The organism is Gordonia sp. NPDC003376, from assembly GCF_053589235.1.
Genome location: NZ_JBSFRM010000013.1, coordinates 37,534 through 95,204, shown reverse-complemented (window position 1 = coordinate 95,204; position 57,671 = coordinate 37,534). Strand labels below are relative to the sequence as shown.

Genomic DNA, 57,671 nt, shown 5'->3' with positions numbered 1-57,671 from the left:
AGGTCGCGCCAACCACCGAGCAGATCTGCCGCGACCGACGAATCTTGCGACCCCGAGACCGCGTCGCCCGCGTCGGATACCGCCGACGCCCCGGCGGTACCCGGGTCGTCCGCCTCCGGCGCTGCGTCCATGATCCCGAGGAAGGCCACCTCCTCGTGGTCCGCCTCGAGGCGGAGCGCCATCGCATGCGCGATCACACCGCCCACCGACCAGCCGAGCAGGTGATAGGGCCCGTGCGGGCGGACCCGGCGGATCTCCGCGACATACCGGCGGGCCAGCGTCTCGGCGTCGGCGGTCGGCTCGCCGAGGATCACGTGGGGGTCCTGCAGGCCGTAGATCGGACGGTCGGTCAGATACGGGGCGAGGCCGCCATAGAACCACGCCAGCCCCCCGGCCGGATGCACACAGAACAGCGGCGGTCGCTGCCCCTGCGCCCGGAGGGCGATGAGCACGTCACCGGCGAGGACAGTGTGATCGGCGATCCGGCGGGCCAGCGAGCCGACGGTGGGATCGCTGAAGAGCCAGGGCAATTCGATTCTCAGACCGTACCGCTCGCCGGCCCGGGCGACCACCCGCGTGGCCGCCAGCGAGTTGCCGCCGAGGTCGAAGAACGAGTCGGTGGCACCGACCCGGTCGACGTCGAGGATCTCGGCGAACACCTGCGCCACCATACGTTCCACCTCGGTGGCGGGGGCGACATACGCAGCCGGTTCGGCGGCCACGTCCGGCAACGACTTCCGGTCGACCTTTCCGGCCACGTTCAGTGGCATCTCCGGGAGGGTCGTCCAGACGTCGGGTCGCATGTACTCGGGGAGCCGGCCCGCGGCGAGGGCACGGGCGGACTCGACGTCGGCGCCGGCCGGGGCGAGGTAGGCGACCAGCCGGTCACCGGCCGGGCCCGATGCGACGATCACCGCGGCGTGGACCACCCCAGGGGCCCCCGACAGCACCGCCTCGATCTCCCCGAGCTCGAGGCGCCGGCCACGCAACTTGACCTGGAAGTCGTTGCGCCCCAGATACTCCAGCCGACCCTCCCGATCCCACCGCACGCGGTCACCGGTGCGGTAGAGACGGCTCCCGGCCACACCGAAGGGGTCGGCGACGAACCGTTCGGCGGTGAGGTCGGGACGTGCCGCGTATCCCCGTGCCACCTGCACGCCACCGAGATACAGTTCGCCGGCCACTCCCGGCGGTACCGGCCGCAGCCGCGCGTCGAGGACATGGGTGGTGGTGTTGAGTACCGGCCGTCCGATCGGCACCACCGTCTCCCCCACCGTCACCTCGTGCCCGGCCACGTCGACGGCCGCCTCGGTGGGCCCGTACAGGTTGTGCAGCCGGGTCCGCGGCAACGCGGCGAGCGTGGTCTGCGCCACGGTGGGCGGCAGCGCCTCACCCGAGGTGAACAGCAACCGCAGCGCGTCGAGTGCGGCGAACCGACCGGCGTCGACGACATCGAGGAATGCCGACAGCATCGACGGCACGAAGTGCGCCACCGACACCCGCCGGGCGGCCATCAGGTCGGCGAGGTAGCGGGGGTCGCCGTGACGGTCCGCCTCGGCGATCACCAGACGGGCGCCGATCAGGAACGGCCAGAACAGTTCCCACACCGATACGTCGAAGGTGTAGGGCGTCTTCTGTACCACCGCGTCCGCGGCGGTCAGCGGATGGTCGCGCTGCATCCACACCAGCCGGTTGACGATCGCCCGATGGCCGACGGTGACGCCCTTGGGCGTTCCGGTCGATCCCGAGGTGAACAGGGTGTACGCGGCACTGTCCGGGCCGAGCGACGCGGTCCGCTCGGCGTCGACCACGGGGGACCCATCGCCGTCGCCGGCGGGCACCGGCCCGCCGGCATCCACCGTGTGCACCGGGACACCGGATTCCGCGGCGACATCGGCGGCCGACACCGACCGGCCGGATCGGTCCACCAGCAGTACCCGGACGTCGGCGGTCTCGAACATCGACCGCACCCGCCCGACCGGTGCCTCGACGTCCACCGGCACGTACTGCCCACCGGCGGCCACCACCGCGTGTACGGCGATCACCATCTCCACCGATCGCGGGATGCACACGGCCACGGCGACATCGGGCCCGACGCCGAGTGCGATCAGCGCACGGGCGTACGCCGACACCCGGGCGGCGAACTCGGCATAGCCCACCACGCGATCACCGCTGACCAGGGCGGCCGCGCCCGGTGTCCGCATCGCCTGCGCCGCCAGCGCGTCCGGTAGCAGCAGCGGTGCCACGTCCTCGTGCGGCCCGGCCGTCCACACCGCCAGCCCGGAGCTCTCGTCCGGTAGCAGCAACGATGTATCGCCCACCGCCGCACCGGGATCGGCGAGCAGATCGGTGAGTCCGGCGACGAATCGTGCGACGAACCCCTCGATGGTGGATGGATCGAACAGGTCGCTCGCATACACCACCGATCCACCCCAGTCCCGACCCTCGGGCGCGGTGGCGATCGACACGGTCAGGTCGAACTGTGCCGGGACCGCGGGCGCGGCAACCGGTTCCACGTGCAGACCCGCGATCTCGACGGCCGGCACCGCTGCGGCGCCCGACGTCGCCGACGCCTGGTCGAGTGCGAGCATCACCTGGGCGAGCGGCGAGAACGACTCGGACCGAACCGGATCGATCGCCTCCACCAGTGCCTCGAACGGGACGTCGGCGTGGGCGAATGCGGCCAGGTCGTCGGCGCGGACCCGGGCCAGCAGATCGGTGAACGAGTCGCTCCCCCGGACCTGCGTCCGCAGCACCAGAGTGTTGACGAACATCCCGATCAGGGGATCGAGCACCGCCTGGCCGCGGCCCGCCGTCGGGGTGGCGACGGCGATGTCGTCGGTTGCACACAACCGCGACAACAGCACCGCGACCGCCGCGTGCAGCACCATGAACGGCGTCATCGCGTGCTCTGCCGCCACCGCGGTGAGCCGCGCGGCGACCGCGGCCGGGATCACGAGATCGGCGGTGGCGCCGCGATGGGACTGCACCGGTGGACGTGGCCGATCGGTCGGCACAGCGAGCACGTCGGGGAGCCCGGCGAGACGCTCACGCCAGTAGACCAGTTGCGTCCCGACCGGCGACTGCTCGTCGGCCGGGTCGCCGAGTACGCGGTGCTGCCAGATCGCGAAGTCCGCGAACTGCACGTCGAGCGGGGTCCACTGCGGGGCCCGGCCCTCGACCCGCGACCGGTAGGCCGAGGCGAGATCGCCGACCAGCGGGCCCACCGACTCGCCGTCGGCGGCGATGTGGTGGAGCACCACCGCGATGAGGTGGGCACCGCCGGGCACAGGACACAGGCGTGCGCGGATCGGGAACTCGGTGGTGACATCGAAGCCGGCGGTGACGGCGGCCTCGAGCCGGGTGACCGAATCGAGCACCGCCCAGTCCAGCAGACGCCCGGCATCCGCGGCCGGATGCACCTGCTGCCGGGGCACGCCGTCGACGTCGGGGAAGGTGGTCCGCAGGATCTCGTGGCGGCCGACGACGTCGACGAGTGCCGCGCGCAGAGCCTCGATGTCGAGACGTCCGTCGACCCGCAGCACGGCCGGGATGTTGTAGGTGGCAGCGGCGGGATCGAAGCGGTTGACGAACCACATCCTCCGCTGTGCGAACGAGAGCGGGATCTCCGGCGGCCGTGGGGAGGCCGCGGTGATCGGCGCGCGTGCACGGGCCTTCGCATCGCTGCCGACGAGGTCGGCGAGCAACCGCACCGTGGGTGCGTCGAAGACATCGCGCACGGTCACGGTGGCGTCGAAGCGATCCGACAGCCGGGCCGCGAGCCGGGCCGCCGACAGCGAGTTGCCGCCGGCGTCGAAGAACGACGCGGTGGCACCCACCCGGTCGACGCCGAGCACCTCACCGAACACACCCGCGACGGCCTCCTCGTCGGGGGTGGCCGGGGCGACGTAGGGCAGGTCCGCGCCGTCGTGCAGCGGGTCGGGCAGCGCATCCCGGTCGAGTTTGCCGGTCGGGGTGAGCGGCAAGGCGTCCAGGATGGTGAATGCGCCCGGGACCATATGCGCCGGAAGGCGTTTCGCCGCAACTGCCCGGACCACACCGATGTCGAGATCGGCGGGGGCGACGAGATGGGCGACGAGCGCGACGGCCGGCGAGCCGACCCCGAGGACCACCGCCGCACTCACGCCGTCCACACCGGTGAGCACGGCCTCGATCTCACCGAGTTCGACGCGTTGACCGTTGATCTTCACCTGGTGGTCGGCGCGGCCCGCATACTCGAGGTCGCCACCGGCACGCACCCGCACCAGGTCGCCGGTGGCATACATCCGCCCACCCGGACCGGCGAACGGGTCGGCAACGAATCGTGTTGCGGTGAGGGCACTTCGGTTGAGGTATCCGCGGGCCAGTGACACCTCGGAGGACAGATACAGCTCGCCCACCATCCCGCGTGGCACCGGGCGCAGCCGGTCGTCGAGCACGTAGGTGGCCATCCCGCGGATACCGCGACCGATGGTCACCTCCGCCCCGGGTGTCTGACCGGCCACCGTGGACCACACCGTGGACTCGGTGGGACCGTAGAGGTTGACCATCACGCGGCCGTCACCGGCCCAGCGGGTGACGAGATCGGGCGGGCATGCCTCACCGGCCGTCGCGAGCAGGCGCACGCCCGTGGCGTCGGCGACCTCCAGCGTGGCGAGCACCGAAGGGGTGATCACCATGTCGGTGACGCGATCGCGGCGCAACACGGTGCCCAGCGCGCGGCCGGCGTAGTCGCCGGCGGGGGCGATGACCAGGGTGTGACCGCCGGCGGCGGCCCAGACCATCTCGAAGAACGACGCGTCGAAGCCCGGTGACGCCACATGCAGGACGCGGGTGTCCGGACCGGCACCGCGGTCGCCGGTGAGAGCGGCGAGTTCGGCGACGAGGGTGGCCACACCCCGGTGCGAGACCGCCACGGCCTTGGGGCGTCCGGTGGTTCCCGATGTGTAGATCAGGTAGGCCAGTCCGTCGACGCGCAGCTGCCCGTGGCGCTCGTCGGCACCGATCGGTGCCGGTGACCCGTGGGCCGTCACCTCGTCGAGTTCGAGCCACCGGCAGTCCGATTCGCCCAGTCGCGGGCGGGTGGCCGCGGTGGTGAGTCCGGTGCTCACCCGGGAGTCACCGATCATGAAGGCGATCCGGTCATCGGGGTGTGCGGGATCGATCGGCAGGTAGGCGGCGCCGCTCTTGAGCACGCCCCACGCGGCGACGACGGAGTCGACGGATCGCTCGATGCCCACCGCGACGACGTCCTCGACCCCGATCCCCCGGCCGATCAACGACCGCGCCACCCGGTTGGTCCGGGCCTCGAACTCCGCGTGATCGAGCACGTGTCCGTCGCAGATCAGCGCCGGGTGACCGGCGTCGACCGTTCGGCCGGCCAGCAGGTCGGGGATCGTGACCGGGGTGGTCGCGGGCAGGCGCGGTGCGATCACCGCATCGGTGCGGGCGCCGGGCGCGACGAGCTCGATCCGCCCGACCGGCATGGCCGGTGCGGTCGCCATCGACCGCAGGATCTGCCGGAGGACCCCACCGAACACCGTGACCTGTGCGGCGTCGAAGGCCGACGGCAGGTACTTCAGCGTCAGGGTGAGCGCGTCACCGGCAGGCGCCGACGCCAGGTTCAGCGGGTAGTGCGTGGCGTCCCGGGTGGAGATCCCCCGAATCGTCAGGCCCGTCCCCGGCGCCGCAGCGGTCACCGAGTCCCGGTCGACGGGGTAGGACTCGTGCACCGTGAGCGTGTCGAACACCACCGGGACCCCGGCTGCCGCGACGATCTCGGGCAGCCCGAGCTGCTGGTGATCGAGCACCGAGACCTTGTCCGCCTGAACGTTTTCCAGCAGCCCTGAGATCGAGAGGTCCGGGTCGACGTCGACCACCACGGGCAGGGTGTTGATGAACAGACCGACCATGGATTCCACACCGTCGAGGTCGGCGGGACGACCCGAAACGGTCTCGCCGAACACCACCACGCGGTTGCCGGTGAACTCGGCGAGGAAGATCGCCCATGCGGTCTGCAGCACGGTGGAGACGGTCGCACCGTGTGCCCGGGCGAGGCGGTCGACCGCGGCCACCAGGTCGGCCTCGATCGGGACGACCAGATCCGCGGGCATCGCATCCGCGGTGATCCGGGCACCCGGAGCGACGAGTGTCGGCGCCTCCACCGGCGCCAGCATTCGCCGCCAGGCGGCCAGTCCGGCCTCGTCGTCGGGGTCGGCGAGGCGACGCAGGTGGTCGGCGAAGTCCCCGGTGTCCCGACGGGTGTAGGTGGCCCCGGTTGCATACAGCGCCAACAGATCCGCGAGGACCAGTGGGGCCGACCAGCCGTCGAACAGCAGGTGATGACTGGTGATCACCACGTGGACGCCCTCGGGATGGGTGATGGCGGTCGCCCGCATCAGCGGCGGTGCGGACAGGTCGAACGGCCGGGTCCGCTCCGCCGCCGCCACCTCGGCGATGCGGCCGGTGGCCGTCGCGGCGTCGTCGACGGTCACCGTCTGCCAGGGCAGGCGGGCCTGCGCGGGGACCACCGCGACGGCGGCTCCGCTGCCCAGGCGGAGATAGCCGCTGCGCAACACGCGATGGCCGATCAGCAGGTCGTCGCCTGCCCGGCGCAGACGGTCGAGGTCGACCTCCGGTCCGAGTTCCAGGATCGCCTGTGTCACATAGACATCGACGTCGGTGTCGCCGGCCAGCTCGGCCTGGAAGAACAGTCCGCGCTGCAACGGCGACAGGGGCCAGACGTCGGCACCCCGATACCGGTCGAGCAGGTCGTCGAGGTCGGTCTGCGTCACCCCGGTACCGGGGACGTCCGACGGCGACAGCCCGACCCCGCCCCCGTCGGTGACATGCCGGACGACGGCGTCGAGTTCCTCCGCCCAGCGATCCGCGATGTCGGCGACATCGCTGTGCGACAACACTTCCGGCACGTACCGGAAGTCCGCGGACACGGTGTGTGTGCCACCGGTCGTGGCTCCGACGTTGATCGTCAGGGCGCTCATCGCCGCCAGGTCGCCGTCGACCACCGACGGGAGGAACGGCGCGTCCCCGGCGGGCAGGAAACCGACGGGCGGCGTGTCGGTGGGCGGCGTGTCGGCGGGCAGCGTGTCGGCGGGCAGCGTGTCGGCGGGCGGGACCGACCCGTCGATCGCGGCGGCCACGCGGGTGCCGAGGTAGTTGACCGCGACGTCCGGGAGGCGGTGGGTGCCGAGGTCGGAGCCGTCGTCCTCACGCAGCAGCCCGAAGCCGATCCCGTGGGCCGGCATGCCGACCCGTTCTTCCTTGGCCTCCTTGATCGCGTGGACGATGTCGCCGTCGGCGGACAGCGCGATCGGTGCGATGGCGGTGAACCAGCCGACGGTGCGCGACAGGTCGGCCCGGTGGGGTCGGTCTCCGGTGGCCAGGAGGTCCTCGTAGCGGCCGTGTCCCTCGAGGAGCACGGTCAGCGGGACGTGGGTGTCGATCCCCCGCTCGGCCCGCCGGCGATGGATGGCGCGGGCGAGGGCACCGACGAGGACGTCTGCGACGGTGCCGCCGAAGGCGGTGGGCACCGCGGTCGCGACGGCCTCGGCGACCGCGCCCGTCACCTCGCGGACCACCGAGTCGGTGTCCCGATAGCGGTGCCCGGCAGTCGGCGAGTCCGCGGGCCCGGAGCGGGCGAGCCCGGTCGCCGGGTCCCCGGAACCGCGGGTCAGCCAGTGGCCGAGTTCGTCACGGTGCTGCTCGATCCGCCCGGTCAGCGCGTGCTGCCAGGCGCGGAACGACGTGCCCTCACCGCACACAGCCGGCTCCTGCCCGGCGGACACCTGCGTCCACGCGGTGACCAGGTCCTCCACGAGGATCGGCCAGGACACCGCGTCGACGGCGAGGTGGTGGACCACGAGGACGACGCGCCCACCGCCGGCACCGTCGTCGACGAGCGCCGCCTGCACCACCCGACCGGTCGCCGGGTCGAGGCGGCGCGCCGCCTGTGCGTGCGCCTCGCGGATGTGTTCGGCCATCGCGGTCCGGTCGGGTCCGGATGCCCCCGCGGGTCCCGGCACACCGTGGGCGTGGGCGACGGGGTGCGTGCTGATCGCGGTGCCGGCGTCGAACGGGAGTCCGGCGGTGAGCACCGGGCCTGTGTCGGTGACCTGTAGGGCGGCCGACAGCATCGGGTGGGCGGCGACGACCGTCGAGAGCACCCGACGCAGTTCACCGGTCCCGAGACCGGCGGGTCGGGTGAAGACCATCGACTGGTTGAAGTCGGCGAGATCGGCCGGGGTGGGTGCGGCCGACACGAGCCAGGACACGATCGGCGGGATCGGCATCTCACCGATCGGACCACCCGCCGGTTCGGGCAGCGGGTCGATCCGGTCGGCGTCGTCCCCGGCGACCCGGGCCATCCCGCGGATCGTCTTGTGCTCGAAGATCTCCCGCGGGGACAGGTGCAGCCCTGCCGCCTTGGCCGCGGAGGCGAGCTGGATGGACATGATCGAGTCGCCGCCGAGCGCGAAGAACGACTCGGTGACGCCGACCCGGTCGCGGCCGAGCAGACCCGCCACGATCGCGGCGAGGGCCTCCTCGGCTGCGGTGGCCGGGGCCTCGCCGGTGGTGTCCTGGGCCGACAGTGCCGGCCGCGGAAGGGCTTTGCGATCCAGTTTGCCGCCGGGGGTGGTGGGCAGCTGTTCCAGGACGACGGCCTGGTGGGGCACCATGTGTCCGGCGAGGTGGTCGGCGGCACCCCGCAGGACCGCCTCGGCATCCAGGCCGGTCCCGGTTTCGGGGTCGGTGGCGGTGTCCGGGACGAGGTAGGCGACCAGGCGGGTGCGGCCGGCGTCGTCGGCCACGCCGAGGACGACCGCCGACTCCACCCCCGCCTGACCGGCCAGCACCGCCTCGATCTCACCGAGTTCGACGCGCTGTCCGTTGATCTTGACCTGGTGGTCGGCGCGACCGGCGAACTCGATGTTCCCGGATGTGGTGATCCGCACCAGATCTCCGGTGGCATACATCCGGCCCCCCGGTGCCGGGGTGAACGGATCCGCCACGAACGACGATGCGGTCAGGCCGGGCCGGCCGAGGTACCCGCGTGCGAGCGAATCGGCGGTGCCCAGGTACAACTCCCCGACCACACCCTGGGGCACCGGGTGCAGGCGCGCATCGAGGACGTAGCCGCTGAATCCGCGGACCGGACGCCCGATCACGACCGGTTCCCCGGGGACCGACCGGCCGGTGGTGGCCCAGACGGTGGCCTCGGACGGTCCGTAGAAGTTGAACATCCGCCCGCCGGGGCGGGCCTGTGTCCAGCGCGCGACCAACTCGGGCGGGCAGGCCTCACCGCCGGTCACCAGGTTGCGGATGCCACGGCCGCGCGCCGGATCGACGGTGGCGAGCACGGTCGGCGTGATCAGGGTGTCGGTCACCCTGTCGCGCTCGAGGATTCGTCCGAGTGCCGCTCCCGCGTACTCGCCCGCGGGTGCGATCACCAGGGTGTGACCGAGCGCGACCGACCACATCATCTCCAGCACCGAGGCGTCGAAACTCGGTGACGCGACGTGCAGGACGCGTGTGTCCGGCGCCTGGTCCGGGGTGCCGGTGATCTCGGCGAGCGCATCGACCAGGGTGCCCAGTCCCCGGTTGCTCACCCCGACGGCCTTGGGGCGACCGGTGGACCCGGAGGTGTAGACGAGGTAGGCGAGGGTGTCGAGCCCGACCGTGCCGTTCCGGTCCGCGGCCTCCACCGGCAACGAGCTGCGGGTGGCGTCGGTCGCCTCGGCCACGTCGATCCACTCGCAGGTGTCCCCGAGCCGAGAACGGGTGTGGGCATCGGTGATGCCCCATCGCGCACCGGAATCGGCCAGCATGTAGTCGATCCGGTCCTGCGGGTAGGCGGGGTCGACGGGCACGTGGGCCGCGCCGGAAGCGATCACACCGAACACGGCGATCACCGAGTCGACGGATCGTTCGAGGCCCACCGCGACCACGTCGTCGGGGCCGATCCCCCGCCCGATCAGGGAGCGTGCCAATCGCTGTGTGCGGCGGTCGAACTCGGCGTGCGACAGCTCGATGCCGTCGCAGATCAGGGCCGGGCGGTCGGGGTCGGTGTGCCGGGCGGCGAGGATGTCGACGAGGGTGCGCGGCACGGAGACACCGCCGTCGGCGGCCGGGCCGGTGCCCCCGGTGGAATCGCGGCCGGGCCGCATCGACGTCAGCGCCCGCTCGTCGAGGAGGTCGACGTCGCCGGTGGCCGTCTCCGGCGCACTGATCAGGGCGAGCAGCACCCGTAGCCAGGTGTCGGCGATCCGCTGCGCCGTGGACTCGTCGAACAGTGCTGTGGCGTAGACGAATCCGGCGGTCATCGGACCATCGGACGAGCGGTCGGTGACGCCGACGGTGAGATCGAACTTGGCGACCGGGGCGGCGACACCCAGCGGTTCGGCGGTCAGCCCGATCGCCGAGGCGTCGAGCGGGGCGGGGCTGCGATGATCGGCCGACCCATGGGTGATGGCGATCTGCACGAGGGGCTGATGGGCGGTGGACCGATCGGGGGCGAGCTCGTCGATCAGGTCGTCGAACTGCACATCGGAGTGGGTGAAGGCGTCGACGTCCACGGCGCGGACCGTCGAGACGAACTCCGCCAGCGTCTGTGCCGGATCGACCGGGGTCCGCAGCACCAGGGTGTTGACGAACATGCCGACCAGGTCGGACAGGGCGGCATCGGTCCGACCGGCGATTGGCGCGCCGATCACCACGTCGGTGGTCACCGCGAGTCGTGCCACGGTGATCGCCAGGGCGGCATGCGACACCATGAACGCGGTCAGGTCGTGCTCGCGCGCGAACAGCTCGACTGCGTCGGCCACCGCGTCGTCGACGGTGATCGTGACCAGCCCGGCCGCCGTGTCGAGCACGGTGGGCCGCCGACGGTCCATCGGGAGATCGGTGACCTCGGGCAGGTCGGTCAGGACGGTGCGCCAGTGCTCGAGCTGGGCGGCCATCCGGGCCGACGGGTCGGTGGCCGATCCCAGCACCGACCGCTGCCACAGGGCGAAGTCGGCGTACTGCACCGGCAGGGGTGCCGGCGCACCCGCATCGGCACCCGTGCGAGCCAGATAGGCGCCCAACAGATCCCGCACGAAGACCGGCGTCGACTCGCCGTCGAAGGCGATGTGGTGCACGGTGATCACCAGGTCCCAGCGGTTCTCGCCGGCGGGTGCCAGGCGGGCCCGGATGGGGAGTTCGGTGGTGACGTCGAATCCGCCGGTGGCCGCGTGCAGCAGCGCGTCGGCGTCGCATCCGTCGGCCCAGTCCAGCATCGCCCGGGCGTCGGTGGCGGCCAGGATCTGCTGGAAGGGGCCCTGCTCGTCGGCGGGATACCGCGTGCGCAGTACCTCGTGGCGTTCGACGACGTCACCGAGCGCATCATGCAGGGCCGCGACGTCGAGTGTCCCGGTGAGCCGCAGCGCCATCGGGATGTTGTAGGCCGCCGAGTCGGGGTCGAACCGGTTGATGAACCACATCCGTGACTGCGCGGTCGAGAGCGGAATCCGTTCCGGGCGTGATGCCGGCGTCAGCCGGGGGATGCGGCGCCCCCGTCCGACGGTGGCCGAGACCAGTTCTCGCACACTGGGGGTGTCGAAGAGATCGCGGACGGCGATGTCGAGGTCGAGGGTGTCGGCCAGCCTGGCCGCGACACGCGTCGCCGACAACGAGTTCCCGCCGAGATCGAAGAACGAGGTCCGCACACCGACCCGGTCGATCCCGAGCACCTCGCCGACGACGGCCGCCACCATCGCCTCGAGATCCGATTCCGGTGCGACATAGTCGGATTCCGTGCCGAGTATCGGGGCCGGCAGCTCCCGGCGGGCCACCTTCCCGGCCGCGTTCAGCGGCATCGTGGTCAGGGGCATCCACACGGTGGGGCGCATGTACTCCGGCAGGGCCGCGGCGACCGCAGCCCGGGCGGCATCGAGGTCGGCCTCGTCGGGTGCGAGGTAGGCGATCAGATGGTCGTCGCCGCCCACACGCGCGACGGTGACCGCGGCGTGCACCACGCCGTCGACGGCGCTCAGCACCGCCTCGACCTCGCCGAGTTCGAGGCGCTGACCGCGCAGCTTCACCTGGAAGTCGGTGCGGCCCAGGTATTCGATCTCACCACCGGCATTCCAGCGGACCAGGTCGCCGGTGCGGTAGAGCCGTCCGCCGCCGTCACCGAACCGGTCGGCGACGAACCGCTCGGCGGTGAGGCCGGGCTGTGCGGCATAGCCGCGGGCCAGTTGGACACCGCCGAGGTAGAGCTCGCCCGGTACTCCCACCGGGACCAGTTGCAGGCGAGCGTCGAGCACGTACGTGGAGGTCGACGGTACCGGCACCCCGATGGGTATCACCATCTCCCCCGGCCGCACCCGATGCGCGGTGACGTCCACCGCCGCCTCGGTCGGCCCGTACAGATTGTGCAGCTCCAGCCCGGGCCGGGCGCCGAGCACGGCGCCCGCAGTGGCCGCGGTCAGCGCCTCACCGGAGGTGAACAGCAGTCGCAGGCAGCTCAATCCGGCCAGACGGTGCACCCCGAGCACGTCGGTGAACGCGGCGAGCATCGAGGGCACGAAGTGCACCACCGACACCCGATGGTCGACGATCACGCCGGCGAGATACTCCGGCTCGCCGTGCCGGTCGGGTGCGGCGATCACCAGCGTCGCGCCCACCGTGAACGGCAGGAACAGTTCCCACACCGAGACGTCGAAGGTGACCGGCGTCTTCTGCAGGAACACGTCGGAGTCCTTGATCGCGTACCACTCCCGCATCCAGTCGAGCCGGTTCACGATGGCACGATGGGAGACGGTCACCCCCTTGGGACGCCCGGTCGATCCGGAGGTGAACAGCGTGTAGGCGGCGTCGTCGGGATGCAGCGGTGCCCGCCGGTCGGCGTCCGTCACCGGCGGGGTGTGCGGGTCGAAGGGACCCGAGGCGTCGACGCCGAGCACCCGGACCCGGGCACCGGCGGCGTCGGGTGGACCGACGTCGATCGATTCCGGGCCGGGGCCGGTCAGCAGCAGTCGTGCCGCCGCGGTGTCGATCATGTGGGCCGTGCGGTCGGCGGGCGCCGACGGGTCGAGGGGTACGTACTGACCGCCGGCGGCCACCACCGCATGCACCGCGACCAGTAGTTCCACCGACCGGTCGAGGCAGACGGCCACGGCGACGTCGGGACCCACCCCGGCCGAGATCAGCTGCCGGGCGAGGGTGTCGACCCGCGCCCGGAACTCGGCATAGGAGACCCGCCGGTCACCGAAGACCAGGGCCGGTGCGGTGGATTCCCCGGTCAGCGTGACCATCTCGGTCATCGTCGTGCCCCTTCCTGTGGCGGGATGCGTCGTGGGATGGTCATCGCTCCTCCGGAACGGTTCGGTCGAGTGTCATCAGCGCCACGAGCGTCGTCTCCGAGGGCGGTACCGGGGCCCCGGACGACAAGGCGACGATGTCGTCGAGTTCGGCAGGTGCCACCATCGCGGCGTCGTTGACCGCGAGTCCCGGTGCCGCGGTGAGCGCATCGAGGACGGTGACGAACCGGTCGACCAGCGTCGCCACCGATGACTCGTCGAACAGGTCGGTCGCGTAGATCACCGATCCGGTCCAGTCCCCGCCGGGTGCGGTGGCCAGGGTGAACGACAGGTCGACCTGCGCGGCCACCGCGGGCGGTTCGAGCGTCGACATCTCGATGCCCGTGCCGTCGTACACCGGACCCCGGACCACCGGGGCGGTCAGCGACAGCATCACCTGTGCCAGCGGCGAGAATGCCTGCGATCGAGTGGGTTCGAGGACCTCGACGAGGGTCTCGAACGGGACGTCGGCGTGGGTGAACGCCTCGAGGTCGGTGGTGCGCACCTCCTCGAGCAGGTCGGCGAACGTCATTCCGGGATCGACGCGGGTGCGCAGGACCAGGGTGTTGACGAACATGCCGATCAACGCGTCGAGCTCGCGGCGGCCACGGCCGGCGATCGGGGTGGCGACGGCGATGTCGTCGGTGGCCGACAACCTCGACAACAGCACCGCGAGCGCCGCGTGCACCACCATGAACGCGGTGACGCCGTGCTCGGTGGCCAGCCGGTCGATCCGTCCGCCGAGTTCGGCCGGGACCGAGAACCCCAGCTGCGCACCGCGGTGCGAGGCGACCGCCGGGCGTGGCCGGTCGGCCGGGAGGTCGAGGACGTCGGGGGTACCGCGCAGTTGGCGCGACCAGTAGTCGACCTGACCGCCGATCACCGACGAGGTGTCCTCCACCGATCCCAGTTCCCGATGCTGCCACAGTGCATAGTCGGCGAATTGCACGGTGAGCGGGACGAATTCCGGTTCGGAACCGACCGTCCGTGCGACGTACGCCGCGATCATGTCGCGTACCAGCGGGGTCATGGACTCACCGTCGCCGACGATGTGGTGGATCACCGCGAGCAGTGTCCACTCGTCATCGCCGCTGTGCCACAGACGAACCCGGAACGGTATCTGGGTGGTGACGTCGAACCCGGCCGTGGCGGCGGCGGTGAGCTCGGCACCCGAGGCCACCTCGGCCCAGTCGATGTCGCTCGTCCCCACCTCGGCGGGTGCGATCCGTTGCACCCCGGCACCGTCGACGGCCGGGAAGGTCGTACGCAGGATCTCGTGCCGGGCCACGACGTCGGCGATCGCCGTCCGCAGCGCGCCGACGTCGAGGTCGCCGCGCAGCCGCAGACCCACCGGGATGTTGTAGGCCGCCGAGGACGGGTCGAAGCGGTTGAGGAACCACATGCGCTGCTGGGCGAACGACAGCGGGATGCGTTCGGGTCGCGGCGATGTCGCGGTGACCGGTGCCGACGTGCCGCCGCGGAGGGCGGCGAGCCCGACGAGGTCGCGCACCGACGGTGCGTCGAACACGTCCCGGACCGAGAGATCGGCACCGAGGACCTCCCCGGCGCGTGCGGCCAGCCGGGTCGCCGACAGCGAGTTCCCGCCCAGGTCGAAGAACCCGGCGGTCGCCGACACCGATCGGATGCCGAGCACCTCGGCGAACACTGCCGCCACGGCCTTCTCCGCCGGGGTCTGTGCCTCGACGTGACCGGCGGCGGTCACCGTCGGTGCGGGCAAGGCCCGCTTGTCGACCTTGCCGGCCGAGGTCAGCGGGATCGCATCGAGCCCGGTGACGGTGGCGGGCACCATGTGTGCGGGTAGCCGCCGGGCGAGGTGATCGCGCAGTTCGGCCGGTTCGGCCGGGCGGCCGAGCACGACATAGGCGGCCAGCGAGGTGGCGACCGATCCGCCGACCCCGATCACGACCGCGGCGTCCACGGCCGGGTGGGCGGTCAGCGCCTCCTCGATCTCGCCGAGTTCGATGCGCAGGCCACGCAACTTCACCTGGTCGTCGCCGCGTCCGAGGTAGTCGACGACGAGGTCACCACGGTCGGTACGCGCCCAGCGCACCACGTCGCCGGTGCGGTACATCCGCGATCCGGTGGGGCCGAACGGGTTGGCCACGAAGCGTTCGGCGGTCAGATCGGGCCGCTCGAGGTAGCCCCGCGCCGGGGCCGCCCCCGCGGCGTACAGGTCGCCGCGGACACCGATCGGGACCGGACGCAGCCGCGCGTCGAGGACGAGCAGGTCGACACCCGGGATGGGCCCGCCGATGTCGACCGGACGCCCCGGGGTCAACGCCGTGCTCATCGTCACCGCCACCGCGGCCTCGGTGGGGCCGTAGGCGTTGTGGAATGCGACGCGGCCGGCCCAGCGGTCGACGAGTGCCTGCGGTACCGCCTCGCCCCCGGAGCCCAGCATCTGCAGATGCGGCAGGTCGGGTTCGCCGATACTGCCCAGCACCGCCGGGGTGAGGAAGACGTGGGTGAGTTCGCTGTCGTCGATGAAGCGGGCGAGCGGTTCGCCGCCGAGCACATCGGCCGGGCGGTAGACCAGTGCGCCACCGGCCACCGAGGCGAGCAGCCATTCGAGTTCCGATGCGTCGAAACTCGGTGAGGCGAAGGCCAACACACGCGAGGTGTGGTCGGCGCCGAAGCACTCCACCTGCGCCGCCGCGAAGTTGTGCACACCGCGGTAGGTCACCGGGACCCCCTTCGGGGTGCCGGTGGAACCCGAGGTGTAGATGACATACGCCACGGCATCGAGGTGGGGACGGCCGATCAGTTCGTCGGACCGGAGGGGTCCGCCGGAATCGGTTGCGACGGCCGATCGCAGCGATTCCACCTCGATCGTGTCCGGTCCCTCCCCGATCACCGCCCCCTCCCCGATCACCGGTCGCAGTGCGGCGGTGGTGATCGCGATCCGCGCCCGGCTCTCGGTGATCATGTGCGCGATCCGCTCGGCGGGGTGATCCGGATCGATCGACAGATGGGCGGCGCCGATCCGGGCCACCGCCCATTGGGCCGCCAGGAGATCTACCGATCGCGGGATCGCCAGCACGACAACCGAATCCACTCCGATTCCGGCCCGGATGAGACGGCGGGCGACGACCGTCGAGTACCGATCGAGCTCGGCGTAGGTCAGCGCACCGCCCTGGGCGTCGACGACGGCGGGCCGGTCGGCGAACCGCACGGCCTGTTCGGCGAGGACCTCGCCGAGCAACCTCGGTTCCGCCGGGGCCCCACCGGACACCGGGGTCAGTTCCCGTGCCCGGTCCGGTGCCAGCAACGCGATGTCGGCGACCGGGGTCCCGGCGTCGGCGACCGCACTGCGCAGCACCTGCCGCAGCGCCCGGGCCAGTTCGGTGATCTGGTGCTCGGCGAAGGCCTCGGGCAGATACTTCAGTGTCAGCGAGAGCCGATCTCCGGCCGGGGATGCCGCGAGGTTGAGCGGATAGTGCGTGGCATCGGTCGCGGTGACGTCGAGGATCTCCAGACCGCCGGTCAGTGACGGGTCGGCGGTGGCGATCGAGTCGCTGTCCACCGGATACGACTCGTAGACGGTCAGGGTGTCGAACAGCGCCGGGAGTCCGGTGCGGCCGACGATCTCCGACAGCGCGACGTGCTGGTGGTCGAGCACCGTGGTCTTCTGCGCGGTCATCGTGGTCAGGACGTCGGCGACGGTGGCCGCCGGGTCGACGTCGACCACCACCGGAAGGGTGTTGATGAACAGGCCGACCATCTGCTCGACCCCGTCGAGGTCGGCGGGACGTCCGGACACGGTCTCGCCGAAGGCGACCACCTGGTTGCCGGTCATCCGCGACAGCAGCACCGCCCAGGCGAACTGCAGCACGGTGGAGACCGTGACGCCCTGGGAACGGGCCAGCCGGCCGATCGCGGCGGTCAGGTCCGGATCGAGCAGTGCGATGTGGTCGCGCGGCATCGATTCGGCGCTCACCTCGAGATCCGACGACACCAGGGTCGGCTCGGCGAGCGGTTCGAGTATGCGATCCCACGCGGCGGTCCCCGCCGCGGGGTCGATCCGGGCGAGGCGACGGAGGTGGTCGCCGAAGTCGCCGGCTTGCGGTGCGTGCCGGCCGGTGAACGTGGTGCCGTCCACGTAGAGCGCCAGCATGTCGGCGAGGACGAGCGGCCCGGACCATCCGTCGAGCAGGATGTGGTGGTTGGTGACCACCAGGGTAGCGGTGTCACCGTGGGTGACCAGCCGGAACCGGATCAGTGGCGGTGCGGCCAGGTCGAACGGCCGTACCCGCTCACGCGCCGCGATCGCCTCGATCAGCCCCTCGCGATCCGCGGCGGTGGTGTCGAGTTCTTCGGTCTCCCAGGGGATGTCCACGACGTCCGGGATCACCGCGACGACGCTGCCGCCGGCCGTGCGGACATAGCCGCTGCGCAGTACCCGATGATGGGCCAGCAAATCGGATGCGGCCAGCCGGATGCGGGCACGGTCGATGTCGCCACCGAGGGTCAGCACCGCCTGGGTGACGTAGACGTCGACCGACGCCGCCCGGCCCACACCGGCCGAGGTCATCCCGGCCTGGAAGTAGAGTCCGGCCTGCAGTGGCGACAGCGGCCAGAGGGCGGCCCGCGGGTATCGCACGGCGAGGACGTCGAGATCGTCCTGGGTCAATGCCACACCCGGCACATCCGACGGGGACGGTCCCGGATCGGGGTCGGCCGCGATGTGGTCGACGACGGCTGCGAGTTCGTCCTCCCAGGCCTGTCCGAGTGCCGCGACCTCGGTGTCGGTCAGCAGTGCGCCGGGGAAGGTCAGGTCGGCGACCAGGGTGCGGCCGCCGGCGCCGGGCACCGTGGACACGGTGACCGTGAGCACCGCGGGCATCGTCATGGCCCCGGCGACGGTCGGTGGCAGCGGCGGTGCCTCGGGGGCGACGGTGAACGGGACGACGTGGGCGGCCCCGGATGCCGCACCGGCCCCGGATCTCTTGCCCGCGCCGAAGAAGTTGAACGCGATGGACGGCAGCGGGCGCTCGGCGAGTTCGGTCTGCGCTCCGTAGCGCAGGATGCCGAATCCGACTCCGGCGTCGGGCATGCCGAGACGTTCCTCCTTGGCCGCCTTGACCGCGTGCACGATGTCCACTGCCGGGTCGAGTGCCGCCGGGGCGATGGTGGTGAACCATCCGACGGTGCGCGACAGGTCGGCCCGCCGCGGATCGGTTCCGCCGGAGATGGCCTCCTCCGCCCGGCCGTGACCCTCGGTGAGCACGACGACCGTTGCGTCGTCGGCGATCCCACGCTCACGTTGCCGGCGGCGCACCGCCCGTGCGAGTGCGGCCAGCAGCACGTCCTGTGCGGTGCCGCCGAAGGCCTCGGGCACCCCGGTGAGCACCGCCTCGGTGGTGGCGGCCGACACCCGGTGGATCACCGATCTCGCGGTGGCCTCCCGATCGCGGGAGCGGTCGGGCGTGACCCCCAGGTCGGTCGGCTGCAGCGGAGACCGGACCAGCCAGTGGTCGAGCTCGGCGGTCCGGGCCCCGGCCTGGCCGGCGAGCGCACCGTACCAGGCTGCCGCACCGGTGATCTCGGGCCTGACCTGCACCGGTGCGTCATCGGTGCGCCGGGTCCACACGGTGATCAGGTCCTCGATCAGGATCGGCCACGAGACCGCGTCCACACCGAGATGGTGGATCACCAGGACGAGGCGTTGCTCGCCGCCGGAGGCATGGACCAGAACGGCGGCGACCAGGGCACCGGTCGACGGGTCGAGGCGACCCGAGGCCTGCGCGTGGGCGGTCCGCACCACCTCGGCGAAGCCCGCATCGTCCACCGCGAGTCCGGTGGTCGTCTCGGTGACGGCGGTCTGCGGATCGAACACCCCGTCGGCCACCAGGTCCCAGCCGGCACCGGCCCGACGCAGCGACACGGTGAGCATCGGGTGGGCGGCGACGACGTCGGCGACGATCGCCGCGACGGTGTCGCGGGTCGACCCGGTGGGTGCGATCAGCACCCGCGACTGGGTGAAGTCCGCGAACGGCTCGCGGCCGTCGGACAACCCGGGGCCGTCGGACAACCCGGGGCCGTCGGACAACTCGGGGCCGTCGGACAACTCGAGCATCCAGGACACGATCGGCGGGATGTCGACGGCGCCGCCGGTGTCCTCCGGTTCGGCCAGCATCGGCAGGCGATCGGTGTGATCGGCGGCCGCGGCGGCCATCGCACGGATCGTCTTGAGCTCGAAGATCTCCCGCGGTGAGAGCGAGAGTCCGGCGGCACGCGCCGCCGAGGTCAGCTGGATCGACATGATCGAGTCCCCGCCGAGTACGAAGAACGATTCGGTGACCGAGACGCGGTCGAGTCCGAGCAGCCCGGCGACCAGTGCCGCCAGGATGCGTTCGGCCTCGGTGACCGGCTCGACGAACTCCTCGTCGATCGCACCGAAATCCGGTTCCGGCAACGACTTCCGGTCGACCTTGCCCGCGGTGTTGAGCGGCATGTCGTCGAGGATCATCCACACCGAGGGCTGCATGAACTCGACGAGGTGCGCCGCCGCGTGGGTGCGCAGCGTCTCGCGGTCCAGTCCGGCCGGTCCGTCGACGTAGGCCACCAGCACCTCGCCGCCGGCCGGTGCCCGGCCGAGGGCGACGGCGGCGTGAACGACACCCGGCGCCGCGGCGACGACCGCCTCGATCTCGCCGAGCTCGATCCGCTGGCCGCGCAGCTTGACCTGGAAGTCGGTGCGGCCCAGGTACTCCAGATGTCCGTCCCGGTTCCAGCGGACCATGTCGCCGGTTCGGTAGAGACGAGCACCGGCCTGCCCGAAGGGGTCGGCGACGAACCGTTCCGAGGTGAGACCGGGACGATCGGCGTAGCCGCGGGCGATCTGCAGCCCGCCGAGGTAGAGCTCGCCCGGCACCCCGGCCGGTACCATCTGCAGCCGGCTGTCGAGGACGTGGGCGCCGACATGCCAGAGCGGCCGGCCGATCGGCACGGTCACCGGACCGGGCCGGACCTCGGCGATGGTGGCGAAGATGGTCGCCTCGGTGGGGCCGTACTGGTTGTGCAGACCCACGTGCGGCCACAGCCCCAGCAGACGGTCGACCACCGCCGGTGTCAGGGCCTCGCCACCGGTGTGCAGATGACGCAGTGACGAGATCCATTCCGTCCCGGCCTCACTCATCGCCTCCAGCAGCGAGGAGAGCATCGAGGGCACCATGATGGCGCTGGTCACGCGATGGTCGGCGATGTGGCGGGCGACGGCCCACGGATCGCGGTGCTCCCCCGGCCGCATCATCACCAGGCGGCCGCCGTCATACATCCACCGGAGGAACTCCAGCACCGACGGGTCGAAGGTGTAGTCGAGGACCTGCAGGAAGACGTCGTCGGGTCCGAAGGCGTAGTGGTCCTGGTCGAAGATCAACTGCGACAACACCGACCGGTGGGACACGGTGACCCCCTTGGGGCGACCGGTCGATCCGGAGGTGAAGATCGTGTAGGCCGCGTGATCGGGCCGCAGGGGCGCGGTTCGATCTGCGTCGGTGATCGCGGCGACCTCGCCGTCGACGGGGTCGTCGGCATCGAGGGCGACCACCGGCATACCGGTGTCCGCGGCGAGCGCGGAGATCACCTCGGGCACAGCATGTCCGGCGACCATCACCGCGACCGCACCGGCCGTGTCGAGCATGTACTGCACACGCTCGACGGGGGCGGCGGTGTCGATCGGCACATACTGTCCGCCCGCGGCGAGCACCGCCTGCAGCGCGATGACCATCTCGAAGGATCTCGGCGTGCACACACCCACCGCCACATCCGGTCCCACGCCGAGACCGATCAGGCGGCGGGCGGTGGCACCGACCCGGGAACCCAGTTCGGTGAACGACATCGCCCGACCGTCGAAGGTCACCGCGGTCGCCTCGCCGAACCGGCGCCAGGCGGCGTCGATCACGTCGGCCAGGGTGCCGTGGGTCGGCGCCCCGCGCAGTGCCTCGTCGGTGAGACCGACCTCGGCGCCGTCCGACCAGCCCGCGATCGCCGCGCGCTCGTCGGCGGTCACCAGTGCCGGGGCCGACACCGGAAGCTGCGGTGCCGCGGTCAGGTCGGCGAGCAGACGGGTGAGACGGGCGGCCAGGTCGGCGACGCGGTCGGCGTCGAACAGATCGGTCGCATAGACGATCGCGCCCTGCCACCGGTCGCCGGGGGCGCCCGGGGTCAGGCTGATCAGCAGATCCACCTTGGCGGGGACGCCCAGGTCGTCGACCGGGGTGATCTGCAGGCCGGCGATCGTCGCCGCCGGTGCGCCCGGCGCCAGTTCCGGCAGCACCGACTGGTCGAGGGTCAGCCACACCTGCGCCAGCGGCGCGAAGGCCTCCGACCGCACCGGAGCGAGGGTCTCGACGACGGTCTCGAACGGCACATCGGCATTGGCGAAGGCGTCGAGGTCGGTCTCGCGCACCACCGCGAGCAGATCGGCGAACGACATGTCCGGGTCGATCCGGGTCCGCAACACCAGCGTGTTGACGAACATGCCCACCAGCGGGTCGAGTTCGCGGCGGCCACGCCCGGCGACCGGACTGCCGATCGCGATGTCGTCGGTCGCCGACAACCGGGCCAGCAGCACCGCGAGTGCGGCGTGCACGACCATGTAGGAGGTGACCCCGGCCTCGCGGGCGATCGTGGCGACCGCGGTGGCGACGTCGGCCGGCAGGTCGAAGGCCACCGAGGCCCCCCGCTGCGAGGCGACGCGTGGCCGTGGCCGGTCGGCGGGCAGGTCGAGGACGTCGGGCAGACCGTCGAGCTGTTCGGCCCAGTAACGCAGTTGCCTGCCGACCACCGAGTCCGGATCGCCGGTGTCGCCGAGGGTCTCGCGCTGCCAGAGTGCGAAATCGGCGAACTGGATCTCCATCGGCGCGAACTCCGGTGCCGCACCCCGCAGCCGGGCCTCGTAGGCGGTGATCAGGTCACCGATCAGCGGTGCCATCGACTCGCCGTCGGCGACGATGTGGTGGGTCACCACCGCCACCACGGCCTCGCCCTCGGCGAGGGTGAGCACGCGGACCCGCAGGGGCAGGTCGGCGGTGACGTCGAATCCGGTGGTCACCGCCGTCTCGAGCTCGGCCGGTGTGTCCACCACCGCCCAGTCGAGCCGGTCGCCGATCTCGGCGACGTCACCGATCAGCTGCACCGGATCACCGTCGACGGAGACGAAGGTGGTGCGCAGGATCTCGTGGCGCACCACGAGATCGGCGATCGCCGACCGCAGTGCCCGGATGTCGAGCGGACCGCTCACGCGCATCACGATCGGCACGTTGTAGGTCGGCGACGACGGGTCGAACTGGTTGATGAACCACATCCGCTGCTGTGCGAACGACAGCGGGATACGGTCCGGCCGTGCCGGTTCGGCCACGATCGGGGCGACGATGCCGCCGTCCCGGCCGGCCGCGGCGGCCACCAGCGCCCGCACCGATCCGGCCGCGAAGACGTCGCGGACCGAGATCTCCGCCGACAGCGCCTCCCCGGCCCGGGCGGCGAGCCGCGTCGCCGAGAGCGAGTTGCCCCCGAGATCGAAGAAGTCGGCGGTCACCGACACCTCGGCGGGATCGAGATCGAGGAGTTCGGCGAAGACCCGCGCCATCGCGGCCTCGGTGGGATCGGCCGGCGCGACGAACTCGCCCGCGGTGATCACCGGATCGGGCAGCGCCCGCTTGTCGAGTTTGCCGACCGGGGTCAACGGCAGTGCGTCGAGAACCGTGATCGACGACGGGACCATGTGGGCGGGAAGGCGTTCGGCGACATGGGCACGGACCTCGTCGACGTCGAGCGACCCGGTGTCGGCCACCACGTAGCCGGCCAGTGCCGTCGCCACCGAACCACCGACGCCGACCACCACCGCGGCGCGCACACCGGGATGGCCTGCCAGCACCGCCTCGATCTCGCCGAGTTCGATCCGCAGACCACGCAGCTTGACCTGGTCGTCGCTGCGGCCGGAGTAGTCCAGGACCACCTCACCGGCACTGTTCTGCCGCCACCGGACGACGTCACCGGTGCGGTACATGCGGTCACCGTCCGGCCCGTGCGGGTTGGCGACGAACCGGCTCGCCGTGCGTGCCGGGTCGTCGAGGTAACCGCGCGAGAGTGCGCCGCCACACACGTAGAGCTCCCCGGGCACACCCACCGGGACCGGACGCAGCCGGGTGTCGAGCACCATCAGCCCGACACCGGCGAGCGGACCGCCGAGGGTGACCGGCTCGCCGACACCCATCGGCGCACTGATCGTCACGCCGATCGTGGTCTCGGTGGGGCCGTACAGATTCTGCACCCGCCGGAACGCCGCCCACTGGTCCTTGAGCGCCTGCGGCACCGCCTCGCCGCCCGCATAGACCACGCGCAGCGTCGGAACACCGTGTGGCTCCAGGGTCGCCAGCACCGACGGGGTGAGGAAGGCGTGGGTGACCGCCTGCCGGGCCATGTGGTCGGCCAGCCCCGGACCGCCGACGGCGTCGGACGGCCGGTAGATCAGGACACCGCCGGACACCGTGGCCAGCAGGTACTCCAGCACCGAGGCGTCGAAACTCGGCGACGCGAAGCCGAGGACCCGCGCGTACTCGTCGGCACCGCTGCGGCGGATCTCCTCGGCGGCGAAGTTCGCCAGCCCGGTGTGGGTGACCGCCACGCCCTTCGGCCGGCCGGTCGACCCGGAGGTGTAGATGACGTAGGCGATCGAGGTCGGATGGACCGTGGCGAGGCGATCGGTGTCGGTGATCGCCGCGTCGGAGGTCGAGGCGATCGTCGCGGTCACCGCGTCGTCGTCGATCCGTATCCACTCGAATGCCGTACCCGGCAGATCTCCGGCGGCGGCGACGGTGAGTCCCAGCACTGCCCCGGAGTCCTCGATCATCGTGGCGATCCGGTCGGCCGGGTAGTCGGCGTCGATCGGGACGTAGCCGCCGCCGGTCTTGGCGACCGCCCAGATCGCGGTCAGCAGACGTGCCGATCGGCCCATCGCGAGCGCGACCAGCGACTCGGCGCCGATCCCCTGCCCGATCAGCCAGTGCGCCAGTCGATTCGAGCGCGCATCGAGCTCGGCATAGGTGAGCATCTCACCGTCGGCGTCCACCACGGCCTGCCGTGGCCCCCAGGTGGTGGCGGCGGTGGCGACGATGTCGGCGAGGATCACCGGCGGGGTCTGGCGCCCGCCGGTCACCACCACATCCGAATCGAAGGCGGCGGGATCGAACGAACTCGCCACCGGCGCCGGGGTCACCGGCCGGGGTGCGCGGGCCAGTTCCCCGACGGTCGTACCCGCCGAGAACGGCACGTCACCGACGAGGATGCGCGGATCGGCGACCACGGCCTCGAGCACCCCGACGAGGTGCTCGGCCAGCCCCGACACCGTCGGCTCGTCGAACAGGTCGGTGGCGTACACGATCGAGGCCTGCCACGGTGCGGCGTCGGCATGGGCCACCGAGACCATGAGGTCCACCCGGGCCCGCACGGTGTCCGGCGTCAGCGGGGTCAGCGTGAGGTCGCCGAGCCGCCCGGCGGCCAGATCGGCCCCGGCGGTCTCGGGCAGGGTGGACTGGTCGAAGGTCAGCCACACCTGTGAGAACGGTGCGAACGCCGCCGAGCGCGGCGCCCCGGACGCCTCGACGACGGCCTCGAACGGGACGTCGGCGTTGGCGAAGGCGTCGAGATCGGTGCGCCTGACCTCGTCGAGGAGGGCGGCGAATGTGGCGTCCCGGTCGACTCGGGTCCGCAGGATCAGTGTGTTGACGAACATACCGATCAGCGGATCCAGCTCCGCGGAGCCGCGACCGGCGATCGGGGTCCCCACCGCGATGTCGTCGGCGGCACCGAGCCGGGCCAGGACCACCGAGAGTGCGGCGTGGACCACCATGAACGGTGTCGTACCGGATTCGCGTGCGAGATCGTCGATCCGGGCACCGAGGCCGGTGTCGATCCCGAATCCGACGCGGCCACCGCGTCCCGAGGCGACCGGTGGGCGCGGCCGATCGGTCGGCAGGTCGCCGACCGGGTCGAGGCCGGCCAGCCGGCCGGTCCAGTACGCCAGTTGTCCGCCCACCGACGATCCCGGGTTCTCCGGGCTGCCCAGAACGCGGTGCTGCCAGATCGCGACATCGGCGAACTGCACTGCCAGCGGCGCGAAGTCGGGGTCGGTGTCGGCCGATTCGGCGAGGTAGGCGGTGGTGAGGTCGGCGATCAGCGGTGCCATCGACTCACCGTCGGAGGCGATGTGATGGGTGATCACGGCGATGACGTACTCGGCCGGTGCGGTACGGGCGACCCGTACCCGGATCGGCCACGCGGTGGTGACGTCGAACCCGGTCTCCACCGCCTCCCGGATCTCGTCGGTCGAGTCCACCACGGCCCAGTCGAGCCGGGCCGCCACCGACGACACCCGCCCGATCTTCTGGTATCCGATGCCGTCGGCCGACGGGAAGGTGGTCCGCAGGATCTCGTGGCGCACGACGACGGCGATCAGTGCCGCGTGCAGCGCGTCCACGTCGAGATCGCCCGACACCTGCAGGACGACCGGGATGTTGTAGGCCGGCGAGGCGGGGTCGAGCCGGTTGATGAACCACATGCGCTGCTGCGCGAAGGCCAGCGGGATGCGCTCCGGGCGTGGATCGGCCACGGTGACCGGTCCGGGTGCCGCGCCGCTGTGGTCGGGGGTGCCGATCCGCGCGGCGAGGTCACGCACGGTCGGTGCATCGAACAGGTCCCGGACCCCCAGCTCGCGGCCGAGGATCTGGCCGGCGCGGGCGGTGAGCCGCATCGCCGACAGCGAGTTGCCACCGAGATCGAAGAAGTGGTCGGTGGCACCGACCCGGTCGGTGCCGAGTACCTCGGCGAACACCGCGGCCAGCGTGCGCTCGGTGCCGGTCTCCGGTTCGACGTACTCCGATGCCTCGAAGACCGGTTCCGGCAACGCCTTTCGATCGATCTTGCCCGCCGTGTTGAGGGCGAGGTGGTCGACCGGCATCCACACGGTGGGCCGCATGTACTCCGGTAGTGCGGCGGCGACGGTCGCCCGCACCGCGTCGAGGTCGATCTCCGTGCCGGTCGCGGCCGACACATAGCCGACGAGGTGTTCTCCCCCGCCGGGTGCCGTCGCCACGGTCGCCGCGGTGTGTACCACGCCCGGCGCCGAGGCGATCACCGCCTCGATCTCCCCCAGCTCGATCCGCTGGCCGCGCAGCTTGACCTGGAAGTCGGTGCGGCCCAGGTACTCCAGCACACCGCCGGCGCGGCGGCGCACCAGGTCGCCGGTCCGGTACAGCCGTGTCCCGGGTGCCCCGTAGGGGTCGGCGACGAACCGTTCGGCGGTCAGGTCGGCCCGGGCGGCATAGCCGCGGGCGAGCTGGACCCCGCCGAGGTAGAGCTCACCGGCGACACCGTCAGGGACTCGGTGCAGACGTGAATCGAGCACCACCGCAGACGAATTCCACATCGGCACGCCGATCGGGACCGTCGGGTCGCCGGCCGAGACGGTCTCGATGCGCCGATAGGTGATCTCGACCGCGGCCTCGGTGGGGCCGTACAGGTTGTAGAACAACGCCTCCGGCCAGATCTGCCGGACGGTCGCGGCCACGGCCGGCGGCAGCGCCTCACCGGTCGTGGAGAGAATCCGCACCGTGTCGAGCCGGGCGAGCCGGTCGGTCTCCACGACCTCGAGGAACACCGACAGGATCGACGGCACGAAGTGCACCATCGTCACACCGGTGCGTTCGATCTCGTCGGCCACATGGACCGGGTCGAGGTGGCCGCCGTCGCGCAGGACCACGGTCGTCGCACCGATCATCAACGGCGCGAACAACTCCGGAACCGAGCAGTCGAAGGTGTAGGGCGTCTTCTGCAGCACCACGTCGGTGGTGTCGAGGGGCAGTTCGTCGAGTCCCCACCACAGGCGGTTGAGCACGGCGGCATGCGAGAGCGTGACCCCCTTGGGGCGACCGGTGGATCCGGAGGTGAACAGGGTGTAGACCGCCGCGTCGGGGCGCAGCGGGGCAAGCCGGTCGGCGTCGGTGACGGGGGCGACGGTGAGATCGGCCGGACCGGAAGTGTTCACCGTCAGCACCGCGATCCCGGCGGCTCGGGCCGCCGTCGCGGCATCCGACCCGGAGGTCTCGGCGGCGGTCAGCAACACCGCGGCACCGGCGGTGGTGAGCATGTACTCCACACGGTCTGCGGGTGCCGAGATCTCCACGGGCACATACTGTCCGCCTGCGGCGATCACCGCGTGGACGGCCACCATCATCTCCGGCGAACGCGGAATGCACAGGGCCACGGCCACATCGGGTCCCACACCGGCGGCGATGAGATCGCGGGCGAGGGTGCCGACCCGGGCACCGAACTCGGCGAACGAGATCTCCCGGTCGCCGGCGACGAGCGCGACGGACCGGCGGTGCGCCGCGATACCCGCGGCGATCGCGTCGGCCACGGTGGTCACCGCCGGAAGATCCACCGTCTTCATGGGCGGAAGATCCACCGTCTTCATGGGCGGAAGATCCACCACGGCACCGAGTTCGGTGCCCTCGATGGTGCGGTTCTCGGCGTCGTCGACGATCCGGATATCGCCGACGGCGCCGTCCGGGGTCGCGGTGAGCAGGTCGAGTACCCGCACGAGCCGCCGGTTGAGCCGGTCGATGGACGCCTCGTCGAACAGGTCGGTGGCATAGGTGGTCCGGAGATCCCAGTTCTGCCCGGCCGGTGCGGTGGACACCACGACGTTGAGGTCGAGCTGTGCGGGCACCTCGGCGGGCTCCACCGCGGTGAGGGTGAGTTCGTCACCGGTGACCGCACCGATCGCCTCGATCACCGAGGCACCGCGGGCGGCCTCGTTGAAGGTCAGCATCACCTGTGCCAGTGGCGAGAAGGCCTCTGACCGGGTCGGCTCGAGTGCCTCGACGACGGTCTCGAAGGGGACGTCGGCGTGTGCGAAGGCCGCCAGATCGGCGGTACGGACACCGTGCAACAGGTCCGTGAACGTCTCGTCGGCGACGATCCCGGTGCGCAACACCAGGGTGTTCACGAACATGCCGATCAGCGGGTCGAGGACGCGCTGTCCACGTCCGGCGACCGGAACGGCGATCGCGATGTCCTCGGCCGTCGCCAGCCGGGCGAGCAGTACCGCGAGAGCGGCGTGCACCACCATGAACGGGGTGACCCCGACATCGCGGGCCACCGCTGCGATGCGGTCGGCGAGTTCGGCGGGGATGCCCAGTCCGGTCCGGGCACCGCGCTGTGATGCCACCGGCGGACGTGGCCGGTCGGTGGGCAGTTCGAGGAGATCGGGCAGTCCGGCGAGCGCGCCGGTCCAGTAGGCCAGCTGGGCGCCGACCACCGAGTCGGCGGCGTCGGCCGAGCCGAGCTCGGCATGCTGCCAGATCGCGTAGTCGGCGAACTGCACCGAGAGCGGCGTGAAGTCCGGTTCCACACCGCGGGTCCGGGCCGCGTAGGCGGTGGTCATGTCGGTCACCAGCGGCACCATCGACTCGCCGTCGGCGGCGATGTGGTGCATCACCACGGCCAGGACGTGCTCGTCGGCCGACACCGGCCACAGCCGCACCCGGACCGGCAGCGTCTCGGTGAGGTCGAACCCCGACATCACCGCGGATTCGACGTCGGCCGCGGAATCGACATCGGCCGCGGAATCGACGACCGCCCAGTCGAATCGGTCGACCATCTGTTCCGGCGACAGGATCATCTGACGGCCGGCACCGTCCTGTGCGGGGAACACCGTGCGCAGGATCTCGTGCCGGGTGACGACGTCGAGCAGCGCCGTCCGCAGGGTGGGTACCTCGAGACGTCCCCGGATCCGCACCACCACCGGGATGTTGTAAGCCGCGGACCGCGCGTCGAAGCGGTTGAGGAACCACATGCGCTGCTGGGCGAACGACAGCGGGATGTGCTCCGGTCGCGGGCTGACCGCGGTGATCGGGGCGAGGCCGGCACCACGGTCGGCGACCAAGGCCAGCAGTGCCCGCACCGACGGTGCCTCGAAGACATCGCGTACCGAGACGTCCACGCCGAGCACATCGGCCACCCGGGCCGCCAGCCGCGACGCCGACAACGAGTTGCCGCCGATGTCGAAGAAGCCTGTGGTGACCCCGATCTCGGCCGGATCGTCGAGTCCGAGGACATCGGCGAACACCTCGGCGAGCATCAGTTCGTCGGCGCTCGCGGCCTCCACGATCCCGCCGGTGTGTGCCACCGGCTCCGGGATCGGCAGCGCGCCGCGGTCGAGTTTGCCGTTCGCGGTCAGCGGCAGCCGGTCGATTCCCATCACCACGTCGGGAACCATGTAGCCGGGTACCACCTTCGCGGCGCTCGCCCGGATGAGCTGGGCATCGGGCTCCCCGGAACCAGGTCCGGTACCGCCGAGCACCACATAGCCGATCAGTTGGTCACCGCGCCCGGGCATCTCGACGACGCGTGCGGCGGCGGCGAGTACCTCCGGCGCCGCGAGCAGTGCCGCCTCGACCTCGCCGTATTCGATCCGGTAGCCACGCAGTTGTACCTGGGCGTCGCCGCGTCCGAGGTATTCGATGTCCCCACCGATGCGGCGGGCGAGGTCACCGGTGCGGTACATGCGCTCGGCGGTGCCGAACGGGGAGGCGACGAAACGTGTCGCCGACAGTCCCCTCCGCCGCAGATATCCTTGTGCCAGTTGGTGTCCGGTCACATACATCTCACCGACGACGCCGTCGGGCACCGGCCGCAGCCGGCCGTCGAGGAGGTGGATGCCCAGGCTGTTCAGCGGCCGGCCGACGAAGCTGGCGTCACCCGCGGCGACCACGGCGGGATCGAGTGCGCGGAAGCTGACGTGCACGGTGGTCTCGGTGATCCCGTACATGTTGACCAGGGTCGCGGTGTCGGCGGGGTGCTCGTCGAACCAGCGGCGGACATACTCGAATTCCAGTGCCTCGCCGCCGAAGACGAGGTAGCGCAGATCCGGGAGTGCGGTCGGTGTGCGTCGCCGCGCCTCGCCGAGCTGGACGAAGGCCGACGGGGTGAGGCTGACGACGGTGGCATGTTCGTCGGCGAGCAGGCCGAGGAACTCCTCCGGGGAGCGTGCGACGTCCCGGTCGACGATCACGCACCGGGCCCCGGTGCACAGTGCGCCCCACAACTCCCACACCGAGAAGTCGAAGGCATAGGAGTGGAACAGGGTCCAGGTGTCGGTCTCGCACAGGGTGAACTCGGCCGCCGCGGCGTCGAGCAGGGCCACCACGTCGCGATGGCTGACCGCCACCCCCTTGGGCACACCGGTGGAACCCGACGTGTAGATCACGTAGGCGAGGGTGTCGGGGTGCACCCGCGGCAGGTCCGCCGGTGTATGCGCCGCGCCGTCGGACACCAGTGACCCGATGTCGGCGATCGCCACGGATTCGGGCAGCTCCGCCCACAGGGATGCGCCCGCCGAGCCGGCGTCGGTGATCACCACAGCGGGTGCGGCGTCGGTGACGATGTGCCGCAGGCGTTCGGTCGGGTTGGTCAGATCGAGCGGCAGGTAGCCGGCCCCGGCGCGCAGGACACCGAGGATCGCCACCGGCAGATCGGTGCCGCGTCCGGTGGCCACGCCGACCAGGTCCCCCACCCGCACACCGCGGTCGATCAGCGCGGTGGCCACCGCGGCCGACCGCCGGTCGAGGTCGCCGTATCCGAGTGCCGACCGTCCGGCGGTGACCGCCACGCGATCGGCGAACCGGGTGAACGACTCGCCGGCGAGGTCGACCAGACTGCGCCCGGATCGGGGGCCGGGCACCGGTTCCACAAGGGCCTCGACGTAGCGGTCCACGTCGAGCAGCGCGATGTCGCCGACCGGTGGGGACGGCGTCTCGGCGACGGCGTCGAGCACCCGCAGCAGCATGTCGGTGAAGATCTCCACCTGCCGGTCGCCGAAGGCCGACGGCAGATATGCCAGCGTCATCCGGAGGGCGTCACCCCGCAGGGACGAGATCAGGGTGAGCGGGTAGTGGGTGGCGTCGCGGGTCACGACGTCGACGATCTCGAGATCGGTCCCGGTCCCGGTGCCGGTCAGCGAGTCGGTGTCGACCGGATAGGACTCGTGCACCATCAGGGTGTCGAACACTGCGCCGGCGACCCCGGTCATCGCGAGCAGGTCCGGGAGGCCGATCTGCTGATGGTCGAGCACCGCGACCTTGTCCGACTGCAGGCGGGCCAGCACATCTCGCACCGAACGGTCCGGATCGACGTCGACCACGACGGGCAGCGTGTTGATGAACAGTCCCACCATCGACTCGACACCGTCGAGGTCGGCGGGGCGTCCGGAGACGGTCTCGCCGAACGTGACGACCTGTTCGCCGCCGACCCGCGACACCAGGACCGCCCACGCGAACTGGACGAGGGTGGCCAGGGTGACGCCGAGATCGCGGGCGGCGGCATCGAGTGCCGCGGTGCGGTCGGCGGGGACGGTCAGCACGCGTTCCTGCGGGAGATCGTCGACGGAGGCCTCACGTCCGGCGGCGACCAGTGTCGGCCGGTCGACCCGGGCCAGGACCTCTCGCCAGGCCGCCCTCGCCGCAGTGGTGTCGGCGGTCGCCAGCCGACGCAGATGGTCGGCGAAATCGCCTGCGGTACCCGCATTCTCGGTGTAAGTGCGCCCGGTTGCATACAGCGCCAGCAGATCTGCGAGGACCAGCGGCCCGGACCATCCGTCGAGCAGGATGTGGTGGTTGGTGACCACCAGATGGGCACCGCCGGCGTGGCGGACGAGGACGAACCGGACCAGCGGCGGCCGATCGAGATCGAACCGCTGCAGCCGCTCGCGATCGGCGATCCGCGCGATCCGATCGTCCTCGGCATCGGTCACCGAGGCGAGATCATCGCCGAGGTCGACCACTTCCCAAGGGATCTCGACGTCATCGGCGATCACCGCGACCACCGAACCGCCGATGGTGCGGACGAATCCCGACCGCAGCACCCGGTGGTGATCGAACAATCGGTGGGCGGCCTCGCGCAGCCGTTCGGCGTCGACGTCACCGCCGACCGACACGATCACCTGGGTCACGTACACGTCGACGGCACCGGTCGCCGAACCCGCCGCGGCGAGTTCGGCCTGGAAGTACAGGCCCTGCTGCAGGGGTGCGAGCGGCCAGATCACCGCGTCACCGAACCGAGCGGCGAGGTCGTCGAGGTCGGCCTGCCCGACATCGGCACCGGGCACATCCGACGGGGACAGACCCAGCGGGGTGCCCCCGGCCACGACGGCGGCCACGGCACCGAGTTCGGCCAGCCACCGGTCGGCGAGGTCGGTGATGTCGGAATCGTCGAACAGTGCTGCGGGGAAGGCGATGTCGGCGCTGATCTCACGACCGTCCGCGGTGGGCACCGTACTCGCATTGATGGTCAGCGAGTTCAGGGCGACCATCCGGCCGGCCGGGGATCCGAGCAGCCGGATCTCCTGCCCCACCGGCAGCAGATCTCCGGACCGCGCAGGCCCACCCGCAACGTTGCCCAGGTAGTTGAAGCCGATCGACGGCAGCGGACGCGCCGACAGCTCGGTGTCGGCGAGATAGCGCAGGACACCGAAACCCACTCCGGCGTCGGGGCGGCCCAGTCGCTCCTCCTTGGCCGCCTTCACCGCGTGCACCGGGTCGGTACACGGGTCCAGTGCGACCGGCACGACAGTGGTGAACCAGCCGACGGTGCGCGACAGGTCGGCGCTGCGCGGGTCGTCGCCGCGGGCGAGGATCTCCTCGGTGCGGCCGTGTCCCTCGACCAGTACCGAGACCGGTGCGTCGTCGACGATGCCGCGTTCGGCCTGCCAGGATCGGACGGCACGCGCCAGGGCGGCCAGCAGCACGTCCTCCACACCGGCGTCGAAGGCCCGGGGTACCGACGTCAGGATCTCCTCGGCGAGTTCGGATCCGACGCGCGCAACCACCGATCGTGCGGTGGCCGCCCGGTCGCGGCTGCGGTCGAGCTGGGCGCCCAGCGCTGTCGGACGCACCGGCAGCCGGTGCAGCCAGTGCCCGAGTTCGGTTGTGCGCAGGTCGGTCTGGTCGACCAGTGCGCTCGTCCAGGCCCGCATGGAGGTCTGTTCGGCACGTGGCGCGGGGGTCTGTCCGGCGGTGTGGGCGGCCCACGCGGTGACGAGGTCTTCGATGATCACCGACCACGACACGGCGTCGACGCCGAGGTGGTGGATGACCAGCACGATCCACCCGGCCCCGGCGGGGTCGGTCACCAGCACCGCCTCGACCAGCCGGCCCGCCGCCGGGTCGAGTCGACCGGCGGCGTCGGCATGTGCGGCGGTCACCGCGTCGACGAATCCCGCCGAGCCGACGGGGTCGGCCGACCCGGTCACCGTCACCGGCCCGGCGAGGTCGGTGCGGGTACCGGTCACGAGTCGCGGGACGGTGTCGTCGACGGTCAGCGCAGCGCTCAGCATCGGGTGGGTGGCGAGTACCGTACCGAGCAGGTCGGCGAGCACCTCGGCGGTGATCCCGGTGGGTGCCTGCAGTACCGAGGCCTGCGAGAAATCGGCGAGATCGGCTGTGGTGTCGAAATGTTCGAGCATCCAGGAGACGATCGGCGGCACCGGAAGCCCGCCGGTCGGCCCGCCGTCGGGCTCCGCGAGCGCCGGGAGGGTGTTCGCGCCCGCGATCACCGCCCGGGCCAGCGCCCGGACGGTGCGGTGCTCGAAGACATCCCGTGGCGAGAGCCCCATCCCCGCGGCGCGCGCGGCGGAGGCGAGCTGGATCGACATGATCGAGTCGCCGCCGAGTGCGAAGAACGACTCGGTCACCGACACGTCGTCGACGCCGAGCACGGCGGAGACGATGGCCGCCAGTGCCACCTCCACGGTGCCCTCGGCGGCGACGTGCTCGTCGCCGATCCCGAAGTCCGGGACGGGCAGGGCGCGGCGGTCGAGTTTGCCCGCCGGGTTCAGCGGGACGGTCTCGAGCCGTACGTACACGGTGGGCCGCATGTATTCGGGTAGATCGCGGGCGATCCGGGTGCGCACCACGTCGAGGTCGACCGTGGCCGGCGCCAGGTAGCCCACCAGATGCTGGGCACCCGACGGCGCGATGGCCACGGTCACCGCGGCATGCACCACACCGTCGGCGGCCGCGAGGACCGATTCGATCTCGCCGAGCTCGATCCGCTGACCGCGCAGCTTGACCTGGAAGTCGGTGCGGCCGAGGTACTCGATCGCGCCGGAGGCGTTCCACCGCACCCGGTCTCCGGTGCGGTACAGCCGGGCACCGGGATCACCGTGGGGGTCGGCGACGAATCGTTGCACGGTGAGGTCCGGCCGGCCGGCATATCCGCGGGCCAGTTGGACGCCGCCGAGGTACAGCTCACCTGGGACGCCGACCGGCACCGGCCGCAGCCGCGCGTCGAGCACCCAGGTGTCGGTGTTGGTCACCGGGCGTCCGATCGGGATGATCCGCGGGGCGTCGGTCACGTCGGCATGGGCGACCTCCACCGCGGCCTCGGTGGGACCGAACAGGTTGTGGACACCCACCCACGGCAACGCCTCGTGGGCCTGCGCCACCACCGCCGGTGGCAGCGCCTCACCGGAGGCGAACAACCATCGCAGCGTGGTCAGTTCGCGCAACCGGTCACGCCCGACCACGTCGAGGAAGACCGCCAGCATCGACGGGACGAAGTGGACCGAGGTGGCCCCGGTGGCCGTGATCAGATCGCCGATGTACTCGGGGTCGGTGTGTCCGCCCGCCCGGGCGATCACCATCTGCGCCCCGGCCAGGAGCGGACCGAACAGCTCCGGAACCGAGACGTCGAAGGTGTACGGGGTCTTCTGGACGATGCGATCGGCCGGGCCCCACGGGTATTCGTCGAGTCCCCAGTGCAGGCGATTGAGCACGGCGGCATGGGAGACGGTGACACCCTTGGGCCGGCCGGTGGAGCCGGACGTGAACAGCGTGTACAGGGCGTGATCGGGGCGCAGCGCGGCGATGCGCTCGGCGTCGGTGACCGGGGTGTGATCGCCGGTGACCGGTGCCGACGCATCGACGGCGAGCACGGTGACCGTCGCGTCCGCACCGTCGACGATCTCGGCGATCGCCGGGGAGACCGTGCCGGAGACCAGCACGATACCGATCCCGGCGGTCGCGATCATGCCCGCCACACGGTCGGTCGGCGCCGCGGTGTCGATCGGGACGTATTGTCCGCCCGCGGTGACGACCGCCGCGATCGCCACGACCATCTCCACCGACCGCGGCAGGCACACGCCCACCGCGACGTCGGGACCGACACCCAGTGTGATGAGTTGTCGCGCAAGGGCATCGACGCGCTCACCGAACTCACCGTAGGACACCTCGCGGCCCTCGTGGTGCAGGGCCACCGCGGTGGGCGCGGCGGCGATCGTGGCGGCCACGGCGTCGGCGATGGTGCCCGCGGCGTACCGGGTCCGCGCACCGCGCGAGCACCCGTCGAGGTCCCGGAGTTGCCGGTCGTCGAGCAGGGCGACGTCACCGACCGCGATCTGCGGGTCGGCGGTGACCGCGTGCAGCACGTCGGAGAACGACGCCGCGAAGCGCTGTGCGGACGGTTCGTCGAAGAGATCGGTGGCGTAGATCAGTGTCCCGGACCAGCTCTCGCCCCGCTCGCCGACGGTCAGCCCGATCGCGAGATCCACCTGCGCCGCCACCACGGGTGCCGGCAGCGCGGAGATCGTGAGTCCGGCGTGCTCGCCTGCCGGGATGCCGACCGCAGGATCGGTGACACCGGGGATCGCCGAACGATCGAGGGTCAGCATCACCTGGGCCAGCGGGGCGAACGCCTCCGACCGCACCGGATTGATCTTCTCCACGAGGGTTTCGAACGGCACGTCGGCGTTGGCGAAGGCATCCAGGTCGACGGTGCGGGTGTGGCCGAGCAGATCGGTGAAACTCACCGCCGGATCCACGCCGGTGCGCAGCACCAGTGTGTTGACGAACATGCCGACGAGCAGGTCGAGTTCGCGCCGGCCACGCCCGGCGATCGGGGTGGCGACGACGATGTCGTCGGTCGCCGACAACCGGGCGAGGAGCACCGCGAGCGCGGCGTGGGCGACCATGAAGGCGGTGACGGCGTGCTCGGCGCCGATCGCCGCGGCCCGGTCGGCCACCTCGGCGGGTATCTCGAAGGTGACGCGCGCCCCGCGCCCCGTCGCGACCTGCGGCCGTGGCCGGTCGGTGGGCAGGTCGAGTACGTCGGGCACCCCGGACAGCCGGTCGAGCCAGTAGACCAGCTGCGCACCGACCACCGAGTCCGGATCGTCCGACCGGCCGAGCACCCGGTGCTGCCACAGCGCCACGTCGGCGAACTGCACCGGTAGCGCCTCGAATCGTGGTGCCTCACCGGCGATCCGCGCGGCGTAGGCGACGATCAGGTCGGTCATCAGCGGGGCCATCGACTGTCCGTCGGCGGCGATGTGGTGGGCCACCACGCCGAGCAGGTGTGCGCCGGCGGCGTTGCGCCACAGGCGTGCCCGCACCGGCCATCGCGTGCTCACGTCGAAGCCGGCGGTCAGCGCGGCCTCCAGTTCCGCACGTGAGCCGACGACCTGCCAGTCCAGGCGAGCGGCCACCGTCGCGGCGTCGTCGACCTGCTGGACGGGTGCCCCGTCGACGGACGGGAAGGTGGTCCGCAGGATCTCGTGGCGGATCACGACGTCGACGAGCGCATGCCCGAGGGCATCGACGTCGAGCGCGCCGGACAGTTCGAGGACGACGGGGATGTTGTACGTCGGCGCCGAGGGGTCGAACTGGTTGATGAACCACATGCGCTGCTGCGCAAAGGACAGTGGGATCCGGTCCGGCCGTGGCATGACGGCGGTGATCGGTTCCGATCCTCCCGCCCGATGGGCGACGTGTGCGGCCAGGGTCCGCACGGTGGGGGCCTCGAAGAGATCACGGACCGACACCTGCGAGCCGACGACGTCGGCGACCCGGGCGGCCAGGCGCATCGCCGACAGCGAGTTGCCGCCGAGCGCGAAGAAGTCGTCGGTGACACCGACCCGATCGACGCCGAGCAACTCGGCGAAGACATCGGCGATCATCTCCTCCGCCGGGGTGGCGGGCCCGATGTACTCCACGGCGGAGAACTCGGGCACCGGCAACGACTTCCGGTCCAGCTTGCCCGCGCTGTTGATGGTGACCTCGGTCAGCACCATCCAGGTGGTCGGACGCATGTACTCCGGTAGCGACTGCGCCACCGCCTGTTTCACAGCTTCCAGGTCCACCGGGCGGCCGCCGGGCGCGGCGACGTAGCCGACCAGGTGCTGCCCGCCGTGCGGTGAGTCCACCACCGTCGCCGCGGCGTGCACCACGCCGGGTGCCGATGCCATCACGGCCTCGATCTCGCCGAGTTCGATGCGCTGGCCGCGCAGCTTCACCTGGAAGTCGGTGCGGCCCAGGTACTCCAGGACCCCGTCGGGCCGGCGCCGAACGAGGTCACCGGTGCGGTAGAGCCGTGTCCCGCCGGCACCGAACGGGTCGGCGACGAACCTCTCGGAGGTCAGGTCGGGGCGTCCGGCATAACACCGGGCCAGCTGGACGCCACCCAGATAGAGTTCGCCCGGCACTCCGGTCGGCACCCGCCGCAGACGTCCGTCGAGGACGACCGCCGACGAGTTCCACACCGGCACACCGATGGCCACCGACGACGCGCCCGCCTCGACGGTCTCGATCGACTCGTAGGTGATCTCGACCGCCGCCTCGGTGGGGCCGTACAGGTTGTAGAACCGGACCTGCGGCATCCATGCGCGCAGCCGCGCGGCCACCGACGGCGGCAGCGCCTCACCGGTGGTGGACACGATCCGGACCGACCTCAGCGATCGCACCCGCTCCTCCCCCGCCACGTCGAGGAAGACCGCCAGCATCGACGGCACGAAGTGGACCATCGTGGTGCGGGTGCGGGCGAGTTCGTCGGCGACGTGGATCGGGTCGAGGTGCCCATCGGCGCGCAACACGACCATGGTGGCGCCGACCATCAACGGCGCGAACAGTTCCGGGACCGACACGTCGAAGGTGTACGGCGTCTTCAGCATCACCCGGTCGGTGGTGTCGATCGGGAGTTCGTCCAGTCCCCACCACACACGGTTGAGGACCGCGGCGTGGGTCAGGGTGACACCCTTCGGGCGCCCGGTGGAGCCCGAGGTGAACAGGGTGTAGACGGCGTCGTCGGGCCGGATGGCGCGGACACGGTCGGCGTCGGTGAGGGCGGGAGTGGCCGGGTCGAACAGACCGCCACAGTCCACCTCGACACACCGGATGCGCTCGAGTGCGGCGATCGACGGCGGCACCGTCCCGGCGCCCACCAGGACGACACCGACGCGTGCGGTCGACACCATGTACTCGACGCGATCGGCCGGTGCACCGGTGTCGATCGGGACGTACTGGCCGCCTGCGGCGATCACCGCGTGGATGGCCACCACCATCTCCGCCGATCTCGGGATGCACAGACCCACGGCGTCATCCGGGCCGACGCCGAGCCGGCGCAACTGCCGCGCCAGGACGGCGACGCGGGCGGCGAACTCCGCGTAGGTGATCCGACGGTCACCGACCAGCAGCGCGGTGGCATCCGGTGTCGCCGTCATCTGTGCGGCGACGGCGTCGGCGACCGACCCGAACGCCGGGAGTGCGATCTCACCGCCGGACTCACGGCCGGCCTCCGTGGCCGTCTCCGCCGGGCTCATGATCTCCACGTCGCCGACGCAGGTCGCCGGGTCGGCGACGAGTGCGCCGAGCACCTCGGCGAAGCGCCGGACCAGCCGGTGCGCCGTCGGCTCGTCGAACAGGTCGGTGGCGTACACCACCGACACCGGCCACTCGGTACCCGGTGCCGCACTCGACACCGTGATGTACAGATCCACCTGTGCCGCCGGGGATCCCGACACCACGGGCGTGATCACCGGCTCGGTGACGGCGGCGAGGACGTCGTCGGCGGAGGCCGCCGGATCGAACGAGAGCATCACCTGGGCCAACGGCGCGAAGGCCTCCGACCGGGTGGGATTCAGTCGTTCGACGAGTACCTCGAACGGGACGTCGGCGTTGCCGAAGGCCTCGAGATCCCCCGCCCGGACGTCGTCGAGCACCGCAGCGAAGGTCATGTCGGGCCGAATCCCGGTGCGCAGCACCAGGGTGTTGACGAACATGCCGACGAGCGGGTCGAGCACCGACTGCCCGCGTCCGGCGATCGGGGTACCGACCGCGATGTCGTCGGTGGCCGAGAGCCGGGCGAGCATCACCGCGAGGGCGGCGTGGACGACCATGAACGGGGTGATGCCCCGGTCGTGAGCCAGCTCGACGACTCCCCTGCCCACCTCGGCCGGGATCCGGGTCTCGGCACGACCACCGCGGTGTGAGGCGAGTGCCGGTCGAGGCCGGTCGGCCGGGAGCTCGAGGACGTCGGGCAGACCGTCGAGTTGCCGCGCCCAGTGGTCGAGCTGCCGACCGAGCACCGACGTGGCGTCCGACGGATCGCCCAACGTCGAGTGCTGCCAGATCGCGACATCGGCGACCTGCACCGCCAGGGGCTCGAAATCCGGTTCCCGCCCGTCGTTCCGGGCGGTATAGGCGGTGACGAGATCGGTGATCAGCGGTGCCATCGACTCGCCGTCGGCGAGGATGTGGTGCACGACGAGGGCCAGCACGAACTCGTCGTCGCCGAGAACCGCGACGCGCACCCGCAACGCCGGATCGGTGGTGACGTCGAATCCGTCGGCGACGGCCGTCTCGATCCCCACGGGCGAGTCGACGACCTGCCAGTCGAGACGAGACGGGATCTCGGCGACCGGGTGGACGTGCTGGTGGGCCACCCCGTCCACGGCGGGGAAGGTGGTGCGCAGGATCTCGTGCCGGGCGACCACGTCGCCGACCGCCGACCGCAGGGCGTCGAGGTCCACGGCACCGGTCAGCCGGAGCACCGCCGGGATGTTGTAGGTGGACGCCGCCGGATCGAACCGGTTCAGGAACCACATGCGCTGTTGCGCGAAGGTCAGCGGGATGTGGTGCGGCCGCGGCGACACAGCGACGATCGGCGCGAGTGCGTCGCCCCGGCCGGCGAGCGTCTCGGCCAGTGCGCGCACCGACGGCGCCTCGAACAGGTCGCGCACCGACACGTCCACGCCGAGTGCCTCGGCGGTGCGTGCGGCCACCCGCGTGGCCGACAGCGAGTTGCCCCCGAGATCGAAGAACGAGTCGGTGGCACCGACCGCGCCGACGCCGAGGACGTCGGCGAAGACTGCGGCCACCGCCTGCTCTGCGGCGGTTCGTGGCTCGACGAAATTCTTTGTGGTCGTGGCGGATTCCGGCACAGGAAGCGCAGCACGATCGAGTTTGCCGTTGGCGGTCAGCGGCAGTGTGTCCACGGTGACGACGAGGTCGGGGACCATGTATCCCGGGACGTGCGCAGCCGCCGAGCGCCGGATCTCCTGGGCGTCGAGCGGTTCTGCCGGGGCCGCAGCCGAGCCGGAATCGGCAGCAGCAGAGCCGGAATCGGCCACGACGTAGCCGACCAGCACGGGGCCTCGCTCGGGCAGGGTGACGACCGCTGCGGCGGCGGCGGTGACACCGGGTGCCGACAGCAGCGCCGACTCCACCTCGCCGTATTCGATGCGGTAGCCCCGCAACTGGACCTGGGCGTCACCACGGCCGAGGTACTCGATGTCGTCGCCGATGCGCCGGGCGAGATCGCCGGTGCGGTACATGCGGTCGCCGGTGCCGAACGGTGAGGCGACGAACCGGGTCGCGGTGAGGTCCGGCCGGTTGAGGTAGCCCTGCGCGAGTTGTCCACCGGTGACGTACATCTCGCCGATCACACCCTCGGGGACCGGGTTCAGGCGGGCGTCGAGGAGGTGGACGCCCAGCGATTCCAGCGGGCGCCCGATGAAGCTGGCGTCGCCCGCCGACACCGTGGCCGGATCGAGTTCGCGGAAGCTGACGTGCACCGTGGTCTCGGTGATGCCGTACATGTTCACCAGGACGGCGGTGTCGGACGGGTTGTCGTCCAACCAGCGTCGGACCTGGTCGAAGCCGAGTTGCTCACCGCCGAAGACCACATACCGCAGCGGTAGCGGGCGCGGGTCACGGCGGCGGGCGTCGGCGAGCTGGTAGAAGGCCGACGGGGTCTGGCTGAGCACCGTCACCCGTTCGCGGTCGAGGAGATCGAGGAACAGTGCCGGATCACGCGCGAGGTCCCTGTCGACCAGCACCACCCGGGCGCCGGTGGACAGCGGTCCCCACAGCTCCCAGACCGAGAAGTCGAAGGCATAGGAGTGGAACAGCGTCCACACGTCGTCGGCACGGAAGTCGAAGTCGCCTGCGGCGGTGTCCATCAGGGTCACCACATCCCGGTGGGTGACCTCGACGCCCTTGGGGCGACCGGTGGAGCCGGAGGTGTAGATCACATACGCGCGGCTGTCGGCGGCGATCGTGCGCGCGGGAAGCCTGGGCGCACCGCCGGTCTCGGCCTCCAGGTGGGCGATGTCGGCGACCGTGACGCCATCGGGCACACGGGTCCACAGCTCGGCGCCGGCGGTCGTGGCGTCGGTCAGGACGATCCGCGGTGCGGCGTCGGACAGGATGTAGGCCAGGCGTTCCGGCGGATTGGTCATGTCCAGCGGCAGATAGGCTGCGCCGGCCTTCAGCACGCCGAGGATCGCGACCACCAGATCGACGGTGCGGGCCGGGGCGACGGCGACGAGATCACCGGGCCGGACGCCACGGGCGGTGAGCGCGTCGGCGACGGCCGACGATCGCCGGTCGAGCTCGGTGTGGGTGAGGCTGCGAACACCGTCGGAGACGGCGATCGCGGTGGTCCCTGCGGCCGGTGACCGGGTGAACAGATCCACCAGGGATGCACCGGAGTTCGCGGTATCGGTCACCGGGGTGCGCAGTGACCGCCGGTACCGTTGCGGGTCGGCGAGGGCGATCGCGGCGGTCGGCGTATCGGGAGCCGCGACCACGGTCTCGAGGATGCGGACCAGCGCATCGGTGAACACCTCGACCTGGCGGTCTCCGAAGGCCGCGGGCAGGTACTTCAGCTTCACCTCGAGGTGGTCACCGGTCATTCCGGTCACCATCGACAGCGGGTAGTGCGTCGCATCGGTGGCGGTGATCTCACCGATCTGCAGTCCGCCCACGGCCGCCGAGGCGAGCGAGTCGGTGTTCACCGGGTACGACTCGTGTACTGCCAGCGTGTCGAACAACTGCCCGTGTCCGGCCGCCGCCATCAGTTCCGGCAGTGGGATCTGCTGGTGGTCGAGTACCGACACCTTGGCCGTCTGCATCGCGGCCAGCACCTGTGCCGCCGACGCCGCCGGGTCGACGTCGACCACCGAGGGCAGGGTGTTGATGAACAGCCCCACCATCGACTCGACACCGTCGAGATCGGCCGGTCGGCCGGAGACCGTCTCGCCGAAGGACACCACTCGCTGCCCGGTGACCCGGGACAGCAGCACCGCCCACGCGAACTGCAGCACCGTCGACACCGTCACGCCCTGTTCGCGGGCGGTGGCCTCGATCGATGCGGTCAGCTCCGGCCCGAGCACCCGCAGGTGATCCCGCGGCAGTTGGTCGAGAGTCGCCTCCCGTCCCGGGGCCACCAGCGTCGGCGCCTGCACCGGTGCGAGCACCTCCCGCCATGCCGCCAGACCGGCAGCGGAGTCTGCTTGTGCCACATGGGAAAGGAAGTCGGCGTAGTCCTTGCCGCAACCCCCGCTGCGGTCACCGGGGGTTCCGGTGTAGGTCTGCCCGGTCGCATACAACGCGAGCAGGTCCGCCAGCATCAGCGGCGACGACCACCCGTCGAGCAGGATGTGGTGGCTGGTCACCACCAGACGGGTCCGGTCACCCGCGCGCACGACGGCGAACCGGATCAGCGGCGGGGCGCTCAGATCGAACGGTTCGAGCCGCTGTGCCGTTGCCAGTCCGGCGACCGTCTCGTCGAGATCCGGGACTTCGAGATCCGGGGCGTCGGGATCGGCACCGGGATCGGCACCGGGCACGACGAGTTCGAGCTGCTGCCACGGAACCTCCACGGATTCCGGCACCACCGCGACCACCGCACCCGACCCGGTGCGCACGAACCCCGACCGAAGTACCCGGTGGGCGTCGAGCAACTCCTGCGCCGCACCGCGCAGGCGCATCACATCCACCGCACCGGTGAACGACAGGACCGCTTGCGCCACATACACATCCACCGCACCGGCGGATCGGCCCCCGGCCGCCAGCTCCGACTGGAAGTACAGGCCGCGCTGCAGCGGCGACAACGACCACACCGCCGCACCCGGGAACCGCACCGCCAGATCGTCCAGATCCGGTTGCGACACCGTGACCCCCACGACGTCCGACGGCGACAGACCGGGATCGCCGACCTCCTCGACGTAGGCGACGATCGTGGCCAGCTCCGCCGACCACCGGTCGGCGAGGTCACGCACGAGGGCCACGTCGAGCATCCCCGTGGGTGCCGCGAACTCCGCACTGAACTCGCGCCCGGCGCGTCCCATGACGGTTCCGACGGTGACGGTCAGCCCGGTCGACGCCATCGCGCCGGATGCGGTGGCCGGGAGGCGGGGTGCCACCGGGTCGGGCAGGAACCCTCCGGTGACCGCGTCGGCGCCACCCGCGGTTCCGGCCGCGTCGCCCGCCACGTTGCCGAGATAGTTGAACGCGATCGACGGCACGGGGCGATGGGTGAGCTCGGTGTCGGCGAGGTGACGCAGGAGGCCGAATCCGATTCCGGCGTCGGGTGTTCCGGCGAGTTCTTCTTTGACCGCCTTCACCGTGTGCACCACGTCGCCGGTGACGTGCAGGCGAACGGGGGCGACGGTGGTGAACCATCCGACGGTACGGGCGAGGTCGGCGCGCACCGGACGCGGCCCCCGCTCGAGGACGGCCTCCTCTCGACCGTGACGCTCCACCAGCACCGACACCGGACGGTGATCGGCGATGCCGTGTGCGGCCTGCCAGGATCGGACCGCGCGACCGAGGGCGGCGAGCAGCGCATCGTTGACGGTGCCGCCGAATGCGGCGGGGACCATGCCGAGGAGGGGTTCGGTGACCTCGGCGGCCACGCGTTGCACCACCGGCCGCAGCGTGCTCATCCGGTCGCGTCGCCGGTCCGGTCGCGCACCGAGATCGGTGGGGAACCCGGGGGCACGGTCGAGCCAGTACCCCAGTTCCGCCTCGTGGTCCCCGACGCGTTCGGCGAGTGCGGCGGTCCAGGCGCGGGCCGACGTCCCCTCACCGTCGAGCTCGGTGCCCGGCCCACCCGCCCAGACGGTGACGAGATCGGTGACGACGGTGCGCCAGGACACGGCGTCGACACCGATGTGATGGATCACCAGCACGATTCGTGCGCCGTCGGTGCCGCGCACCAGAACCGCGGACACCAGGCGACCCGACGTGGGGTCGAGGCGGGCCGAGGCCGCCCGGAAGGCCGCGACGATCGCGTCGGCGAATGCGGCGTCGGCAATCGATGCCGCCACGTCGACGGTGGTGACCGCATCGCCCGCGTCGAACGGACGACCGGGCACCAGTACCGGGGTGGCCACCCCGCTGGTCTCGTGGGGGTGGGTGTCCAGCAGCGCCGCCGACATCATGGGGTGTGCATCGACGACCGCCGACAGGACCCGGGCGAGGTCGGCGCCGGTGAGTCCGTCGGGTGCGACGAGCACCATCGACTGGGAGAAGTCGGCGTGATCATCCGGGGTGTCGGAATGCTCGAGCATCCAGGACACGATGGGCGGCAACGGAACCGGGGCGTCGGTGGCGGGTTCTGCGACGGTGTCGAGGAGGTTGTCCGCACGCGCGACGGCCACCGCGATCGACCGGATCGTGCGATGCTCGAACACCTGACGCGGGGTGAGATCGACGCCCGCCGACCGCGCGGCCGACGCGAACTGGATCGACATGATGGAGTCGCCGCCGAGGGCGAAGAACGAGTCGGTGGCCCCGACCCGGTCCAGGCCGAGGAGACCGGCCACGATCGCGGCGAGCGTTTCCTCGGTCCGGCCGGCCGGCGCGACGTACTCCTCGCCGAGGTCGAGGACGGGGCGGGGCAGGGCACGGCGGTCGAGCTTGCCGACCGGGGTGAGCGGAAGTCGTTCGAGCACGGTGAAACTCGACGGGACCATGAACACCGGGAGGTCGCGTTCGAGGTGACTGCGGAGTTCCGCGGCGTCGGCCCCGCGCGGGGCGACCACGTAGGCGGCGAGCGCGGCGACCACGGATTCGCCGCTGTCGGCGACGGCACCGTCGGCGGTGATGCCGACGACGACGGCGGTCTCGACCGCGTCGTGGCGGGCGAGGATGCTCTCGATCTCGCCGAGCTCGATCCGCAACCCGCGCAACTTGATCTGGTCGTCGCTGCGGCCACCGTAGGCGACGGTCAGGTCGCCGTCGGCATCGCGCACCCAACGCACCACGTCACCGGTGCGGTACATCCGTTCGCCGGGCACCCCGAACGGTGTGGCGACGAATCGCTCTGCGGTGAGAGCCGGCCGGGCGAGGTAGCCGCGGGACAGCGGCAGTCCGGTGACGTACAGCTCGCCGAGCACACCCACCGGGACCGGATGCAGGCGGGAGTCGAGGACCGTCAGTCCCACACCGTCGAGTGGTCCGCCGAGGGTGACCGGCACACCGGATCGCAGGGGTGCCCCGATGGTGATGCCGATGGTGGTCTCGGTGGGGCCGTAGAGGTTCTGGACACGGACGTGCGGCGCCCAGGCCTCGGCGAGGGAGTCCGGGACGGCCTCGCCGCCGGCGTAGACGGTACGCAGGGAGGTCAGCGTCGCGGGATCGAGCGAGGCCAGGACCGTCGGGGTGAGGAAGGTGTGGGTGATCTGTCGGGCCCGGATGAACTCCGCGAGGTCGCGGCCGACGACGACGTCGGCGGGACGATAGATCAGCGTTCCGCCGCCGAGGAAGGCCAGGAGGTACTCGAGTACCGAGGCGTCGAAACTCGGGGATGCGAAACCGAGGACGTGGGCTCCCGCGGCCGAATCCGCGCGGCGGAACTCCTCGGTGGCGAAGTTGAGCAGGCCTCGATGGGTCACCGCGACACCCTTCGGGCGGCCGGTGGAGCCGGAGGTGTAGATGACGTAGGCCAGCGAGTCGACGCCGACGGGGCCCAGGCGGTCGGCGTCGGTGACCGGTGCGGTCGACCGGGTGGCCACCTCTGCGGTCACCGGATCGGAATCCAGGGTGATCCAGTCGATGTCGTGTCCGGGAAGCTCGACTGCCGCGGACACGGTGAGACCGATCGACGCACCCGAGTCCTCGATCATCGCCGCGACACGGTCGGCGGGGTAGTCCGGGTCGATCGGCACATGACCGGCACCGGCCTTGGCGACCGCCCAGATCGCGGTCATCAGTGTGGTCGATCGGCCGATTCCGAGGGCGACCACCGTCTCCGGTCCCGCGCCGCGTTCGATCAGCGTGCGCGCCAGCGCATTCGACGCCTCGTCGAGCTCCCGATAGGTGAGGGTGCCCGATGTGTCGGTGACAGCCGGGTGGTCGGGGTGCCGGCGCGCGGCGTCGGTGAAGATGTCGGCGAGCAGGATCGGCCGGGTACCGGCCAGACCGCCCACCGGGGTCAGTGACAGGGTCTCGGCGACGGTGGTCACCGCGACATCGCCGACCGCGCGCTGCGGTGCGGTCACGAGTTCGCCGAGAACCATGACGAAGCGGTCGAGCAGCGCCGAGATCCCTTCGGCGGTGAAGAGATCGGTCGCATAGTTGACCACGCCGGACCATGGTCCGTCGGGGGCGGCACCGATCCCGATCGTGAGGTCGACCTTGGCGGTGGTCTCCTCGATGTCGAGGATCCCCACCTCCAGCCCGTCGAGGTGGGCGGCGACGGTGTCGACGGCCGGGGGCTCCGGCTGATAGGTGAGCAGGACCTGGGTGAGCGGCGCGAAGGCCTCCGACCGTGTGGGGTCGAGGGCATCGACGACGGCCTCGAAGGCGACGTCGGCGTGGGCGAAGGCGTCGAGATCGATGCTGCGGACGGAGTCGAGCAGCCCGGTGAACGACGAAGCGGGGTCGACGGCGGTACGCAGCACCAGGGTGTTGACGAACATGCCGACGAGGCCGTCGAGTCCGGCCTGCCCGCGTCCGGCGATCGGGGTGCCGATCGCGATGTCGTCGGTGGCGCTCATCCGCGCCAGGAAGACCGCGAGCGCGGCGTGGATCACCATGAACTCGGTGACGCCGCACTCCGCCGCGACAGCGCGCACGCGCTCGCCCACGGTCTCCGGGATCGCGAAGCGCGCCTCGGCGCCACGCTGCGAGGCGACCGGTGGACGACGATGGTCGGTGGGCAGGGGCAGCAGGTCGCCCAGCCCGGCGAGCCGCTCGCGCCAGAAGTCCAGCTGGGCCCCCACGAGCGACCCCGGATCGTCGGGGTCGCCGAGGACCTCGTGCTGCCATAGGGCGTGGTCGGCGAACTGTACGGGCAGTTCGGCGAAGTCGGGTGCACGACCGCTGACGCGTGCGGTGTATGCACCGACCAGGTCGGTCACCAGCGGCCGCATCGACTGGCCGTCGCCGGCGATGTGGTGGACCACGAGGAGCAGCAGGAACTCCCGGTCCCCCGGCTCGTCACCGCCGGTCGGTGCGACCCGGACGCGCAGTGGATGTGTGGTCGCGACGTCGAAGCCGGTGGTCGCCGACGCACGCAGGGCGGCGGCGTCGTCGACCACGGCCCAATCGAGCAGCGTGCGGGCGGTGGCGGGATCGGTGATCTGCTGCACCGGACGCCCGGCGACCGACGGGAAGGTGGTGCGCAGGATCTCGTGACGGTCGACGACGTCGCCGATCGCCTGACGCAGGGCGTCGAGATCGACCGCACCGCGCAGGCGCAGGCCGACCGGCAGGTTGTAGGCCGGTGACGACGTGTCGTACTGGTTGAGGAACCAGATGCGGAGCTGCGCGAACGACAACGGCACGACCGCCGGCCGCGGGTCGACGCGTCGCACCGGCGGCTGCCCCGCCCCCCGGGATGCGACGAGGGTGACGAGGTCACGCACCGACGGTGCATCGAAGACGTCGCGGACGGAGACGTCGACGCCGAGTGCCGCGGCGGTCCGCGCGGCGACCCGGGTGGCGGCGAGCGAGTTGCCGCCGAGATCGAAGAACGACGCGGTGACCGACACGTGCTCCACGCCGAGTACCGACGCGACCACCGCCTCGACCGCCGCCTCCGCGTCGGATGCCGGCGCCACGACGTCCTCGACGGTGAATTCCGGTGCGGGCAGGGCATTTCGGTCGATCTTGCCGGACGCGTTGCGAGGCAGGCCGTCCCGGATCTGCCACACCGACGGTCGGAGGAACTCGACGAGATGCTCGGCGGCGAAGGACCGCAGGGAGGCCACATCCACGGCGTCGTCGCCGACGCCGGCGACATGGGCGACCAGCACGTCACCGGTGGGGCCGGCGACGACGGCCGCGGCCACCGCCGCCACCCCGGGGGCGCCGGCGAGGACGGACTCGACCTCTTCGAGCTCGATCCGCTGACCGTGGAGCTTCACCTGGAAGTCGCTGCGCCCGACGTACTCCAGTGACCCATCCGTCCGCCGGCGGACGAGATCACCGGTGCGGTAGAGACGCCCGCCCGCATCCCCCGCGGGACCCGTGCCGAAGGGATTCGCGACGAACCGCTCGGCGGTGAGTCCCGGCCGGCCCGCATAGCCGCGGGCGACCTGTGCCCCACCGAGATACAGCTCTCCGGTGACACCGGTCGGGACCGGCCGCAACCGTGCGTCGAGAACCCGGGCGGTGGCGTTGGCGACCGGACGGCCGATGCCGGGGTTCCCCTCCGGCGAACCCACCACGGCGGTCGTCGCGTCGACCGTGACCTCGGTGGGTCCGTACTGGTCGATCAGTCGTGCGGCGGGCATCGCGTCGAGAGCGCGCCGCGCCACCGCCGGGGCGAGGAGCTCACCGCCGGTCAAGACGGTGCGCATCGAGGCGAGGGCATCGGAGTCCTCGGATGCCACCACCTCGTCGAGGAAGACCGTCAGCATGGACGGGACGAACTGGGCCATCGTGACCCGCTCGGTGGCGATTGCCGCCCGCAACGCGACCGGGTCACGATGCGCGTCGGGTCCGGCGAGGATGGCGGTGGCCCCGGAGATCACGGGCCAGAACAGTTCCCACACCGAGGCGTCGAAGGTGGCCGGGGTCTTGACCAGGACGCGTTCGGTGTGCGGCTCGGTGGCCAGGGCGCCGAACCAACCGAGCAGGTTGGCCAGCGCCCGGTGGGTGACGGTCACACCCTTGGGTCGGCCCGTGGAGCCCGAGGTGAACAGGATGTAGGCGGCGGTGTCCGGGCGGATCGTCCCGCGCCGTTCGGCCGCGGTCGGCAATGCGACGTCGGCCGCGGTGCCGGGGTGGGTACCGGTGTCGACGGAGTGCACGCGCACCTGCGCACCCGCCCCACCCACGCCCGGCGGCACGCCGCCGGGCCCGACCAGCACGTGTCCGGCCCCGGTCGTGGCCACCATGTGGGCGATCCGTGCGGCCGGGGCCTCCGGATCCATCGGCACATAGGCGCCGCCGGCACAGATCACGGCGTGGATCGCCACGAGCAGTTCCGGCGATCGCGGGATACACACGCCGACGGCGTCGTCCGGACCGATCCCGGCGTCGATGAGTCGACGGGCGAGGGCGGCCACCCGCGTGCGGAAGTCGGCGGCGGTGATGGTGCGACCGGCGCAGGTGACGACCGCACGCCCCGGATCGCCGTCACACAGTGCCGTGGTGATCAGGTCGGCCACTCCCGCGGTGCCGATCCCCGCCCCGACGACCTCGAGCCGGGGACCGGCGGCGTGGGCATCGAGGACCTCGTACTCGGCGGCGGTGAGGATGCCGGCGGCATCCACCGGCAGTTCGGGATGTGCGGTGAGGGCATCGAGGACCCGGACGAACCGCTCGCCGAACTCGTGGGCGGTCACCTCGTCGAACAGGTCGGTGGCGTAGCCGATGGTGCCGCGCCAGCCGCTCTCCCCGACCGCGATACCCAGTGTCAGGTCCACCTTGCTGGGCAGGTCGTCGGGTTCGGCGGCACGGATCCGCAACCCGCCGGCATCGCCGACGTCGAGGGTCGCGGTGGTGAGATCTGTTGTGGCGGACTGGTCGAAGGCCAGCCACACCTGTGCGAGGGGGGCGAACGCCGCCGAGCGGGTCGGATCGACCCGCTCCACCACGGCCTCGAACGGGACGTCGGCGTTGGCGAGCGCGGCGAGGTCGACATCGCGTGTGTCCGCGATGAGTTCGGCGAACACAACACCTGGACGGACCTCGGTGCGCAACGCCAGTGTGTTGACGAACATACCGACCATCGGGTCGAGCACCGACTGTCCGCGTCCGGCGATCGGGGTACCGATCACGATGTCGTCGGACGCCGACAACCGCGCCAGCAGTACCACGAGTGCGGCATGCGCGACCATGAAGCCCGACGCGCCGTGCGTGCGCGCGAGTTCCTCCGCCCGCCGCGAGACCGACTGCGGCACGGAGAACTCCACGCGCGCTCCACGGTGGGAGGCAACCGCGGGGCGGGGACGGTCGGTGGGGATCTCGAGGACGTCGGCGATGCCGGCGAGCCGGTCGGCCCAGTACGCGAGCTGCGCACCGATCGGCGAGCCGGGATCCGCGGCGTCGCCGAGGACCTGCTGCTGCCAGATGGCGTGGTCGGCCACCTGGACCGCGAGCGGATCGAGATCCGGTGCCGTTCCGGCGATCCGGGCACGATAGGCGGTCAGCAGATCGGAGACCAACGGCTGCAGCGACTCTCCGTCACAGGCGATGTGGTGCAACACCAGCGCCACGACGTGTTCACGCTCGGACCGCCGCAGGACACGAACGCGCACAGGCCATTCGGTGGTGACGTCGAACCCGCCCATCGCCGAGGCGCGCAGCGCGGCATCATCGTCGACGGCCGCCCAGTCCACCGCGGAGGCGATCTCGTCGACCCCGTGGACATGCTGGTGGGCCACCCCGTCCACCGCCGGATAGGTGGTGCGCAACACCTCGTGCCGGGCGATGACGTCGTCGAGTGCCCGTCGCAGGGCCCCGGCGTCGAGGTCGCCGGTCAGCTCGAGGATCGCCGGGACGTTGTAGGTGGGCGCGGTGGGGTCGAGGCGGTTGAGGAACCACATCCGTTGCTGCGCCAGGGAGAGCGGGATGCGTTCGGGCCGGTCGGTCGCGACGATCGGCGGGAGGGCCGCACCACGCTCGGCCGACCGTTCGGCGAGTTCGCGGACGCTCGGTGCCTCGAACAGGTCGCGGACGGTCAGGTCGACGCCGAGATCCTCGGTCGCCCGGCCCACGATCCGCGCGGCGAGCAGGGAGTTGCCGCCGATGTCGAAGATCGACTCGGTGACACCGACACGGTCGACACCGAGCACGTCGGCGACGATCCCCGCCAGCCGCCGTTCGGTGTCGGTGGCCGGCTCGACCGACTCACCCGAGGACTCGATCACCGGGCGCGGCAACGCATGCCGATCGAGTTTGCCGTTCCCGGTCAGGGGCAGCCGATCGATCACCGTGACGACGTCGGGAACCATGTACTCCGGCACCGCGCGGGCGACCAAACGACGCACCTCGGCACCGTCGATGTCGGTGCCCTCGGCGGCGACCACATACCCCGCGAGCAGACCGCCCCGCTCCTTCTGGTCGACGACGGCCGCCGCCGCGGCCACGACCCCCGGGACGCGGAGCATCGCGGCCTCGATCTCGCCGTACTCGATCCGGAAGCCACGCAACTGCACCTGGGCGTCGCCCCGCCCGAGGTACTCGACGTCGTCGCCCACACGGCGCGCGAGGTCGCCGGTGCGGTACATCCGGGATCCGTCCGCGGCGAACGGATCGGCCACGAACCGGGTGGCGGTGAGTCCGCGGCGATCGAGGTATCCGCGGGCGAGTTGGGTTCCGGCGACGTACATCTCGCCGACCACTCCGGTCGGCACCGGTCGGAGCCGCGAGTCCAGGATGTGCAGTTCCAGCGACGCCAGGGGATGTCCGATGAACGACGCGTCCTCGGCGGTGACGACCGCCGGATCGAGTGCCCGGTGGGAGACGTGGACGGTGGTCTCGGTGATGCCGTACATGTTGACGAGCACGGCGCCGTCGGCCGGCGTGGCGTCGTACCAGCGCCGGACCTGCTCGAAACTCAGTGCCTCGCCGCCGAACACGATGTAACGCAGGTCCAACGGGATCGGGGTGCGGCGTCGGGCGTCGCTGAGCTGGTAGAACGCCGACGGGGTCTGGCTGAGCACGGTGACGTGGTGCTCGGCGAGGGTCTGCAGGAATCGCAGGGGGTCGCGGGTGACGTCCTCCCCCGGGATCAGCAGTCGGGCCCCGGTCAGCAACGGTCCCCAGAGTTCCCAGACCGAGAAGTCGAAGGCATAGGAGTGGAACATCGTCCACACGTCGGTGTGGGAGAAGTCGAATTCGGCTGCCGCGGCTGCCATCAGCGAGACCACGTCGGCGTGGGTCACCACCACGCCCTTGGGCTTGCCGGTCGAGCCGGAGGTGTAGATGACGTAGGCGGGTGTGCGGTCGTCGATCGCGGTGGCGCGGTGCCGCAGGGTGGGCGTGGCCACGGCCGTCGACCGGTCGTCGACCAGGCGGTCGACGCTGGTCAGAGAGACGCCGAGATCGCCCCAGCCGTCGGTCATCTCGGTATCGGCGAGCACCAGCAGCGGCGCCGCGTCCTCGACGATGGTGCGGATACGGGCGATCGGCTGCGATCGATCCAACGGCAGATACCCGGCGCCGCTCCGGAGGACGCCCAGCAGGATGACCACCAGATCGGTGGTGCGCCCGACGGCGACACCGATCAGGGCCTCCGGCCCGGCGCCCGCGGCGTGCAGTGCCGCAGCGAGCTCCCCGGAGCGTTCGTCGAGATCACGGTAGGTCAGACTGTGCCCCGACAGGTCGGTGACGGCCACACGGTCACCGAAGCGGGCAACACTCGACCGGAACAGGCCCGGCAGCGAACACAGGTCGTCGGTCCCGGCGAGATGGCCGGCGCGCGTACGGATGTCGGCGATGGCCTGTCGGGTCGCCTCGACGATCTGCTCAGGGTCCGGACCGGCCGTCGGCAGCAGACCGGCCAGCGTCGCACCGACGGCCGCCTCGTCGTCCAGGCCCTGGGCGGCGAGGACCCCGGCGGTCACCGACACCTGCGTGTGCAGCCGGCCGAAGGAGACCGGTCCCGAAGGCGCCTGCACCGCAACCGTGTCCGGAGACACCGCGGCGGCGAAGGCGATCAGGTGAAGAGTCGTCGCCTGGGAGCCCCAGGCACGAGAGATGTCCGCGGCTCCTGCATCGACATCGGTCACGTCTGAGTCGTTCCTTCCCTCACCTGTGTACGGTTCCCGTCGGCGACGACCTCCGTCGCGGTGGACCGGATGCTCGCCAACACCTCACCGAGCGCGGCCGGCCCATCGGCGGCGAGCGTCGGGATCAAACTCATCAATGCGGTGGTCAGTGCCGAATCCCGGTCCGGCAGAACCGCTGCCATCGCGGTGGTCATCGTCGCGATCGCGGTGAACGTCACCGGGGCGGCGCCGCGGCCGACCGCGCCGGACTCCGGTGCCACCTGGGCGGCGAGGTCGACCAGCTGGGGAAGCGGCAGCGCGGCGATGTCATCGGACTGATCGCCCGCGATCGCCTCCTCCTCGGCGGTGTTCACCGAGATGTCGCCCACGAGGACCTGGGGATTCTCGGCGATGTCCTCGAGGACACGGACATAACGCTGCGTGTAGAGCTCGACGGTCTCGCGGCGGAAGAGATCCGCCGCATAGATCATCTGGGCCTTCATCGCCGGTTCCTCCTGGGGAATCTCGTCCTGCACCGCACCGGGGGCCGGTTGCGGTGGGTAGAGCGTCAGCTGCAGGTCCACCTTCGCCGCGGTCAGTTCCTCCGACAGCGGTGTGACCGCCAGGCCGTCGAGGGTCACCGCGGGGAAGGTGAAGTTCTGGAAGGCGAACATGACCTGGTAGATCGGATTATGACTGGTCGGCCTCGAGGTCAGCACCGCATCGGCGATGGTGTCGAAAGCGATGTCAGCACAGGCCATGTCGGCCAGATCCTCCTCGCGAACCCGGTGCAGCATCTCGGCGAACTTCTCGTCGTCGCGCACCTGGGTGCGCAGGGCGAGAGTGTTGACGAACATGCCGACGACGTCGTCGAGTTCGGCCTCACCCCGGCCGGCGTGCGGGGTGCCGATGACGATGTCGCGCTGCGTGGTCAACCGGCTCAGCAACAGCACGAAGGCGGCCTGCATCACCATGAACAGCGTCGCATTGTGCCCGCGCGCCACCACCTCGAGGCCGGCCACCAGGTCCGGGTCGATATCGAAGTCGACCGCACCGCCGGTGAAGCTCGGGGTGCGGGGCCGCGGCCGGTCGGTGGGCAGTTCCAGCCGGGCCGGCGTCCCGGCGAGCCGCTGGGTCCAGTAGGCCAGCTGACGCCGCGCCTCGGAGTTCCCGTCAGTGTCGGTGTCGGCGAGGATCTCCTGCTGCCACAGGGTGAAGTCGAGGTAGTCGACGGGCATGTCCGACCAGTTCGGCGGCACTCCCCCGACACGTGATGCATAGGCCGACATGAGATCTCGGGCCAACGGACCCATCGAGATGCCGTCGGCGGCGATGTGGTGGACCACCGCGACCAGCACGTGCTCGTCGGCTCCGGTGGCCAGCAACAGGACCCGCACCGGCGGTGACGCGGTGACGTCGAATCCCCGGCCGGTGAAGGCCGCGATCGCCGCGGCCGGGTCGCCGTGACCCTGCTCGTCCATCCGTCGCTCGATCCGCTCGAGCGCGGTGGCGGTGTCGAGCACCGCCTGGATCGGGTCGCCGTCGACCATCGGATAGTGGGTGCGCAGGGCATGGTGCCGGGCGATCACGTCCTCGACCGCGGCGGAGATCGCGTCCCGGTCGAGCGCTCCCGACAGGTGCAGGGCCATCGCGACGTTGTAGGCCGGCGAGTCCGGGTCGGCATGGTTGATCAGCCACATCCCGCGCTGCACCGTCGACAGCGGGGCGACGCCGTCATGGGCCGCCGGTTCGAGCCGGCGCCGGCGGTGGCGGTGCAGCAGGGCCGCGTGATCACACAGCTCCCGGACCGACGGAGCGGCGAAGATCGCCGCGACGGTGATGTCGTATTCGAGTTCCGCCGACAACCTTGCCGCGAGTTTGGTTGCGCTGAGCGAGTTCCCGCCGAGATCGAAGAACGACTCGGTGACACTCACGTGATCGGCACCGAGGACCTCCGCGTACACCCGGGCCACGATCTGCTCGGTGTCGGTACTCGGCGCGACCGTCTCCGCGACGGTGATCACCGGCTCCGGCAGGGCCTTGCGGTCGACCTTGCCCGCCGCGTTCAACGGGAACACCGGCAGCGGCATCCAGATGGTCGGCACCATGAAGTCCGGCAGGTGCTCTGTGAGTGTCCGCGCGACCGTCGCCGGTGGTGTCGCATCGGGTGCGTAGTAGGCGACCAGCGACTGGCCCGCCGACAGGTCGACGACCGTCGCCGCGGCGTGCACCACCCCGGGAACGGCCACCAGCGCCGCCTCGATCTCGCCGAGCTCGAGCCGGCGGCCGCGCAGCTTCACCTGGAAGTCGTTGCGTCCCAGGTACTCCAGCTCCCCGGACGAGTTCCACCGCACGAGGTCGCCGGTCCGGTACAGCCGGGCCCCGTCCGGGCCGAACGGATCGGCCACGAAGCGTTCGGCGGTGAGCCCGCCCTGTGCGGCGTACCCGCGGGCGAGTTGGACCCCGCCGAGGTACAGCTCGCCGGGGACACCCTGCGGGACCGGCTCGAGCCGGGGTCCGAGCACATGGGTGGTGGTGTTGGCGACGGGACGGCCGATCGGCACCACGGTCTCGCCCGGCAGGACCTCGTGGGCGGTGACGTCCACGGCGGCCTCGGTGGGGCCGTACAGGTTGTGCAGGCGGGTGGTCGGAAGTCCGCGGAGCACCGCGGCGGCGACCCGTGCGGGCAGCGCCTCCCCCGACGTGAACATCAGCCGCACCGATTCCATCGACGCGAACTCGACGGTGTCGAGCGCGTCGAGGAACGCCGAGAGCATCGACGGCACGAAGTGCACCACCGACACCCGGTGGCGGTTGATCACCTGACGCAGCGAGGACGGGTCGCCGTGCCGGTTCGGTTCGGCGATCACCAGCGCCGACCCGGTCATCAAGGGCCAGAACAACTCCCACAGCGAGACGTCGAAGGTGACCGGCGTCTTCTGCAGTACGACGTCGTCGGCGGTCAGCCGGTGGGCATCCTGCATCCACTGCAGCCGGTTGCCGATCGCCGCATGGCTCACGGTCACGCCCTTCGGCCGGCCGGTGGAGCCGGAGGTGAACAGTGTGTAGGCGGCGTCGTCGGTGCGCAGCGGGGCGTGCCGGTCCGCGTCGGTCACCGGTGCCGCACCCCGGGCGATGACGGTCTCGATCGGGACCCCGGTGTCGACCGGGATCACCGCCACCGCCGGTCCGAGCTCGTCCGCGAAGCCCGGGGTGTGCCCGGCGGCGACCAGGAGGTGGTGCACGCCACCGGTGCGCACCATGTACTGCGCGCGTTCGACCGGCGTGTCGACCGCCACCGGCAGGTAGGCGCCACCGGCGGTGACCACCGCGTGGATCGCGACGAGCAGCTCGACCGACCGGTCGATGGCGACGGCGACGGTGTCGTCCGGGCCGATCCCCGCGGCGATCAGGTCGCGGGCGAGACCGTTGACGCGGGAACCGAATTCGGCGTAGTCGACGACGCGGTCCCCGGCGATCAGCGCGGGCCGGTCACCGGCTGCGGCGACGGCCGCGGCGACGCGGTCGGGCAGGGTGGTGGCAAGCAGCTCGGTGTCGGCCCCGTGCGACCATTCGCGGATCGGGGCGAGCTCGTCGGCCGAACACCGGAGCAGGTCGGCGACCCGGACGGCGTCGGCGCCGGCCTGCGCCATCCCGCGCAGCACCGCGATCAGCCCGTCGGCGAACCTGGCGATCGTCGCCTCCTCGAAGAGATCCGAGGCATAGGTGAACTCGATGCTCATCGGGGTCCCACCGGGGTCGCGCGGATCGGCGACGTGCACCGAGAGGTCGTACTTGGACGCCGGTACGCGGGCGTCGATGACCGTGTTCCCGGTGTCGGTGTGCCCGGTGTCGGCGTGCCCCGTGTCGGCGTGCCCCGTGTCGGCGTGCCCCGTGTCGGTGTGCCCCGTGTCGGTGTGCCCCGTGTCGGTGTGCCCCGTGTCGGTGTGCCCCGTGTCGGTGTGCCCCGTGTCGGTGTGCCCCGTGTCGGTGTGCCCCGTGTCGGTGTGCCC

At 71.3% G+C, this 57,671-nt stretch carries 3 protein-coding genes (1 of these 3 running past the window's edge); all 3 read right to left on the bottom strand.

What is annotated here, in order from left to right; genetic code table 11:
* Positions 1 to 13,322, bottom strand: partial view of an amino acid adenylation domain-containing protein gene (locus tag ACWDUA_RS14835; RefSeq protein ID WP_449751764.1) — the 5' portion only. Its footprint begins 418 nt before the window's first position; only the first 13,322 of its 13,740 coding nucleotides appear in the window; it begins with the start codon at positions 13,320 to 13,322; the stop codon falls past the left edge of the window.
* A 40-nt stretch (positions 13,323 to 13,362) separates the two neighbouring features.
* Positions 13,363 to 53,679 carry a non-ribosomal peptide synthase/polyketide synthase gene (locus ACWDUA_RS14830; RefSeq protein ID WP_449751763.1) on the bottom strand — a complete coding sequence of 13,439 codons (40,317 nt, stop codon included), beginning with the start codon at positions 53,677 to 53,679 and terminating at the stop codon, positions 13,363 to 13,365.
* Positions 53,676 to 57,671 (bottom strand): amino acid adenylation domain-containing protein (locus tag ACWDUA_RS14825; RefSeq protein WP_449751762.1); only part of this gene is annotated, 3,996 nt, incomplete at its 5' end. The genes ACWDUA_RS14825 and ACWDUA_RS14830, both read right to left, overlap by 4 nt.